The following is a 54,621-nucleotide window of genomic DNA, read 5'->3' as shown; positions in this document are numbered from 1 at the left end:
GCTGCCTGGCTTCATCGAGCAATGCCTGCAGCAGCGCCTGATGGTCCGGGCTGCCGGTGAGGTTCTCCCGCTCGTGCGGGTCGCGGCTCAGGTCATAGAGTAGACAGGGGTCGTCCTCGCTGTACACGAACTTGTAGGCGCCACGGCGGATCATCATCAGTGGGCCGACCGTGCCTTCGGCCATGTATTCGCCGATCACTTCGTCGTGGCCGCCCTGCCCCTGCAGGTGGCCAAGCAGCGAGCGGCCGTCCAGGTGCAGGCTGTTATCCACAGCGCCGCCGGCCAGCTCCACCAGGGTCGGCAGCAGGTCGCAGGTCGATACCGAGGCGCTGACCCGGCTTGCGGCGAAGCGTTTGGGGGCGTGGACCAGCAGCGGCACCCGCGCCGACATCTCGAACCAGTGCATCTTGTACCAGAGCCCGCGCTCGCCCAGCATGTCGCCGTGGTCGCCGGAAAACACGATCAGCGTGTCGTCGGCCAGGTTGCAGTCTTCCAGGGTTTGCAGCAACTGGCCGATGTTGTCGTCGATGTAGCTGCAGGCGCCGAAGTAGGCGCGCCGGGCGTCGCGGATCTTGTCCACAGGCAGGGGCTTGTTCCACAGGTCGTAGACTTTGAGCAGGCGTTGCGAATGCGGGTCCAGTTCATGCTGGCTGAATTCAGCGCGCGGCAGGGGGATATCCACACCCTCGTAACGATCCCAGTAGCGTTTGGGGATGGTGTACGGGTCGTGCGGGTGGGTCATCGAGATGGTGAGGCAGAATGGCCGCCCATCATTTTCGCGCACATGGTCATAGAGGTATTGGCGGGCCTTGAACACCACTTCCTCATCGAAATCCAGCTGATTGGTGCGCACGCAGGGGCCGGCCTGCAGCACGGACGCCATGTTGTGGTACCAGCTCGGGCGCTCATCGGGTGCATCCCAGTTCACCGCCCAACCATAGTCGGCGGGATAGATGTCGCTGGTCAGGCGTTCTTCATAGCCGTGCAACTGGTCCGGCCCGCAAAAGTGCATCTTGCCCGACAACGCCGTGCGGTAACCGAGGCGGCGCAGGTAATGGGCGTAGGTCGGCACATCGGCGGGGAAGTCGGCGGCGTTGTCATAGGCGCCGATGCGGCTGGGCAACTGGCCGCTGACCAGGGTGAAGCGCGACGGCGCGCACAGGGGGCTGTTGCAGTAGGCCGAGTCGAACACCACGGCTTGTTCAGCAAGCCGGCTCAGGTGCGGCATCTGAATGGGCGAAGGGCCGTAGATTGGCAGCAAGGGCGCGGCCATCTGGTCGGCCATGATGAACAGGATGTTGGGGCGCGTCATGGTTGGCTTCCATCGTTGAAGGTTATGCGAACCGCTTGCCTTTCAAGATGCGACTGTGACTAACATGGGTAAAGCCCATGGCGGGCAATGACTGGGATTAGTCAAGCTTATGTTTGATCACCTCGCCGAACTGTCGCTCGATGCCCTGCGCGTGTTCGAGGCCGCCGCTCGCCTGCGCGGCTTCACGGCGGCGGCGCTGGAGCTGGGCACCACCCAGCCAGCGGTGAGCCAGCAGGTCAAAAGGCTGGAGGCGCAACTGGGTACCCGGTTGTTCGACCGCATCTACCGTGGCATTGCGTTGACCGATGCGGGCCAGATGCTGTTCGAGCAGGTGCACCAAGGCCTGCAGGCCATGGACGACGGTATTGCCCAAGCGAGTGGTCGCGGCCAGCGCGAGGTGCTGCAGGTGGCCACCGACTTTGCCTTTGCGTCGTTCTGGCTGATGCCACGGCTGCAGCGCTTTCACGAGGCTTATCCACAAGTGGATGTAAGCCTGGTGACCGGTGAGCGCAGCCAGGGCATGCTGCGGCCGGATATCGATGTGGCGGTGCTGTTTGGTGATGGGCGGTTCCACCAAGGTGAAAGCCGCTGGCTGTTCGATGAAGAGGTGTTCCCGGTTTGCAGCCCACGGCTGATTCATGGCAAACCCTTGTCAGCCGTGGCTTTGCAACGATTACCGTTGCTCCATTTGCGCGGCGAGCAGGCCAGCGGATGGTTCGATTGGGCGGGCGTGTTTCGTGGGTTTGGCGTGGCCAGTGCACCGCCGCCTGGGCAGTTGCGCTTCGATAACTACACCTTGCTGATCCAGGCGGCGATTGCCGGGCAAGGGGTGGCGATCGGCTGGGGGCATCTGGTCGATGGTTTGGTCGAGCAAGGGTTGCTGTGCCGGCCGCTGGAGGGCAGCTTGCGTTCCAAGCGGGGATATTATGTGGTGCTGCCGCCGCGCAAGCGGCGTGGGGCGTTGATCGAGCGGTTTGTGGATTGGCTGGAAAATGAACGCAGTGTTTGAGGGCCCTTTCGCGGGGCAAGCCCGCTCCCACAGATACCCCGCTGAATTTAAGCTCTGCGGTGAAACCTGTGGGAGCGGGCTTGCCCCGCGAAAGGGCCCTAAGATACGAAGTTCAGATGCTCGCCGCGATGCAGATCCAGCGCCAGCATATCGGCCATCCCTGCTGCGACTCTCTCAAGATCTGCCAAGGCAGCTGGGGCATTGATCACCGTCCAGTGCAACGCACTGCGCTGCAGCACATCCACTACCCGGTCCACGCTCTCACGCTCCTCGTCGGTGTGCTTGCCCGGCGCATCAAGCACATCGAAATCGCCCACCAGCAACACGCGGCGTATAGTCGTGCGAGACAACCCAGCCACCAGCGCCTCGGCCATCCGCCCTTGTCCGGCCAGCTCACCTGACAACAGCGCAACCACCGCCGAGCCACCTGCCGCGCCCTGCTCCGCCTGGTCGGCATCGCCCAACCCGCCTATCTTGAAATGCAGGCCCGGGCGCGGGGCGTGACGGTTGAGGTCGTCAACCACGGCCGTGACTTCGTGCTGGCGCGACAACATTTCGGCAATCAGAGCACTGCCCAGGCTGCTTTCAGCCCCGAACAGCACCAGCTTGAACACTGGGGTTTCGGCATTTTTCACCGCATCGCTCCCTTTGCAGGTGGGTGATGGTTGGACCGCAATCAGGAGACATCGTGCAGAGGATCAAGGGTTACCACGCCCACATTTACTACGACGCATCGACCATGGAACAGGCGCGGGAATTGTGCGAGGAAGCGACGCGGCTGTTTCCCGTGACCATGGGACGCATGCACCAGAAACCGGTTGGGCCGCACCCGGACTGGAGCTGCCAGTTGGCGTTCGGGCCGGAGGTGGTAGGGGTGGTGTTGCCGTGGTTGGCGTTGTATCGCAAGGGGCTGGTGGTGTTTTTGCACCCGGAGACGGGGGATGAACTGGCGGATCACCGCGATCATGCGATCTGGATGGGGGCTATTAGGCCGTTGAAGCTGTCGATTTTCGGTGGCTGAACGGGCCCTTTCGCGGGGCAAGCCGGATCGCCGGACCGCCGCTCCCACAGGATGGCTGCACTGCTCAGGTGCAGCGGTGAACCTGTGGGAGCGGGCTTGCCCCGCGAAAAAGGCAACGCGGATCAGCGTCGTGCGCCGCGCACACCCTCAGCCAGCGCCGAGCACAAGCCCAATACATCGCTGACAGCCTGGTCGGCATCCTTGGCCTGAGCGATCTTGTCGACCAGTGCCGAACCCACCACTACGCCATCAGCCAAGCGCGCAATTGCCGCAGCCTGCTCCGGCGTACGAATGCCGAAACCAACGCTGATCGGCAGCTCGGTATGCCGTCGCAGACGGGCAATGGCCTCGGTCACGTGCTCAGTAGTCGCAGAACCCGCACCGGTCACACCGGCCACCGATACGTAGTAGACGAACCCGGAGCTGCGCTCCAGCACACGCGGCAGGCGCGCATCGTCGGTGGTCGGGGTGGTCAGGCGGATGAAGTCGATGCCTGCGGCCTGGGCTGGGGTGGCGAGCTCGGCGTCGTGCTCTGGCGGCAGGTCGACGATGATCAGGCCATCGACACCCGCTTCCTTGGCTTCGGCGACGAACTTTTCCACACCGAAGCGGTGGATCGGGTTGTAGTAGCCCATCAGCACGATCGGCGTGGTCTGGTTATCCACACGGAATTCGCGGACCATCTGCAGGGTCTTGGCCAGGGTCTGGCCGGCTTCCAGGGCACGCAGGGTAGCCAGCTGGATGGCCACGCCGTCGGCCATCGGGTCGGTGAACGGCATGCCCAGTTCGATCACATCGGCGCCAGCGGCCGGCAGGCCCTTGAGGATCTGCAGCGAAGCATCGTAGCCAGGGTCGCCAGCGGTGACGAAGGTGACCAGCGCGGCGCGGCCTTCGGCTTTGAGTTCGGCGAAGCGTTGTTCAAGACGGCTCATGCCTGTTTCTCCTGGGCGGCCATGTGGTTCATCACGGTTTGCATGTCTTTGTCGCCACGGCCGGACAGGCAGATGACCATCAGGTGGTCCTTGGGCAGGTTCGGCGCGCGCTTGATCGCCTCGGCGAGCGCGTGCGAGCTTTCCAGGGCCGGGATGATGCCTTCCAGGCGGCAGGTGGCGTGGAACGCGTCGAGGGCTTCGTCGTCGGTGATGCTGACGTATTCCACGCGCTTCACTTCATGCAGGTAAGCATGTTCCGGGCCGATGCCTGGGTAGTCGAGGCCGGCGGAAATCGAGTGGGCGTCGGTGATCTGGCCGTCGTCGTCCTGCAGCAGGTAGGTGCGGTTGCCGTGCAGCACGCCGGGTACGCCGCCATTGAGGCTGGCTGCGTGCTTGTCGGTGTGCACACCGTGGCCGCCGGCCTCTACGCCGATGATCTTGACGCTTTCGTCTTCGAGGAAGTCGTGGAACAGGCCCATGGCGTTGGAGCCGCCGCCGACGCAGGCGATCAGGCTGTCGGGCAGGCGCCCTTCCTTCTCGTGCAACTGGGCGCGGGTTTCCTTGCCGATGATCGACTGGAAGTCGCGGACCATCGCCGGGTACGGGTGCGGGCCGGCCACGGTGCCGATCAGGTAGAAGGTGTCGTCGACGTTGGTGACCCAGTCGCGCAGGGCCTCGTTCATGGCGTCCTTGAGCGTGCCGGTACCGGCGGTGACCGGAACGATCTCGGCGCCCAGCAACTTCATGCGGAACACGTTGGCCTGCTGGCGCTCGATGTCGGTGGCACCCATGTAGATCACGCAGGGCAGGCCGAAGCGCGCGGCGACGGTAGCGGTGGCCACGCCGTGCATGCCCGCGCCGGTTTCGGCGATCAGGCGCTTCTTGCCCATGCGCTTGGCCAGCAGCACCTGGCCGATGCAGTTGTTCACCTTGTGCGCGCCGGTGTGGTTCAGTTCTTCACGCTTGAAGAAGATCTTCGCGCCGCCGCAGTGCTCGGTCAGGCGCTCGGCGAAGTACAGCGGGTTGGGGCGGCCGATGTAGTCGCGCTGGAAGTAGGCCAGTTCTTCGAGGAACTTGGGGTCGGCCTTGGCCGCTTCGTATTCGCGGGCCAGGTCCAGCACCAGCGGCATCAGGGTTTCGGCCACGTAGCGGCCGCCGAACGAGCCGAACAGGCCGTTGGCATCGGGGCCGGCGCGGTATTGGGACTGGGTCATGGGTCGCTCCAGAGCGTGATGAATGAGTGATGGGCTTTACTCTAACCACGGCAAGCCCGGTTGAAAACCGATAAGATTGCGTCAACCTGTCAGGAAATCTCACACGTCAAATGGCCCACGACCTTCCTCCCCTGAATGCCCTGCGGGCCTTCGAGGCGACTGCCCGACTCAACAGCGTCAGCCAGGCGGCGGAGGCGCTGCACGTTACGCATGGGGCGGTCAGCCGGCAGCTCAAGGTGCTTGAAGAGCATCTGGGCGTGGCGCTGTTCGTCAAGGACGGGCGTGGCATCAAACTCACAGATGCCGGTGTCAGGCTGCGTGATGCCAGCAGCGAAGCGTTCGACCGGCTGCGGAGCGTGTGCGCCGAGCTGAGTCGGGATGTCAGCGAGGCGCCTTTCGTGCTGGGTTGCTCGGGGAGCCTGCTGGCGCGCTGGTTCATCCCCAGGCTTGGGCGTTTGAAGGCTGACCTGCCGGAACTGCGCCTGCACCTCTCGGCAGGTGAAGGCGACCTGGATCCGCGCCGGCCTGGCCTGGATGCGTTACTGGTGTATGCCGAACCGCCCTGGCCTGCGGATATGCAGGTCCATGTACTGGCCGAGGAGCGCATCGGGCCTGTGCTCAGCCCGCATTTCGCCGGCTTCGAAAGGTTGCGTGGGGCTCCCGCCACTGCCCTGCTGGATGAGGCGCTGCTGCATACCACATCGCGTCCCCAGGCATGGCCAACCTGGGCTGAGGACCAGGGGCTGACATCTTCCGCGTTGAAGTACGGCCGGGCTTTCGAGCATTTGTATTATCTGCTGGAGGCCGCAGTCGCGGGCCTTGGCGTCGCCATTGCGCCACAGCCGCTAGTAGCTGACGACTTGCGCGCCGGGCGCCTGAGCGCACCGTGGGGGTTCTCACCTACCCCGGCAGCGCTGGCTTTATGGGTGCCTCGGCGCGCCGCAGACGGGCGCGCCGAGCAGTTGGCGCAATGGCTGCGCCGCGAGCTGGAACGGCAGGCAGGTTAGTTACGGCGGTACAACAGGTAGGCGGCCAGCAGGCCGAGGGCGCCAATGGCTACACCTGCGGTGGTCACCGGGTGTTCCTGAGCGTAATCACGGGTGGCGATGCCGGTCTCGCGGGTGCGGGTCTTCACTTCCTCGTAGGCATCACTGATCAGGCTACGCGAGTGTTTCAGCGCACTTTCGGCGTTGCTGCGGATGGCCTTCACCGATTTCTGGGACTCCTCCGACGCGTCGTGCTTGAGGCTTTCCAAGGATTTCAGCAGGCTTTCGATCTCTGCTTCCATGCTTTCCAGGGACGTTTTACGCAGCGAGTTGCGGTGCATGTTGACTCTCCTTTGCAGTATGGGCTGTAAAGATTGCGACTGCGCCGTGTGGGGAAAGTGCGATCGAACTTTCCCGAAGGGTGATGGCTCGCAGGTAAATCAGGCCTGCGCTGCTAGGCTCAATTTCACTGTCATCCAAGGAGAGCGCTCATGACCGATCATCACACCTACAAGAAGATCGAGCTGGTAGGTTCCTCGCCCACCAGCATCGAAGAGGCGATCAACAATGCCTTGGCCGAAGCGGCCAAGAGCATCAAGCACCTGGAGTGGTTCGAGGTAGTCGATACCCGGGGCCATATCGAAGGTAACAAGGCGGCGCATTTCCAGGTGACGCTGAAAGTAGGATTCCGTATCGCCAACAGCTGAAGCATTTCCGGATGGTATCGCCGGGAATGATGGCGTTATACAGTCAAGGGGCGCCTTCGTTGGCGCCTTTTCAATGTTCGTCTGTTCAAGGAATGCGAGTGATGAAGAAATTGATTCTGGCGGTGGGTCTGATGACGCTGGCCGGCGGCGCGCTAGCGGCCGGCAAGCCTTGCGAGGAACTCAAGGCAGAAATTGCCGCCAAGCTGGATGCCAAAGGTGTGAAGGGGTACACCCTGGAAGTGGTCAAGAAAGGCGACCCGGCGGGCAAGGTGGTCGGTAGCTGTGAGGGCGGCAGCAAGGAAATCGTCTACCGCCGGGGGTAAGTGGTGGATTCTTCGCGGGGCAAGCCCGCTCCCACTGGGTCCGTGTGGGAGCGGGCTTGCCCCGCGAAGGGGATCACTCGGCATTCAAGGCCTGCGCCATCAACTCATACGACCTGACCCGGTCCGCATGCTCATACAGGTCGCAGGTAAAGATCAGTTCATCCGCCCCAGTCTGCTCGAGCAGCACCTCCACCTTGGCCTTTACCTTCTGCGGGCTGCCAATCATCGCCAGCCCCAGGAAGCTGGCCACCGTCTCCCGTTCATGCGGCAACCACAGCCCGTCCATGCTGGCCACGGGTGGGCGTTGCATCAGGCTCTGCCCGCGTATCAGGGCCAGAATACGCTGGTACACCGAGGTGGCCAGGTATTCGGCCTGCTCGTCGCTATCGGCCACGACCATGGGAATGCCCAGCATGACGTAAGGCTTGTCCAGCGTGGTGGACGGCTTGAAATGGTTGCGGTACACGCGGATCGCCTCATGCATGAAGCGCGGTGCGAAATGTGAGGCAAAGGCGTAGGGCATGCCGCGCATGCCGGCCAGTTGTGCGCTGAACAGGCTGGAGCCGAGCAGCCACATGGGCACCTCGGTGTCGTGGCCCGGGACGGCGATCACTTTTTGATCATCGGTGCGCGGGCCCAGGTAGCGCGACAATTCTTCGACATCGTCCGGGAAGTCGTCGGCGCTGCCCGAACGCTCGCGGCGCAGGGCGTGGGCGGTCATCTGGTCGGAGCCCGGCGCACGGCCCAGGCCCAGGTCGATGCGCCCCGGATACAGGCTGGCCAGAGTGCCGAACTGTTCAGCGATCACCAGTGGCGCATGGTTGGGCAACATGACACCACCGGAGCCGACTCGAATGGTCGAGGTGCCGCCGGCCAGGTAGCCGAGCAGTACCGAGGTCGCCGAGCTGGCGATGCCATCCATATTGTGGTGCTCGGCGACCCAGAAACGGTTGTAGCCAAAGCGCTCGACGTGTTGCGCCAGGTCCAGCGAATTGCGCAGCGCTTGCGCGGGGCCGCCGTCGGCGCGCACCGGCACCAGGTCGAGGGTAGAAATTTTCAGGTCACGCAGCTGCGTCATTGGAGCCTCCGCAAAAGTGATTGGCCGAAGGCCTTTTCATCTCTGTATGGGCACATTCGGCGGATTCAATGTTAGTTGTGCGATTGCGCTGAACTTGCCGTAGGCGGGTGGTCTCTGAACCCATAGGCAAAGTAACCGTGTGACCAGGAGGCAACATGAAAAAGACAGCATCGGCGATCTGGCAAGGTGGCTTGAAGGACGGCAAAGGCCTGCTTTCGACCGAAAGCGGCGCGCTCAAGCAGAACCCCTACGGTTTCAACACGCGTTTCGAGGGCTCGCCGGGAACCAACCCTGAAGAGCTGATCGGCGCCGCCCATGCCGGGTGTTTCTCGATGGCGCTATCGATGATGCTCGGTGAGGCCGGGTTGACAGCTGACCGAATCGACACCATCGCCGAAGTGACCCTGGACAAGCAATCGGACGGCTTCGCCATCACCGCTGTGCACCTGATTCTCAAGGCCAAGGTGCCGGGGGCGAGCGAGGCGCAATTCATCGAGATCGCCAACAAAGCCAAGGCAGGCTGCCCAGTGTCCAAGGTGCTGAACGCCACGATCAGCCTGGATGCAACGCTGGTGGGTTGAGCGGCGCAACAGGGGCGGTTTGCTGTAGTCTAAACAGCGTCGGCAGCGCTGCTGCCCTTCCAGGAGCCGTTCCATGATCCGCGTAGCAATCGCCGTGCTGGCGTCTCTGCTGGCCACTTCTGCACTGGCGGCGGTCAAACCGTGCGAGGAACTCAAAGCCGAGATCGAAGCCAAGATCCAGGCCCAGGGTGTTCAGTCGTACACCTTGGAGATCGTACCTAACAGCGAGGTCAAGGATCAGAACATGATCATCGGCAGCTGTGATGGCGGGACCAAGAAGATCATTTACCAGAAGAATGGTCGGTAGAAGAAGTTGAGGGCCGCGTTGCGGCCCTCAGGCATTCAGGGAATGCAGAAGACGTTGCTGGGTTCGTTGACCAGCACCTTGCGGCTGGCGTCGTACAGCAGAACCTGCGGCTGCATGGCGGGGGCACGCGCTTCCAGGCGATAGCGTTCGCCAGCTTTGAAGCTGTCATAGCGCACTGTCAGGTAGCAGGTGCGATCCCTGGGTTCGTTCATTATCCCGCCACCGTAGAATTCATAATCGAAACGCACCACCAACTCGTGCTTGCCAGGCGTCACCTGGAAATAGCGGCCGTCTTCAAGGCGCTGACCATCGAGCTTGTCGGCCATGATCACGCGGCCGGGGGTGATGGTGTAGAGGTCGATCCAGGCCTGTTTTGCGTCGACGGGGGGCAAGGGGCTGGCGCAACCCCCCAGTGCACTGAGGGCCATCAGCATCATGGGCTGGCGCATGGTGAAACTCCCACTTGCGAATTACATACCCAAGCATAGCGCCGTTTGCGCAGCTCAGGTGCGCTGACAACCTGCTGGCAACCCTTGGCCGACCAGTTTTTGCTGGTGATCGTAGAGTTTGATCCATGGGCGGAAGCCAATGCTGCCGGCCTGCAACTGGTAGCGCTGCCCGGCATTGAAGTCCTTGAAGGTCAGGTTCAGCTGGCAATCGCGCCACAACGGCTCATTGACCGGGCCGATATTGCTGGGTGTGACGGGAAACTGGTACCGCACGGTCAGCTCGTGGCTGCCGGGCTGGACTTCGAAATAACGGGTGTCGGCCCAGTCGCGTTCGTCCACCTGAACGGCGTGCAACGAGTTTTCATCCTGTGGGGCCAGATCTACCCAGGCCTGGTTCGGGTCGGGGTCTGGCAGGGTGGAACAGGCCGATACCAGTAACAACGAACCGGCGACGAACAGTGCACGCATGGCGTAACTCCCCCTTGGCGAGATAGTCTTGGAGCGTCGGCCGTGAGCGAGTTGGATTGCCCAAGATGGTGTGGTTTTTTCTTTTGAAGCGCTCAGGCCCTGGGCCACTCGACCGTGTTTTCAGGGGGTTGGTTCCCGTGCTGGGTGCCTTTCTGCTGAACGGTTGCAGCAGCCTTGGCTATTACGCCCAGTTGGGCGAAGGTCAGTGGCAGTTGCTGCGCGCGCGCCAACCTGTGGAAAAGGTGCTCGCCGACCCCGCCAGCAACGCGCAATTACGCGCCCGCTTGCAGCACGCGGAGCAGGCGCGGGTGTTCGCCAGCGAGCAGTTGAAGCTGCCGGATAACGATAGCTACCGGGTGTATGCCGACCTGGGGCGTCCCTATGTGGTGTGGAACGTGTTCGCCACGCCCGAGCTGTCGCTGCAGCCGGTGACGCATTGCTTCCCCATCGCTGGGTGCGTGGCCTACCGCGGTTACTACCGCCAGGGTGCCGCGCGCGGGGCCGCGGCGCTAATGCGTGAGCAAGGCATGGATGTTTATGTGGGCGGGGTCGAAGCCTACTCGACACTGGGCTGGTTCGATGACCCGATCCTCTCGTCGATGGTCGCCTGGGGGGACGAGCGCCTGGCCACGCTGATCTTTCATGAGCTGGCGCATCAGCGCGTCTATGTGCAGGACGATACCGAGTTCAACGAGTCCTTCGCTACCTTCGTCGAGCAGGAGGGGACGCGGCAATGGCGCGTGGCGCGCGGGCTTGCAGCGGATCAGGGGGATCAGGGCCAGCAGCGCGAGCAGTTCATCCGCTTGGTGCTGGCCAGTCGTGAGCGGCTGCAGGCGATCTATGTCGGGCCTCTGGATGATGCGCACAAACGGGTAGCCAAGCAGGCCGAGTTCGAGCGGTTGCGGCGCGAGTATCGGCAGGTGCGGGACAGCCAGTGGGCGGGAGACAAGCGCTATGACGCCTGGATGTACGGGCCGATGAGCAATGCCAAGCTGTTGCCGTTTGGGCTGTATGACCAGTGGGTGCCGGCGTTTGCGGCGGTGTTTCGCGAGGTTGGCGGGGATTGGGCGCGGTTTTATGAGCGGGTTGAGGTGTTGGGGCGGTTGCCGGCTGATGAGCGCAAGGCGGCGTTGATGTCCTGGGGCCGCTTCGCGCCCCATCGCGGATGAATCCTGTAGGAGCGGATTCATCCGCGATGGGCTGCAAAGCAGCCCCACTCTGCTTCAGGCCTTGATAAATGCCTGATGCATCTCGGCCAAGGTCGCGAAATGAAACTCCGGCGCATGCGCCGTCAATTCTTCCGCGCTCCCAAACCCATACCCCACCGCCACCGCCTGCAGCCCGTTGCTGCGCGCGCCGATCAGGTCGTGCTTGCGATCACCGATCATCAGCGTCTGCGCCGGATCCAGCCCCTCCTCGTCCAGCAGGTGACGAATCAGCTCGACCTTGTTGGTGCGAGTGCCATCCAGCTCGCTGCCGTAGATCACCTTGAAGTGATGATCAAAGGCGAAATGCCGGGCGATCTCGTGAGCGAATTCCCACGGCTTGGACGTCGCGATATACAAGGTACGGCCCTGGCCATTCAGGGCCTCGAGCAATTCCGGCACCCCTTCAAAGACCAGGTTTTCGTACAGCCCGGTAACGCGGAAACGCTCGCGGTAAAAATTCACCGCCTCCCACGCCTTGGCCTCATCGAAGCTGTAGTACTGCATGAAGGCCTGCAGCAGGGGTGGGCCAATGAAGTGTTCCAGGCGCGCCAAGTCCGGTTCGTCGATGCCCAGCTTGGCCAGGGCGTACTGGATCGAACGGGTGATGCCCAGGCGCGGGTCGGTCAGGGTGCCGTCGAGGTCGAAAAGGATGTTCTGCTGGTGCATGGAGGTCTCGGTAGTCAGGTTCATTCCGGGCGGTCGTAGCCTTCGGCCAGGTGCTGGTCCTTGAGCTTCACGTAGTTGCCGGCGCTGTAGGGGAAAAAGGCGCGCTCCTTGTCGGACAGTGGCCGGGCCTGTTTCACCGGGCTGCCGACGTACAGGTAGCCGCTCTCCAGGCGCTTGCCGGGCGGCACCAGGCTGCCGGCGCCAATGATCACCTCGTCTTCGACGATGGCGCCGTCCATGATCGTGCTGCCCATGCCGACCAGGATGCGGTTGCCCAGGGTACAGCCATGCAGCATGACTTTGTGACCAATGGTTACTTCGTCGCCGATGATCAGTGGAAAACCGTCGGGATTGAACGGGCCGGCGTGGGTGATGTGCAGCACGCTGGCATCCTGCACGCTGGTGCGCGCGCCGATGCGGATGCGGTGCATGTCGCCGCGGATCACCGTCAGCGGCCACACCGAGCTGTCTTCACCGATCTCCACGTCGCCCAGCACCACCGCCGAACGGTCGACGAAGGCCCGCAGTCCAACTTTCGGAGTGTGTTGCTGGAAGCTTCGGATGGCCATGATAGGGTCTCTCATCTGTGCCGATAGGCAGGCTGCCTGCTGCGGTCGGCGTCGATTGTAATTAAGATGGGTCAGTGTTTCTTCTGCCAAGGTAGCCAAACCGTGAGTGCGAACAACCCACTTCTGCAGTCCTATGATCTGCCACCCTTCTCGGCGATCCGTGCCGAACACGTGCTGCCGGCGATCGAAGCGATCCTGGCCGACAACCGCAAAGCCATTGCCGAGATCCTCGAAAAGCAAGGCAAGAACCCCACCTGGGCCGGCCTGGTGCTGGCCATGGACGAACTCAATGACCGCCTGGGCGCCGCCTGGAGCCCGGTCAGCCACCTCAATGCGGTGTGCAACAGCAAGGAGCTGCGCGAGGCTTACGAGTCCTGCCTGCCGGCCTTGAGTGCCTACTCTACCGAACTGGGCCAGAACCGTGCGCTGTTCGAAGCTTATGAAGCCTTGATCAGCAGCCCGGAAGCCGCAGGCTTCGACGTGGCCCAGAAAACCATCCTCGAGCACGCCCTGCGCGACTTCCGCCTGTCGGGTATCGACCTGCCGGCCGACCAGCAGCAGCGTTACGCTGAAGTGCAGAGCAAGCTCAGTGAGCTGGGCAGCCGCTTCTCCAACCAGCTGCTCGACGCCACTCAAGCCTGGACCAAGCACGTGACCGACGAGGCCGCGCTGGCTGGCCTGACCGATTCGGCCAAGGCGCAGATGGCCGCCGCCGCCCAGGCCAAGGGCCTCGACGGCTGGCTGATCACCCTGGAATTCCCCAGCTACTACGCGGTGATGACCTACGCCAGCGACCGCGCCTTGCGCGAAGAGCTGTACGCCGCGTACTGCACCCGAGCCTCGGACCAAGGCCCGAATGCCGGCCAGTTCGACAATGGCCCGGTGATGCGCGAGATCCTCGACCTGCGTCAGGAGTTGGCCGCCCTGCTGGGCTACAAGAACTACGCCGAACTGAGCCTGGCGACCAAGATGGCCGAGTCCAGCGATCAGGTGCTGAGCTTCCTGCGCGACCTGGCCAAGCGTTCCAAGCCGTTCGCTGCCCAGGACCTGGAGCAGCTCAAGGCCTACGCCGCCGAGCAAGGCTGCGCCGAGCTGGCCAGCTGGGACGCCGGCTACTTCGGCGAGAAGCTGCGCGAGCAACGCTACAGCGTGTCGCAGGAAACCCTGCGCGCCTACTTCCCGATCGACAAGGTATTGTCCGGCCTGTTCAGCATCGTCCAACGCCTGTACGGCATCGAAATCGCCGAACTCAAGGGCTTCGACAGCTGGCACCCGGATGTGCGCCTGTTCGAGATCAAGGAAAACGGCCAGCACGTCGGTCGCTTCTTCTTCGACCTCTATGCCCGCGCCAACAAGCGTGGCGGTGCCTGGATGGACGGCGCCCGCGACCGTCGCCGCACCGCCGTCGGCGAGCTGCAAAGCCCGGTGGCCAACCTGGTGTGCAACTTCACACCGGCCGCGCCCGGCAAGCCTGCGCTGCTGACCCACGATGAAGTCACCACCCTGTTCCACGAATTCGGCCACGGCCTGCACCACCTGCTGACCCGCATCGAGCATGCTGGCGTGTCCGGCATCAATGGCGTTGCCTGGGATGCGGTCGAGCTGCCGAGCCAGTTCATGGAAAACTGGTGCTGGGAGCCGGAAGGCCTGGCGCTGATTTCCGGCCACTACGAGACCGGAGCGGCCCTGCCCCAGGACCTGCTGGACAAGATGCTGGCAGCGAAGAACTTCCAGTCCGGCATGATGATGGTGCGCCAGCTGGAGTTCTCGCTGTTCGACTTCGAGCTGCACGCCAGCCATGGCGATGGCCGCAGCGTGCTGCAGGTGCTCGAAGGCGTGCGCGACGAGGTGTCGGTCATGCGCCCGCCGGCGTACAACCGTTTCCCCAACAGCTTTGCGCACATCTTCGCTGGCGGTTACGCGGCGGGGTACTACAGCTATAAGTGGGCCGAAGTGCTGTCGGCCGATGCCTTCTCGCGCTTTGAAGAAGAAGGCGTGCTCAACGCCGAAACCGGCCGCGCCTTCCGCGAGGCGATCCTGGCCCGGGGCGGTTCGCGTGAGCCGATGGTGCTGTTCGTCGACTTCCGTGGCCGTGAGCCTTCCATCGATGCATTGCTGCGCCACTGCGGGCTGAGCGAGGACGCGGCGGCATGAGCGAGGTAGCTGTGAACAAGACCAAGAAGCGCTTCATCGCCGGGGCGGTATGCCCGGCGTGCAGCGAGCCGGACAAGCTGATGATGTGGAACGAAGACGACGTGCCGCACCGCGAGTGCGTGGCCTGCGGCTTCACCGACACCCTGAATGAACAGGGCCTGTCGGTGCCCAAGGAGCTGGGTACCCGGGTCAATCACCTGGCTCCCAAGGCGGCGCCGGCCAAGGTTCAGACCGTGCAGTTCTTCCCCAATCCGAAGCTGAAGAAACCCTCCGAGTAAGGCTTGCCCTGACCGGAGGCGCTGGTAACGAACGGGCAATCCCGATACTGTATATGAATACAGTATCGGGGTGAGCCATGATTCCTCCAGCAGCGCAAAAAGGCCGTGGCACGGCGCACAACCCTCATAACCGCTTCGCACCGAGCCATTCGGTGGCCGAGGATGACGGTTGGTACCAGGAAGTGCCGCTGACTCAAGGCACTGAGGTACGGATCGAGACCGCCAAATCGGTCATCAGCCGCAATACCTCGCCCGACCTGCCGTTCGACCGTTCCATCAATCCTTACCGAGGCTGCGAGCATGGCTGCATCTACTGCTATGCGCGCCCGTCCCACGCCTACTGGGACTTGTCCCCAGGCCTGGATTTCGAAACCAAGCTGATCGCCAAGACCAATGCCGCCGAAGTGCTCGAACAGCAACTGAGCAAGCCAGGCTATGTCTGTGCGCCGATCAACCTTGGTTCCAACACCGACCCTTACCAGCCGATCGAGCGCGAGCACCAGTTGACCCGGCGGCTGCTGGAGGTGCTGCTGCGTTTTCGCCATCCGGTGACCATCGTCACCAAAGGCTCGCTGATACTGCGCGATCTCGACCTGCTGGCCGAGATGGCCCAGCAGCGGCTGGCGCGGGTGATGATCAGCCTGACCACCCTGGACGACGACCTCAAGCGCGTTCTGGAGCCCCGTGCGGCGTCCCCGAAGGCGCGGCTACGGGCGATCCGCGTGCTGCGCGAAGCGGGGGTGCCGGTGGGCGTGTTGTGTTCGCCGATGATCCCGATGATCAACGACAGCGAACTGGAGCGCCTGCTCGAAGCCGCCAAGGAGGCCGGCGCACAGAGTGCGGCCTACATGATGCTGCGCTTGCCGCTGGAAGTGGCGCCGCTGTTCGAGCAGTGGCTGCAGGACCATTACCCGCAGCGCGCCAGCCATGTGTTGAGCCTGATTCGCCAAAGCCGAGGTGGCGAGCTGTATGACAGCCGTTTCGGTAAGCGGATGCGTGGCGAGGGCATCTTTGCTGAATTGCTGGCGCAACGTTTCGCCATGACCATGCGCAAATTGGACTTCGAGGGAGCGCAAGCGCAGGCACTCGATTGCTCCCTTTTTTGCCCACCAGGCGGCCAAATGCCACTGCTCTGAACTTTTTTTAGTTGCAGGTGTCGCCACGGAAAGTGCAATTGATGTCTAATTGATATCACGTAGTGGCATATGGATGTCGCCGAAGGAAGTTGGGTCGTTAGTTGGTCTAGATGCCTTAGCTGCTAACCGAGCTAATGTCAGTTGATAGGTAAGAATACGTCGCGCGCAAATGTGAACTCCGTCAGGTTTTGGAGCCGATAGGTAATGGCAAAAATGATGGCCACTTCAGAATCCGTTGATCCTGGTCAACGATGAAGCCCAGTGTCTACGCGTGTTTCAGCTGATTCCAAGTGTATGTGGGGTGGAACGCTAGTTCCAAGCTTGTAGGATAATGCTTACACGCCTGTAAGAAATTTACTATTTCGTTAACATTTGTTGCTCGGGTAATCTGCGCGCCCTTGTGAATTGCCTCTCAGAATTCGAAGAAATTTCGCTAGCGATAGCAGATTACTTCGGGGCGAGAAGGTTTTCGATTCACCCATAGTTTGATGACCTGCCGAGCAGGGAGCTTGAATGACCTGCCCACGGACTGTGGGCGGCATTTAATTCATGGACGATTAGTGTGGACATTGCTGAAGCTGCCAGCCTGAAAGATCGCGCCAAGAAAAAACTGGAGCGCGATGCCGGCCCTCTCATCATCGATGCGCTCAACGATCCGCAGACCGTCGAGTTGATGTGCAATGGCGACGGTAAGTTATGGCTTGAAAAGCTCGGCCAGCCGATGAAGCACATCGGTGACCTGCGCCCGGCGCAGGCAGAATCCATCATCAAGACGGTGGCCGGCTTCCACGGCAAGGAAGTGACCCGCAGCAAACCGTTGCTCGAAGGCGAGTGGCCGCTCGATGGGTCGCGTTTCGCCGGCCAGTTGCCACCGGTGGTCCGTGCCGCCACCTTCGCCATTCGAAAAAAAGCGGTGGCCATCTACACCCTCGACCAGTATGTCGAGTCGGCGATCATGACGCCGATTCAGTGCGACGCCATCAAGCGCGCCATCCGCGATCACCGCAACATCCTGGTCATCGGCGGTACCGGTACCGGCAAGACAACCCTGGTCAACGCGGTCATCAACGAAATGGTCGTGGAATTCCCCAGCGAGCGCGTGTTCATCATCGAGGACACCGGCGAGATTCAGTGTGCGGCAAAGAACTTCGTGCAGTACCACACCACCGTCGACGTCAGCATGACCCACCTGCTCAAGACCTCGCTGCGCATGCGCCCGGACCGCATTCTGGTCGGCGAAGTGCGTGGCGAAGAGGCACTCGACCTGATCGATGCCTGGAACACCGGCCACCCTGGCGGCGCGGCAACCCTGCACGCCAACAGCGCCAGCGAAGGGCTGACCCGTTTGAAATCCCTGGTTTCCCGCAACAAGTCGGCGCCTGCCGAAATCGAGCCGCTGATTGGCGAAGCGGTTCACGTCGTCATTTCCATCGCCAGAACCCCAGAAGGCCGACGCATCCAGGAGATCCTCGAGGTTTCCGGGTATGAGAACGGCCGTTACATCATGCGCAACCTTTAAGGAAAACATCGCACATGCAAGCCTTCACCTCGCTGTTCCGTATGAATGCACAAACGTTTGGCTACCTGGCCTTCAGCTTCTTGGTACTAGCCGTGATGGTCGCTCCGGAGAACGCGTTCGCGGCCTCCAGCAGCGGCGGTTCGCTACCCTATGAAAGCTGGCTGACCTCGCTGCGTGAGTCGGTTACCGGCCCTGTCGCCTTCGCCTTGTCGATCATCGGCATTGTGGTTGCCGGTGGTGTACTTATCTTCGGCGGGGACCTCAATGGCTTCTTCCGTACCTTGATTTTCCTCGTGCTGGTAATGGCACTGATCGTTGGTGCGAACAACATCATGACCGGCTTCTTTGGCACCAGCGCCGAACTGGCTCAGTTGCTGCCTCAGAACAGCCTGGTACAGGGATTGGTCTGAACCATGGCCCTGCGCACGATTCCCATCCGACGGGCCGGCAACCGCGACAACCTGTTCATGGGCGGGGATCGCGAGCTGGTGATGTTCTCCGGATTGCTCGCTTTCGCGCTGATCTTCAGTGCCCAAGAAATGCGGGCAACCGTAGTCGGCCTGGTGCTGTGGTTTGGCGCGCTGTTCATGCTCCGCGTGATGGCCAAGTCCGACCCGAAGATGCGCCTCGTCTACCTGCGCCACCGGCGCTACAAGTCCTACTACGCGGCACGTAGCACGCCGTTCAGGGACAATCCTCCAAGTCAGGGAAGTCAATACAAATGATCGAAGGTATTGCGTATGCCATCGCAGCCCTCGGTGCCTTGCTGGTCCTGCTGCTGATCCAGCGTCTGTTGCAGGTGGATGCCGAGCTCAAGCTGAAAAAGCATCGCTCCAAGGATGCTGGTCTGGCAGACCTGCTCAACCATGCAGCAATGGTTGATGACGGTGTGATCGTAGGCAAGAACGGTGCCTTCATGGCGGCCTGGCTGTACCGGGGTGATGACAATGCCAGCAGCACCGAGGCCCAGCGGGAGCTGGTTTCGCTGCGCATCAACCAGGCGCTGGCCGGCCTGGGCAATGGCTGGATGATTCACGTCGATGCAGTGCGCCGCCCGGCCTCGAACTACTCCGCCAAAGGCGTGTCGCATTTCGCCGACAGCCTGACCGGAGCAATGGACGAAGAGCGTCGGACGTACTTCGAATCGCTGGGGACCATGTACGAGGGCTACTTCGTGCTGACCCTCACATTCTTCCCGCCTATGCTGGCCCAGCAGAAGTTCGTCGAATTGATGTTCGACGACGACACGCCACCACCGGACCACAAGTCGCGCACCCGCAACCTCATCGAGCAGTTCAAGCGCGATTGCCTCAGTGTCGAGGGCAGCCTGTCTTCGGTGCTGAAACTGACGCGCCTGAAGGGCAACCGCATGGTCACCGAAGAAGGTGCCGAAATCACCCATGACGACCTGCTCAGTTGGGTGCAGTTCTGTGTGACCGGTGTAAGCCAGCCGGTGCTGCTGCCAAGCAACCCGATGTACCTCGACGCTGTGATCGGCGGCAAGGAGCTCTGGGGCGGCGTGGTGCCGAAGATCGGGCGCAACTTCGTCCAAGTGGTGGCCATCGAAGGCTTCCCGCTGGAGTCGGCTCCGGGCATCCTTTCGGCGTTGGCCGAACTGCCTTGCGAATACCGTTGGTCCAGCCGTTTCATCTTCATGGACACGCACGAAGCGGTGCAGCACCTGGAGAAGTACCGCAAGAAGTGGAAGCAGAAAGTCCGCGGTTTCTTCGATCAGGTGTTCAATACCAATAACGGCAATATCGACCAGGACGCCCTGGCGATGGTGCAGGACGCTGCCGATGCAATTGCCGAGGTCAACTCCGGTTTGGTCGCGCAGGGTTACTACACCAGCGTCGTGGTGCTCATGAACGAGGACCGCGCGCAGTTGGAAGAGGCTGCACGCAGCGTCGAGAAGGCCATCGAGCGCCTGGGCTTCGCTGCCCGTATCGAAACCATCAACACCCTCGACGCCTACCTGGGCAGCCTGCCGGGCCATGGCGTGGAGAACGTGCGCCGGCCTTTGATCAACACCCTCAATCTGGCCGACCTGCTGCCTACCAGCAGTATCTGGACCGGTAGCGCGGATGCGCCCTGCCCGCTCTATCCGCCGCTGTCGCCGGCGCTGATGCACTGCGTGACCAGTGGCGCCACACCGTTCCGCCTCAACCTGCATGTGCGAGACCTGGGCCACACCTTCATGTTCGGCCCGACCGGTGCAGGTAAATCCACGCATCTGGCATTAATCGCCGCCCAGCTGCGCCGCTACAAGGGCATGTCGATCTTCGCCTTCGACAAGGGCATGTCCATGTATCCGCTGGCGGCCGGTATCCGCGCCGAAAGCGGTGGTCAGTCAGGGCGCCACTTCACTGTTGCAGCGGATGACGAACGCTTGGCCTTCTGCCCGTTGCAGTTCCTTGAAACCAAAGGCGACCGTGCCTGGGCGATGGAGTGGCTGGACACCATTCTGGCACTCAATGGCCTCGACACCACTGCCGCCCAGCGCAACGAGATCGGCCACGCGGTGATGACCATGTACCGCGACGGTTCGCGCACCTTGTCCGAGTTCTGCATCATCGTGCAGGACGAGGCGGTACGCGAGACCCTTCGCCAATACACCGTGGACGGCACCATGGGCCACCTGCTCGACGCTGAAGAGGACGGCCTGGCGCTGTCCGACTTCACCGTGTTCGAGATCGAGGAACTGATGAACCTGGGCGACAAGTACGCCCTGCCCGTGCTGCTGTACCTGTTCCGCCGCATCGAGTGCGCGCTGAAGGGCCAGCCGGCGGTGATCATCCTCGATGAAGCCTGGCTGATGCTTGGCCACCCGGCCTTCCGCGAGAAGATCCGCGAATGGTTGAAGGTACTGCGTAAAGCCAACTGCCTGGTGCTGATGGCCACCCAGAGCCTCTCGGATGCGGCCAACTCGGGGATTCTCGACGTCATCGTCGAATCGACCGCGACCAAGATCTTCCTACCCAACGTGTATGCCCGCGACGAGGACACCGCAGCCCTCTACCGGCGCATGGGCCTGAACGCCCGGCAGATCGAAATCCTCGCCACCGCGATCCCCAAGCGCCAGTACTACTACGTGTCGGAGAACGGCCGACGCCTCTACGACCTGGCCCTGGGCCCGTTGGCCTTGGCCTTCGTCGGCTCGTCCGACAAAGAGTCGGTGGCTGCCATCAAGCGCCTGGAAGCCAAGTATGGTGACGCCTGGGTGGCGGAGTGGCTGGCGGCCAGGGGCCTCAGATTGAATGACTATGGAGTGGCCGCATGAGCCTCGCTGAAAGCATCAAGGGAATGGTCATGAAACGCCCAGCCAAGACGGGTGAAGCCAAGACCGATGGACCCAAGGGCGCCTTGCTCGACAACCCGTACCTGACCGCCCGCCGCACCTGGAACGACCATGTCGGCAGCGTGATCACCTCGCGCCAGTCCTGGCAGGTGGTAGGCATCCTGTCGATGATGGTCGCCCTGGCCGGAGTCGGCGGCATCATCCACATTGGCAGCCAGTCGAAGTTTGTGCCCTACGTGGTGGAAGTCGACAAGCTCGGTCAGCCGATGGCCGTCGCGCCTGCCCAGGTGGCCAGGCCGGTCGACCTGCGCGTGGTCAAGTCGCAAGTGGCCTCGTTTATCGCCGATGCACGCACCGTTACCCCCGACGTTGCGTTGCTGCGCAAATCGATTTTCCGCCTGTATGCACTGCTGGGGCCGAATGACGCGGCAACGCAGAAGATGAACGAATGGCTCAACGGTACCAAGGAGTCGAGCCCGTTCCTTCGTGCTGCCGAGGAAACTGTCAGCGTCGATATCCGTTCGGTGATGCAGCAGACCCCGGAAACCTGGCAGGTGGATTGGGAGGAAGTCACCCGCGACCGTCAGGGCCTGATCAAGAGTAAGGCCAACTGGCGCGCTCTGGTGACCACCTACACCGCCGAACCCACTACCCAGACCAGCGAAGAGCAAGTACGGATGAACCCGATCGGGACCTACGTGCGCGACTTCTCTTGGTCCAAGCAACTCTGAGAGACCGACCATGAACCGTTACCTTTGTGCGATGCTCGCGGCACTTCTGCCTGCGTTCGCGCAGGCCGCGCCAGGAACCAGCCAGGCCGATCTGTACTTCTCCGACAGCAACCCGACCCTGACCCCGCAGGAGAAGGCCGCGCTGGCCATCTCCCAGCGCTGGCAGCAGGCCAGCGCCACCGGTATCAAGCCGGTGGACGGCGGCGATGGCACTGCGCGCTTCATCTTTGGCGCTCAGCAGCCAAGCATCGTATGCGCAGTGCTGCAGGTATGCGACATCGCCCTGCAGGCCGGTGAGCAGGTGAACTCGATCAACCTCGGCGACACCGCGCGCTGGACGGTCGAACCGGCCATCACCGGCGTCGGCGAAAGTGAAGTGCAGCACCTGATCATCAAGCCGATGGACGTTGGCCTGGAGACCTCCCTGGTAGTCACTACCAACCGCCGCACTTACCACTTCAAGCTGCGCTCGCACCGTACCCAGTACATGCCGCAGGTCGCCTTCACCTACCCGGAAGAGGCGCTGGCGAAATGGAACCTGATAAAGAACCGCGAAGCGACCGAGCGCAAGAAAGCGACCATCCCGGAAACTGGTGAGTACCTGGGCAACCTGAGCTTCGACTACAAGGTCGATGGCGACACCTCGTGGAAGCCGGTACGGGTTTACAACGACGGTACCAAGACCATCATCCAGATGCCGCGCAGCATGGCCCAGACCGAAGCGCCGTCGCTTCTGGTAGTGCGCAAGGATGGCGGCTGGTTCAGCGATGACGAGACCGTGATGGTCAACTACCGCGTCCAGGGTGACCGCTACATCGTCGACACGGTGTTCGACAAGGCGATCCTGATTGCCGGCGTCGGCAAGTCGCAGGACCGTGTCACCATTCAGCGGGGTAAATGATGATGCGAGCATGGATTGCCCTGTTTGCCAGCCTCGCCCTCAGCGCCTGTGCCAGCGGCCCATACGGCAACTTCGCCGAGCGCAGCTCGCCGGCGATCAACCAGCAACTGGCTGCCGCCAGCGTGCGCCAGTTGGCCGTGGTGCATCCGCCAGCCAGCACCCACTTGCGGATCAACCAGGAAGCGTCCGACGGTTACGGCCTGTCGCTGGTCAAAACGCTGCGCGCCTCGGGCTTCTCGGTGCAGGAATTCGACCCGAAGGCGCAGCCCGCTCCGGCCCCCGCCGGCAAGGTAGCCCCGCTGGCGGTCAACTACATCGTCGACGCGCCCAAGGACAGCGAGCTGTTCCGCGTCACCCTGCTGGTCGGGCGTGAGTCGCTGAGCCGCGTCTACGCGGTGCAGAACGGCCGCCTGCTGGCCGCTGGAGCCTGGGTGCGCAAGGAGTGACGAGCAATGAGTAACATGAACGATGCCATGTCCCCGGACGCTTCGCCCGGCAAGTTGAACCGCAAAAGCGGTGTGCGCCGGGTCAACAACTGGCCGATGTACATCATCGGCGGTGCCGCCATGATCTTTTTGCTGATCATGCTGATGGTCGCCGCTGATCGTGCCGAAAATCAGAACAAGCCGGTGGAAAAGGAAGCCGAGAAGGCAGGCAACAGCAGCCTGTTCGCCCAGCAGATCAGGGGCATCGATTCGGACGGAATTATCCCGAGCAAGGCCGAACCACCGACATTGCCAGCGCTGGACAACGTGCAAGCACAGCCCGCCGGTTTGCAGGTGGTGCGCCCGACCAATCTCGACGCGCCGCCAATGCCACCGCGCGAGTTGCCGCCGGATGTCAACGCCGACGAACTCGAGCGCATTCGCCGCATGAAGATGCAACAGTTCCAGGACGCGGTGAAAGCGCGCAGCACGGTACGTGTGGAGGCGCCGCGCAGTATTGGCTCAAGCGCGGTTGCCGGTGGCGCGGTCAGCCAGCAGGAGGCGCTAGCGCGAATTGCCGCCGCTCGTCAGCGTTTGCAGGAACAGTCGCACAGCGATCCCACTGCTGCTTACAAAGCCCGACTGGCAGAGATGCGTGCAGCGGGCATCGGCGGTGGTGGCGCGGGCGGTGCAGCCCAGGGCGAATCGCCGTTCTTGCTGCAGGCCGTGGCAGGCAACGGTAAGAACTACAACCAGTTTGGGGCATCAGGTGAAAGCGACCGCTGGCGGCTCGACACTGCCATCGAGGCGCCGCGCAGCCCCTATGAGCTTCGTGCGGGCTTCGTGATACCGGCCCTGCTGGTATCCGGGATCAACTCTGACCTGCCTGGGCAGATCATGGCTCAGGTTACCCAGAGTGTGTACGACACACCTACCGGCAAGCACTTGCTGGTCCCGCAAGGTTCGCGCTTGGTCGGTTCCTATTCGAGCGACGTAGCCTACGGGCAGTCACGGGTGCTGGTGGCCTGGCAGCGGATCATCTTCCCTGACGGCAAGGCAATGGATATTGGTTCGATGCCTGGGGCGGACAGCGCGGGTTACTCCGGAATGAACGATCAGACGAACAACCACTACGTGCGGATCTTCGGCTCGGCCCTGTTGATGTCCGGTATCGTGGCGGGTATCAGCCTCAGCCAGGATCGTGCCAGTGGCAACGGCGACGACCGCGAAACTGCCAGCAGCGCCATGAGCGAAGCCCTCGGCCAGCAGCTGGGCCAGGTTACCGCTCAGATGATTGCGAAGAACCTCAACATCGCCCCTACCCTTGAGATTCGCCCGGGCTATCGCTTCAATGTGATGGTGACCAAGGACATGACGTTCTCGAAGCCCTATAAGTCTTTCGATTACTGACCCATTGCCAAGGAGAGAAGCATGAAGGCTACGCATCTGTTCAAACCTGCCATTACCTTTTTCGTCAGCCTCGGATTTGCCCTGCAGGCCAATGCCGGTATTCCGGTCATCGACGGGGCCAGCCTCTCACAGGGCACTATCTCCGCCGTCGAGAATGTCGCCCAGACGCTCAAGCAAGTCGAGGAATATGCGACGCAGATCAACCAGTACAAGACGCAGCTTGATCAGTACGAGAACATGATCAAGAACACGGTCGCGCCAGCCGCCTATATCTGGGATGAAGCTAATTCGACTATCAACAAGTTGATGAATGCGCAGGACATGCTCAACTATTACACCACCCAAGCTGGAAGCATGGACTCCTATTTGTCGAAATTTCAGGATGTCAATTACTACAAGGGGTCGTCTTGCTTCCAATTGAGCGGTTGCTCCAGCGACGACAAGGCGACCATCGAGGCCCAGGAAGATCAATATTCGGCGGCGCAAAAGGAAGCTAACATTGCGATGTACAAAGGTATTGAGCAGCAACAGCAAAACCTAAAGTCTGACGCCCGACGTCTTGAGCAACTACAGTCCGCTGCCGCCTCTGCGGATGGCCAAGTAAAGGCAATACAATATGCCAGCCAGATCGCGAGCCAGCAAGCTAACCAATTGCTGCAAATCCGTGGCCTGATGCTGGCGCAGCAGAATGCACTGGCCGCGAAATCAGCGGCAGATCAAGATGCTCAGGCACGAGAAACTGCTGCAGAAAGAAACATGACCAGTGGCAGCTACAAAAAAGTCCCCGCAGAAACCTGGTAAGGATCCAGCCCATGAAAAAAGTAATTAAATCATTCATATTCGTGATGGCCATCGTCGCGCTCGGCGCCTGCAATAAAGGCAATGCTGACTATGAAATAAACGATAAAAACTGCGCGACCGAACATCTCAAGACGCTTCCAGAAGACGCTAAGCGAGACACCTTGGTCGAAGGGTGCATGACCCGGTGAGTCCTGGACGCTCGATGAACCGGCTCCGCTGGGCAATGCTGCTTCTGGCAGCATTGTTGGCGGGTTGCCTGGAGAAGGAAGAACTTAGGATCGAAGCCACCTCGGAAACCTGCACGCCTCGATTCTGGAAGACACTCCCGGAAAGTAAAAGCCGGGATTCTCTTGTAGAACGTTGCATGACACGTGGTGGTTATAAACACCGAGTGCCCGAGACCTTTTGAGCGGATTGACCGGACGATATGAAACTCAAGAATGGACCCTTGTCTGTAGCCCCCGTCGTACTGGGGGTTGTAATACTGTTGCTCGCAGTACACGCCAACGCAGCAGATTCAGCGCCTGACATTGGCTTTTTCGATACCATTCTTCAACGGTTCAGTCAGGCCGCCAAAGGGTGGCGGACGCTCATCATGGCGGCCGCCACGCGATTGTTTTGGACGCTCGCGGTCATCAGCATGGTCTGGACCTTTGGGTTGATGGCATTACGCAAAGCTGACATCGGCGAGTTCTTTGCCGAGATGTTGCGCTTCATCATGTTTGTCGGTTTTTATTGGTGGCTGCTTCAAAATGGCCCCAATTTCGCAGACACCTTGGTCAAGTCGTTATCCAAGCTGGGCTCACAAGCGGGAGGGTTGCCGGTTTATAACGATAAATTCGGTCTTAGCCCTTCGGACATCGTTCAGCTCGGTTTCGATATATTTGCCAAGATCGTCGATAACATGTCGATGTGGCCTAGCAAGATCGCGATTAGCTTCGCGGGTGTGCTCATGGGGTTAGGGATACTGATGGTCTTGGTGGTCATCGCCATCAACATGCTTTTACTGACAGTGTCCGCCTGGTTCCTCGCTTACGCCGGTATCTTTTTCTTGGGGTTTGGCGGTGCTCGCTGGACTTCGGATATGGCCATCAACTATTTCAAGACTGTGCTGGGCATGGCCGTGCAGATCCTAGCGATGTTGCTGCTGCTGTCGGTGGGAAAGACATTTCTGGATCAGTATTACGCCGCAATGTCAGCGAGCATCAACGGCGCCAATCTCAAAGCCATGGCGGCTCTGCTCGTATGTTGCGTGGTGCTGATGGCGCTGATTGCCAAGATACCGCCATTGCTGGCAGGCGTTATCAGTGGCTCCAGCATTGGCGGCGGTGGCATAGGCAACACCATGGGGCTGGCAACTCTCGCAAGCGCAGCGACCATGGCAGCGTCGGCTGGAGCATCGGTATTCAGTGGCGGTGCCTCTGCCGCCGGCTCCACCTTGGCTAATGCAGCAGGCACTGGGCAATCAATGTATGCAGCCTTTAAAAGCTCGCAGGCCAGTGTTGCAGCGGGTAACGACATTTCGTCCCGCATTGCCGGTATGTTCGGTAGTAATTCAAGCAATTCAGGCAATTCAAGCGCCAGCGCCAGTCCTTTGAATTCTGCCATGGGTCTTGCCAGCGCTGCGTCCGCTGGAGTGGACGGCGGCGCTGCCAGTGCGGCGATGTCTGCAACATCGACTGGCGACGGAATGTCCGAGGCTGGCACACAGGGTTCGGCGGGCTCGGAAGGCGGTGGCACCGAGGCCGGGGATGGCAACAGTTCGGGCTCGAATGCAGAGGCGGGCGGTGCAAATGGCGCAGGAGAATCTGGGTCCCCCTCTAGCGCCAGCAGCAATGGCGAGAGTGGCGCAAGTGGCACTCCTGGCGCAGGTTCTAAGCCTTCAAGTGGAGCTGGCAAAGCCGGGCGCATCGCACTGGACATGGGAGCGCAGCTGGTTTCAGGTGTGGGGCGCATGGCACAAGCACGTATTGATAAAACCATGGGTGGGAAGCTGGCGGCTGAAATATCCAAACCAGGCTCCAGCAAGAGTTCCAGTCTGGACACCGCTTCTTCTAGTCGCAGTTTCGATCCGGCAGACGAGGTGGCGGCCTACCGCGACAGCAAACAGGAAAAAGCCTGAACAAAGGAATGCTCATGAAAATTGTAAAGATGATTCCCACGGTATTGATGGCTGCCACCTTCGCCGTCGCCCTCCCCGCCGAGGCCCGCGACCCTTGCGCCACCGTGCTGTGCATGTGGGGCAAGCTCAAGGGCGCCGGTGTGGTGGAAAACTGCGACGGCCCGGTGGCCGACTACTTCGACATCGTCAAGAAGAAGAAGGGCAAGATCAAGCTGAGCCAGACCGCCAACGCCCGCCAGTCCTTCCTCGACAGCTGTCCGAAGGCCGATCCGGACGCGACCAAGTCGATCAACGACAAGTTCGGCAGGGTCATCTGAGGCGCGCCGCCATGCCATTCGTTGCCGATGTCCCGCCACCCGCCCTGACCGAACCCGTCGTGTGTTCGATCATGGCCGCGGTCAAATACGAGTTGCCGGTGAACATCGTCCTCGCCGTGGCCGGCCAGGAAGGCGGCAAGCCCGGCCAATGGGTGCGCAACAGCAACGGCACCTACGACGTCGGGCCGATGCAGTTCAACACCAGTTACCTGCGCGAGTTGTCGCGCTACGGCATCACCCCGGAGGATGTCGAGCAGGGCGGTTGCTACTCCTACGAGCTGGCCGCCTGGCGCATCCGCGGCCATGTGCGCAACGACCGTGGCGACCTGTGGACGCGGGTCGCCAACTACCACTCGCGCACTCCGGCGATCAACGCCCGCTACCGCCAGCAGGTGATGCGCCGCGCCGCCTACTGGGCCGACTGGCTGGACGCACGCTTCGCCACCCAGCAGGTGGCGCAGGGCACGGTGGTGAGCGGTGCGCCTGCCGAGGTGGTTGAGGTGAAGGCCGTGGTCAAGGCCGTTGCGGTCGAGCCAGTCGTAACGCCGGCGCCGGCCGCGACGTCTTCCTATGTGCCGCGAGGCCTGGTTGTGGGAAGCAAGTGATGAAAAACGTTGTCTCAGGCCTGGCGGTATGCTTTCCCCCTCCGCCGGGCTGTCCGTGCGGAACATTGAAACAGGGACCCGCCGCTTGGTGGTTGCAAGGAGAGACGGTTTGAACCGCCCATTATTCGGTGCCTGTGCACCTGCGGCCGATGGTAAATCGGCCCGAAAGAGCATCAGCGCACGACTGCGACTGAGCTCGGTGATCCCCCTCGTGCTGGGAGCCTGTGTACTGCTTCCGGCGACATTCTCTTCCGCTTATGCCAAGGAGTTCTTCATGCACGATAAAAATGGCCAATACCAGCCCTACACCCCTGGCATGAAACTTCCCGATGGTATGTTCCCGCCGATGGAGGGCTATACCCATGCTGACTTGATCGCCGCTGCACAGGTACGAGTGGAGGCTTTCATGAAGGCACAGGATGTAGACCCGACACTGATGCGCGAGTCGCTCATCGCCCTGGCGACTCACCTGAACACTCAGTTCGAAAAAGAAGGTATCGAATACCAGATATCCAGCTGGTATCAGAAGCCCTATGACGATCCCGCTGCCCGGACCCGCAGTGTTGCTGCGATGGGCGAGGACTTCGGCGGTGCTGCCGTTGATGCCGCTGCCGACTCACTGAGTGGTTCGCCGCTGCTACTCAAAGGCAAGGAGTTCTACGGAGAGTTCATCCGTGCGGCGGGTGACGGCGTGCATGACCTGATCGTGACCCTCAACCAGAAAAAATCCTGATGTAGGCACGGCGTCAGCGCGCCGGGAGATGAACACTTACGCCCTGCCCGAACGATCATTCAAAGGGAAATGGCATGAACGATGCCTTGCGCTTCCGGTGTTATTCGCTCGATTCAACGTGGTTCAAGTCACACAATGGATTCAACACGGGCCCGCCGCGTGGCGGATGCAGGGAGACAGAGATTGAACGGTAACACCACTGTTGCAAGCGCACCTACCGTCGGCCACGACGTTAGCCGCGCCAAGGGCATCTGGTCGCGGTTGGGCCTGGGCTTACTCATGCCCTTCGTGCTGGGAGCCTGTGTGCTTCTGCCTGCCACTTCATCCACGCTTCAAGCCAAGGAGATTTCCATGCAAGACAAACACGGCCAATACCAACCTTATATCCCTGGCATGAAGCTGCCAGATGGTGTTTTCCCACCGATGCCGGGGTATACCCACAAGGACTTGATTGCCGCTGCCCACGCGCGTACCGAGGAATTCCTCACAGCCAAGAGTATCAACCCTGGTCTTATCCGCGAAACGTTGATTGCACTGGATACCCATCTCGTTGCCGCGTTCGAGAAAGAGGGCGTCGAGTACCAGATCGCTACCTGGTATCAGAAGCCATACGACAGCCCCGACCTGCGCAAGCGCAGTGTCGATGGCATGGCCGAGCAATTTGGTGCCCTCGCTGTGGAGGCCGCCGCCGACTCCCTGGATGGCTCGCAGCTGCTGCGCCAGGGGAAAGAATTCTACCGCCAGTTCATGATTGAGTCCGGCGATGCAGTAGGCGACCTGATTCGTTCGTTGAACAAGAACTGATCACTTCGGTTGTTCATAAGGACATGAGATGACTGAATCCAAACGATTCACGGTGTACTTCGACGGCACCGGGAACAACAAGGATCACGCCACCCCCGAGGGGACGCAGACCAACGTTGCGCGGCTGTATGATCTCGACACCGCTCAAGGCACTAACCTGGCCCGTAATTCGGGCCATCAGCCGTTGCAGTACGATGCTGCTCAGCGCTCGGGGCAGTCCGAGAAGATCTATTTTGACGGCGTCGGTAGCCAGAAAGGCAGCGCGCTGGCTGCTAATTGGCAGGGCGCTACCGGAGCCGGTGGGCAGGAGCGTATCGAGCAGGCTTACGATGCCATCGTGGCGTTCCATAACAAGTACCCGGACGAAAAAGTCGACGTCAATATCGTTGGCTTCAGTCGTGGCGCGGCGCAGTCACGTGCCCTGGCGAACGAGTTCATCGAACGTGGAGTGCCCAAGCTTGACGAGCAGGGTAAAGCGACAAGCGAATTTCTGATTCCGCCGGGCCAGGCCCATGTCAATAAGCTGGGAATATTCGACACCGTCGCCTCCTACGGCAATGCGATGTCCGATACCCACCTTGGCAAGAATCTGGAGGTCGGCAAGCACGTCGATTCGACCACCCACCTGGTGGCGATGAACGAATATCGCGATACCTTTCGATTGACCAGCGCCCTGCGAAACGATGATAACTCCCGGATCGAGGAACAGAAGTTCCCGGGCGCGCATTCGCAAGTGGGAGGCGGATACAAAGACGACGTTCTGGCGGCCGGACCGCTGGCGGTGATGTACGACCGCTTGCAGGCTGCCGGTATCGAGATGGAGCCGATGCAGCAGGAGGACGTGCTGCGCGTCGAGCAGTACAACGCAATCATCAAGGACCCAGAGAAACTTCAAGCGGCACTGATCGATTCGCGGCTGGCGGAAGGCAAGGATGCCTTCAAGCTAGCTGCCGACGGTGCTTACCAGGTAGTGAACAACAAGCCATTCACGATGGAGCGCGGCACATTCAACAGCGATGACCGGCAAACCCGTCCGTTCGATCATGAGGTCAGTGGCCGCAAGGTCCTCTTCGAAAATGACGATTCACTCAGCAAATTGGGTGTCCAGCGAGTGGGTGAGAAAGTGGGAGCCTGGTTCTTGGCGGTTGGACAGAAGACCAAGGATCCATCGACTTGGTTTGCCACCACCAAGACTCAGAATGAATCCGTAGAGCGCAAGGTAGATGGTTTTGAAGCCAAACTTGAAGAACTCGAGCGTACGTCCCAGGCGCAGGTGACAGAGATGACCACGTCTCTTTCCAAATCGAGGCCGAGCCAGGATTACCTGCAGACCCTGAAGCTTCAGGAAGTTCCGCTGCCCGGGGGGGCATCTGGAGTGCCTCAAGACCCGCAGGCCCAACAACGCAGCGACTCATTCAAAGCCATGGAAGAAAAGGCCCGCGAACTGAGTCCATCGGCCAGCATCGGCGAAGCCTCGCAAACCGGCCGCAAGGCCACCAGCGGCCTGGTCATGGGCATGGACGAGCATCACATCTTGCAGAAGGTCGGCCAGACAGATCAGTTCGTCATCCATGACCGCCGCGACGTCGACCCGAGCCGCAACTTCCAGGTGGGCAAGAGCACCGCGATCGTCAATGAGAAAGGCATTGGCGAAGTGGCCCGCGACCTGGCGCCGAAATTAGAATTGGACATGGGCTTGGCCCAGGCGATGCGTCGATGAAAGCGAGGCTGCGCCGATGGAGCTCTGCTTTGCGACAGGCTAGCGGCCCCTGGCCACAGGTTTCTCGGTATTCTGCGGGCCACGTCAGGCGGCCCAGTCCGCATCACGATCTGAAACAGGGACCCGCCGCGAGACGGATGCAAGGAGAGAAAGATTGAACGGAACAAACTCTGGTGCGAGCGCACCCCTGCTCGGCAACACCTCTCGCTGCGCCAAGCGCTTATGGTCGCGGTTGCGCCTGACCTCGCTCGTACCCCTCGTGCTGGGAGCCTGTGTGCTCCTGCCAGCCACTTCATCTGCGCTTCAAGCCAAGGAGATTTCCATGCAAGACAATCAAGGCCAGAACACCTCCCACGCGGCCGGCAGCCAGTTGCCAGAAGGCGTTTTCCCTCCCATGAAGGGTTATACCAATGCGGAGTTGGCCACGGCCGCATGCCAGAGCGTCGACAAGTTCTTCAAGGAAAGCAAGATTGATCCGACGCTTGCCAAAGAGTCGCTCTTCGAACTGTTCAACTACTTGACCGCTGCCTACGAGGACGCAAACGTGGATTACCAGATTTCCACCTGGTACCAGAAGCCCTACAACGACCCTGCGGTTCGTGCAGAGAGCGTGAAGGCAATGGCGAAGGAGTTCAACGCCCTTACCATTCGGACTGCTGGCAAGGCGCTGGTCAAGTCGCCACTGGGCGGCATGAGCCGAGACTTCCAGGGTCGTTTTCTGGACAGCGCAGGCATGGGTGTCCAGAACCTGATTGAAACCCTGAACAAACCCGGCGCCTGAGGTCATTTGCCGAAAGGGCGAAAGATCGCAACGCCCTGGTCAGTGGAATATTCATAAGGACATGACATGAGCGATGCATTGCGTTTCACGGTCTACTTCGACGGTACGGGTAACAACAAGGATCTGGACACGCCCAAAGGGGCCCACACCAATGTTGCGCGACTTTATGAAGCGGACCAGGCCAAGGGCACCAATCTTGCCCGTAACTCGGGGCACGAGCCGCTGCAATACCACGCACATGACCGGTCGGGCCAGTCCGAAAAGGTGTATTTCGATGGGGTGGGCAGCCAAGCCGATGTCAGCCTGCGCTCGTTGGCCGAAGGGGTAGTGGCCTGGGTGGCCAGGAGCGTATCGACCAAGCGTATGACGCCATTGTGGCATTCCACAATAAGTACCCAGACCAGAAAGTCGATGTGAACATCGTTGGTTTCAGCCGTGGCGCCGCACAATCCCGCGCACTGGCCAATGAATTCATCGACAAGGGTGTGCCGAAACTGGACGCACAGGGCAAATCTACCGGCGAGTTCCTCATTCCGCCTGGCGAAGCGCATGTCCACAAGCTGGGTATCTTCGACACCGTTGCTTCGTATGGCAACGCGATGTCAGATACGCACTTGGGCAAAAATCTGGAAATCGGCAAGAACGTCGATTCCACCACTCACCTGGTGGCGATGAATGAATACCGCGACACCTTCCCCCTGACCAGCGCCTTGCGCAACGATGACAACTCACGCATTGAAGAGGTCAAGTTCGCCGGTGCTCACTCGCAAGTCGGCGGCGGCTACCGTAATGACATTCCGGCCGTAGGGCCACCAGCGGCGTGGTCAGGGACATGGACGAGCATCACATCCTGCAGAAGGTCGGCCAGACAGACCCGTTCGTCATCCATGACCGCCGCGACGTCGACCCGAGCCGCAACTTCCAGGTGGGCAAGAGCACCGCGATCGTGAATGAAAAAGGTATCGGTGAAGTAGCCAGCGACCTGGCGCCGAAATTGGATTTGGACGTGGGGCTGGCCCAGGCGATGCGTCGATGAAAGCAAGGTTGCACTAATGAAGCTTTGCTTCGCGACAGGCTAATGGCCCCTGGCCACAGGTTTCTCGGTATTGTGCGAGCCATCTGGCGGCCCAGTCCGTATCACGAATGAAACAGGAACCCGCCGCGAGGCGGATGCAGGGAGAGACAATATGAACCGTTCACCTTCTGCAGCAAGTGCACCCTTTGCCGGGAACGCTTTGCGCTGCACCAAGGGCTTCTGGTCACGGCTGCGTCTGGGCTCGATGCTGCCCTTCGTGCTGGGAGCCTGTGTACTACTGCCAGCCACTTCATCTGCGCTTCAAGCCAAGGAGATTTCCATGCAAGACAATCAAGGCCAGTACCAACCCTACAAGCCCGGCATGAAACTGCCTGACGGTGTGTACCCACCGGTGCAGGGATACACCCACGCTGATCTGCTCGAGGCTGCAGCCAAACCTGTCGAAGCCATTCTGAAGGCTGACGGTGTGGACCCGACGCTGACCAAGGAAACACTGTTTGCGCTTGCCGCGAAGTTCAATGAGCAACTGGAAGAAAAGCTGGTCGAGTATCGGCTTGCCAAGCTTGATCAGGAAACCAAGGATGATGCCACCGAACGCACCAAGCTCTTTGACCAGGTCGCAGAAAGTCTGGGAGCCATGGCGATGCAGGCAACCACGCAGTCGTTCCGCGGTTCGCCACTCTTGAACAAGAGCAATGATTATCTCGCCCGTCTCAGCAGAAGCGCCGGGGATGGTGTGTACGAACTGGTCGTCACCTTGGGCAAAGCGAAATCCTGAGCGCAGTTCGATATTGTCTTGGCGAGCCCATTCCGGATTGTTGGAGGACATGGGCCATAGGGATATGACATGAGTGATGCAATGCGCTTCACGGTGTACTTCGATGGCACCGGTAACAACAAAGACCTGAATACCCCCGAAGGCACCCAGACCAACGTGGCTCGCCTGTTCGACCTGGACACGGCTAAAGGCACCAACCTGGCGCGCAATTCGGGGCATGCCCCGCAGCAGTACGATGGCCAGGACCGTTCTGGGCAGTCGGAGAAGATCTACTTCGATGGCGTGGGCAGCCAAGGCGAGACCTCGGGTAAATCCTTGCTGGAGGGCGCCACGGGCCGGGGTGCGCAGGAGCGCATTGACCAGGCCTATGACGCCATCGTGTCCTTCCACAACAAATACCCGGACCAGAAAGTCGATGTGAATATCGTTGGCTTCAGCCGCGGAGCGTCACAATCCCGGGCGCTGGCCAACGAACTGATCGAGCGCGGCGTGCCGAAACTCGATGGCCAGGGTCAACCCACCGGCGACTTCCTGATTCCGCCAGGCCAGGCCCATGTGAACAAGCTGGGTATCTTCGACACCGTGGCCACCGATGGCCTGTCGAACACCGATACGCATCTGGGCAAGAACCTGGAGATCGGCAAGAACGTCGACTCGACCACCCACCTGGTGGCGATGAACGAATACCGCGACACTTTCCGCCTGACCAGTGCCCTGCGTAACGACGACAACTCGCGTATCGAGGAAATCAAGTTCGCCGGCGCCCATTCGCAAGTCGGTGGCGGCTACAAGGACGACACGCTGGCGGCTGGCCCTTTGGCGGTGATGTACCAGAGCCTGCAGTCTGCCGGTATCGAAATGAAGCCGATGCAGCAGGAGGATGTACAACGCATCGAGAAGTACAACGAGTTGATCAAGGACCCGGAAAAGGTTCAGCAGGCGCTGATCGATTCCCGGTTGTTGAAAGGTGAGAATGCCTTCAGCCAGGGTGCGGACGGCGCCTACCAAAAGGTCGACAACACGCCTTTCCCTCTGGAAAGGGGCACGATCAATCTCTTTGACCGCCAGAGTCGGCCCTTCGATCATGAGACCAATGGTCGGGGCGTGATCTTCGAGAACGATGACCGACTCAGCCGCAACGCGGTATCCAGAGGGCTCGAGAGTTTCGGCGAACGTTTGCAGGCGCTGGGGCAGGAGACCAAGAGCGGTATCTTGCAGGCCCTGGGTATGGGCACCCGCGATCAGCAGGAACAGATCACCCGCAACGAGCTTGACGAGATGCGTGCGCAGCTCAGCGCCAATGCGCAGGCACAGGTCACCGAGCTGTCCAATGAGGTCAAGGCCTCGCGCCCGAACGCCGCCTACATCGAAGGGCTCAAACTGCAGCCGGTGCCTGTGCCTCAAGGCAACAAGCAAGGTCAGCACCAAGACCCGCAGGCCCAGCAGCGCAGCGACTCGTTCAAGGCCATGGAAGAAAAAGCTCGCGACCTGAATCCTTCGGCCAGCGTCGGCGAGGCCTCGCAAACCGGCCGTAAGGCCACCAGCGGGATGGTTGTCGGCATGGACGAGCATCACATCCTGCAGAAGGTCGGCCAGACTGACCAATTCGTCATCCATGACCGTCGTGATGTCGACCCGAGCCGCAACTTCCAGGTAGGCAAGAGCACCGCGATCGTCAATGAAAAAGGCATCGGTGAAGTGGCCCGCGACCTGGCGCCGAAATTGGATTTGGACATGGGGCTGGCCCAGGCGATGCGTCGATGAAAGCAAGGTTGCACTAATGAAGCTTTGCTTCGCGACAGGCTAATGGCCCCTGGCCACAGGTTTCTCGGTATTCTGCGATTCACGTTAGGCGTTCCAGGCCGTATCACTACATTGGACAGGGACCCGCCGCGAGGCGGATGCAGGGAGGGAAGTTTGAACGGAACAATATCCGGTGGGAGCGCATTCGCGTTCGGCAATGTCATTTTTTGCACCAAGCGTCACTTAATGCGGTTGCGTCTGGCCTCGTTCGTGCCTCTCGTGCTGGGAGCCTGTGTACTACTGCCGGCCACTTCATCTTCACTTCAAGCCCAGGAGATTTCCATGCAAGACAATCAAGGTCAGTATCAACCTTATACCCCTGGCATGAAACTGCCCGATGGGGTCTTTCCCCCGATGCAAGGTTACACCCACGAGGATCTGATCGAGGCGGCCGGCAAGCGGGTCGAGGCCGTGCTGAAGGCCAATGACGTCGATCCGACGCTGGCCAAAGAAACGCTTTTCGCCTTGGCCGATCATCTGAATCGAGCCTTCCAGTCGCAAAACGTCGAATATCAGATTGCAACCTGGTTCAAGAAACCGTACGACGACCCTGCTGCACGCGCACAAAGCGTTTCTGCCATGGGTGAAAGCTTTGGTGCGCTCGCCATCCGTGCAGCGGGCGACTCGTTGAAGGGCTCCCCTTTGCTGCATAAGAGCGACGCTTTCCTGAGCGCCTTCATCAATGCTGCCGGTGATGGGGTCAATGACAGGATCGTAACCCTCAACCAAAAGAATTCCTGACACGTTACGCGAAATACCACAGGTCGATCCCTGCTAGAAGGCGGCACTGGCTTGGGCGGCCAGGAGCGTAGGAATCAGGAAGTCGCCTGTCGGTTGCCCAAGGCCGTCCAGTTTCGGCACGCCGCGCTCGACAAACTCGTTGGCCAGCGCGCGAGACTGCGCTGCGCCGCGGCTGAAGCCGACGATGTTCACGTCAACCTTCTGGTCCGGGTGCTTGTTATGGAAGGCCACAATGGCATCGTAAGCCTGTTCAATTCGTCATCCATGACCGCCGCGACGTCGACCCGAGCCGCAACTTCCAGGTGGGCAAGAGCACCGCGATCGTGAATGAACAAGGTATCGGTGAAGTAGCCCGCGACCTGGCGCCGAAATTGGAACTGGACATGGGCTTGGCCCAGGCGATGCGTCGATGAAGGCAAGATTGTTGGAGCTCTGCTTTGCGACAGACTAACGGCCCCTGGCCACAGGTTTCTCGGTATTCTGCGAGCCATCTGGCGGCCCAGTCCGTATCACGAATGAAACAGGAACCCGCCGCGAGGGGGATGCAGGGAGAGACAGTATGAACCGTTCAACGTCTGCAGCGAGTGCACCCTTTGCCGGGAACGCCTCGCGCTGCACCAAGGGCTTCTGGGCACGGCTGCGTCTGGTCTCGATGTTGCCCCTCCTGCTGGGGGCCTGCGTGCTCCTGCCTGCCACTATTTCTCCCGTTCACGCCAAGGAGTTTTCCATGCAAGACAATCAAGGCCAGTACCAACGTTACACCCCCGGCATGAAGCTGCCTGATGGCGTGTTTCCGCCGATGCAGGGTTATACCCATGAAGACTTGATTGGCGCTGCTGCCAAACGTGCGGAAGCTGTAATGAAGGCTGATGGCATCGATCCTACTCTGGCGCGCGAGTCCCTTTTCGCATTGGCCAAATATCTCAATGAGGCCTTTGAGGACAAGTTGGTCGAGTATCGGATCTCGAAGGTGTACCAAGAGTCCGCCAACGATCCAGCCGAGCGCAGCAAGCTTGTTGCGCAGATGGCCGAAAGCTGTGGGGCCATGGCAATTCGTGCGGCTACCCAATCGCTGAGAGGATCTCCCCTGCTGAATAAAGACGATGCGTTTTTGGACCGCTATACCGCAAGTGCGGGTGATGGTGTCCACGATTTGATCGTGGGCCTGAACAAGCCAGGTGCTTGAGAGCAGTTCGAGAATGTCTTGGAGAGATCATCCTGTCCAAGCGGCGGGATGATCCATAGGGATATGAGATGAGCGACGCAATGCGGTTTACGGTGTATTTCGATGGCACCGGGAACAACAAAGATCTGAATACCCCCGAAGGCACGCAGACCAACGTGGCGCGCCTGTTCGACCTGGATACCGCTAAAGGCACCAACCTGGCACGTAACTCTGGGCATCCCCCAGAGCAATACAATGCTCAAGACCGGACGGGCCAGTCAGAGAAGATTTACTTCGATGGCGTCGGCAGCCAAGCCGAAACCTCGGGCCGGTCCCTGATCGAGGGTGCCACCGGGCGGGGCGCGCAGGAGCGTATCGACCAGGCCTATGACGCCATCGTTGCCTTCCACAACAAGTACCCGGACCAGAAGATAGATGTGAACATCGTCGGCTTCAGCCGAGGTGCGTCGCAGTCTCGGGCCCTGGCCAACGAGTTCATCGAGCGCGGCGTACCGCAACTGGATGGGCAGGGGCAACCTACCGGTGACTTCCTGATTCCGCCGGGTCAGGCCCATGTAAATAAGCTCGGCATCTTCGACACCGTGGCCACCGACGGCTTGTCCAATACCGATACTCATCTGGGCAAGAACCTGGAAATCGGCAAAAACGTGGACTCGACCACGCACCTGGTGGCGATGAACGAGTACCGCGATACATTCCGCCTTACCAGTGCACTGCGTAACGACGACAATTCCCGTATCGAGGAGCTGAAGTTCGCCGGCGCGCATTCGCAGGTAGGAGGTGGCTACCAGAATGATGTCTTGGCAGCCGGCCCCCTGGCCGTAATGCATGACCGCCTGCAATTGGCTGGCATCGAGATGAGGCCGATGCAGCAAGACGATGTAAAGCGCATCGAACAGTACAACGAGTTGATCAAGAGCCCGGAGAAAGTCCAGGAAGCGCTGATCGATTCTCGCTTGTTGAAGGGAGAAAAAGCGTTCAGCCAAGGCGCCGATGGTGCTTATCAGAAAGTGGACAACATGCCCTTCCCGATGGAAAGGGGCATGATTAATGTGTTCGACCGTCAAACCAAGCCCTTCGACCATGAGACCAATGGTCGGGGCGTAATCTTCGAAAATGATGATCGGCTCAGCCGCAACGGTATCTCCAGGGCACTGGAAAGCTTCGGTGATCGTCTGAAGTCGATGGGGCAGGATACGGTGTCGGCTTCCATGCGGGCACTGGGTCTGGAGACCCGAGAACAAGCACGCCAGGAAAGCAAGGGTGCTTATGCAGAGCTCCGGGCGGAAAAAGAGGCGCACTCCCGCGAGCAAGTGGCCACGTTGTCCGGGGAGCTCAAGACGTCGCGCCCCAATGCCGCCTATATCGAGAGCCTGAACCTGCAACCTGTGCCGGTCCCCAGGGACCTCGGGCCGGAGCAACAGCAAGACCCCCAGGCTCAACAGCGCAACGACTCGTTCAAAGCCATGGAAGAGAAGGCCCGCGCCTTGAACCCCTCGGCCAGCATCGGCGAAGCCTCGCAAACCGGGCGCAAGGCCACCAGCGGCATGGTCATGGGCATGGACGAGCATCACATCCTGCAGAAGGTCGGCCAGACTGACCAGTTCGTCATCCATGACCGCCGCGACGTCGACCCGAGCCGCAACTTCCAGGTGGGCAAGAGCACGGCCATCGTGAACGAGAAGGGCATCGGTGAAGTGGCCCGCGATGTGGCGCCCAAACTGGAACTGGACCTGGGCCTGTCCCAGGCGATGCGCCGATGAGTGAAGCCAGGCCGCTCGCAATGCAGAAAGCCCTTGGTTTTCTGCCGCGCCTTCAATTCGCCGACGGTACTCTGGATACGCTGAAGTGGCTGGCCCTGCTGTTGATGACCGGCGACCACGTGAACAAGTACCTGTTCAACGAGACCTTGCCCTACTTGTTCGAGGCCGGGCGGCTGGCGATGCCGCTGTTCGTGGTGGTACTGGCCTATAACCTGGCGCGCCCGGGTGCGGGGGCAAACGGCGCCTACCGCCGCACCGCGCTGCGCCTTTGCCTGTTCGGCGTGCTGGCGACGCCGCCCTTCATCGCCCTGGGCGGGCTGTTGTATGGGGTTTACCCGCTGAACATTCTCTTCACCCTGCTGGTGATCACCTTGACGACTGCAGCCTGTGAACGCGCGGCTTCGGGACGGCCGTTGTATTGGGCGGTTGCGCTGCTGGTGTTCGTGGTGGGCGGGGCGCTGGTCGAATTCTGGTGGCCGGCGGTGCTGTTGGGACTTTGTACAGGCTGGTACGTTCGGCGCCCGAATGGCCTGGCTGGCGTGGGCGCTGTGCTTTCACTTGCGGCGCTGACGCTGATCAACGGCAACGCCTGGGCCCTGGCCGCCCTGCCATTGCTGGCGATCGCCAGCTGGGTGCGGTTGCCTCTGCCACGCTGGCGCTGGTTGTTCTACGCCTATTACCCCCTTCACCTGCTGGCGCTGTGGCTGATCCGCATTCCAATGGCCAAGGCCGGTTACCTTTTCCTGATATGAAGCAGGTGCCCATGGATCCACTCAACAAGACCAAGCCGCCGCTCGATGACGCTGGACAAGGTCTGGAAGCTCAGGCCCAGGCGCTGGCTGCCGAGCAGGCCGCCCTGCTCGAAGGCGGCTCGGTACAGGCGCGCTACAACCAGGCGCTGGGTGAGTACGTCGAGCAGAAGGCTGACCAGTGTGCAGCACTGGAACAGCGCCTGGAGGGCATGGTGGAGCGCCAGCAGGCGCAGTTGCAACAAAGCCTGGCCCAGCGCCCAGGGTTCATCGCCTTGCCCTCGACGCGAGCGGCGTGGGAACAGGCTAGCCAGCGCTGCCAGGCGCGATTGCAGCAGCTGCAATTGCGCCTGGAACGGGTACAGGACCTGCACCATGGCATGGGCTTGTACACGCCGCTGATCGAAGAGCTGGCGGTGCGCAAGCTGCGCGCCGAACAGCCCGAACTGGCCGAGCAGTGGAGCCTGCAGCGCCAGGCCGAACGGGTCCTGAGCGAAGCGCAGCGGCGCAGCCAGGCCCAGGAACTCGGGCGCTCGCGCACCTCATCGCCCTGAACCGGCACTCACTTTCCACTTCTTCGTTCACGGAGCGAACCCATGAAACACAACAACGCCGTCGGCCCGCAGATCCGCGGTGGCCAACGCAGCAGCGGCAGTACCTGGCAGGCCTTGCTGGCGATCTTCTTTCTGCTGGCTGGCCTCGCAACCGCCACCCAGTACTTTGCCTACCTGTTCCAGTACCACGCGGCGCTGGGCGCCAACCTCAATGGCGTCTACGCGCCATGGATGATCCTGGTGTGGGCGGCCAACTGGTCGGGCCAGTATGAGGACTCGCTGATGCGTGCCGGCTCACTGGGCATGCTGGTCAGTGGCGTGGGCATGATGGCGCTGATGGTCATCCGCCTGATCAGCAGCAACAGTGCCAAGGCCAACGCGTTCCTGCACGGCTCGGCGCGCTGGGGCGAACGCAAGGACATCGAGAGCGCCGGCCTGCTGGCCGACGAAGGCGTGTATGTGGGGGCCTGGCTGGACAAGCGCAACAAGCTGCATTACCTGCGCCACAACGGCCCGGAGCATATCCTTACCTTCGCCCCGACGCGCAGCGGTAAAGGTGTCGGCCTGGTGATCCCGACCTTGTTGTCGTGGAAGCACAGCGCGGTGATCACCGACCTCAAGGGCGAGTTGTGGGCGCTGACCGCCGGCTGGCGCCAGCAGCATGCCGGCAACCGGGTGCTGCGCTTCGAACCGGCCACCGCCAATGGCTGCGTGGGCTGGAACCCGCTGGAAGAAATTCGCCTGGGCACCGAGTTCGAGGTGGGTGACGTGCAGAACCTGGCGACACTGATCGTCGACCCGGACGGCAAGGGCCTCAATGACCACTGGCAGAAGACTTCGCAGGCCATGCTGGTCGGCTGCATCCTGCACCTGTGCTATCGCTCGCTGGACGAAGGCGGGGTCGCCAGCCTGCCGGCATTGGACGCCCTGCTCGCCGACCCGTCGCGGCCGATCAACGAGCTGTGGGAAGAGATGACCCACTACGGCCACCTGGACGGCGAAAACCACCCGCTGGTAGGTTCCGCCGCCCGCGACATGCTCGACCGACCGGCCGAAGAGGCAGGGTCCGTGCTGTCCACCGCCAAGTCCTACCTGTCGCTGTTCCGCGACCCGATCGTGGCGCGCAACGTCGCCCGCTCGGAGTTCAAGATCCGCGACCTGATGAACCACGACGACCCGGTCAGCCTGTTCATCATTACCCAACCGAACGACAAGGCGCGTCTGCGCCCGCTGGTGCGGATCCTGGTGAACATGATCGTGCGCCTGCTGGCAGACAAGATGGACTTCGAGGACGGCCGGCCCAAGGCGCACTACAAGCACCGCCTGCTGATGATGCTCGACGAGTTCCCGAGCCTGGGCAAGCTCGACATCATGCAGGAATCGCTGGCCTTCGTAGCCGGCTACGGCATCAAGTGCTACCTGATCATCCAGGACTTGTCGCAGCTGCAGGAGTTCTACGGGCAGAACGAGAGCATCACCTCCAACTGCCATATCCAGAATGCCTACCCGCCGAACCGTGTGGAGACGGCGGAGCACCTGTCCAAACTCACCGGGCAGACCACCATCGTCAAGGAGCAGATCACTACCAGCGGGCGACGCTCCAGTGCGTTGCTGGGCCAGGTGTCGCGCACCATCCAGGAAGTGCAGCGGCCGTTGCTGACCACCGACGAGGCCCTGCGCATGCCAGGCCCGCGCAAGGACAGCCAGGGCAACATCGAGGAAGCCGGCGACATGGTGGTGTACTGCGCCGGCTACCCGGCGTTCTACGGAAAGCAGCCGCTGTACTTCCAGGACCCGATCTTCCTTGCTCGCGCCAAGGTACCGGCGCCGCGTGAAAGCGATCGGACCATCGACCTCCAAGGCGCGGCGACCCCGGCATGAGGCGGCCGCTGAGCGTGGCTGCGGTGCTGGCCATTCTGCTGTTGCTGGTGTTGCCGCTGGTGCTGCGCAGCGGCGCCCGAATCAATGTCACCAGTAGTTTCCCGCCGGGCATCTACTGGGTCGTCGACAAGGCGCCGGAAAAAGGCGACCTGGTCATGTTCTGCCCTCCTCAGCAGCCGGTGTTCGACCTGGCGCACACCCGCGGCTACCTCAGCAGTGGGCCTTGCCCGGGGGGGTATATGCGCATGATCAAGCGCCTGGTCGGTGTACCGGGTGACGATGTACTGATCGTACCCGAGGGGGTCAGCGTCAACGGTCGGTTGCAGGTACGCAGCCAACCGCTGTTGCAGGACCCCAGCGGCCGCCGCATGCCGTTGCCGTCTTCGACGCATTTCCGGCTGGGTAATGGTGAGGTGCTGATGCTCTCCGATTACAGCCGATTGTCGTTCGATGGCCGCTATTTCGGCGCCGTGCCACAAGCGCAGCTCGATGAGGTGGTCAGGCCTTGGCTGGTGTGGAACCGCACGCCCCGGTGAGGCCGGGGCAATTGCAACCTCAGTGTCATTCATCCCAATGAATAATTAGAGTAATAGTACTTGGCAGTTGATGGTTTTTTGCTATTATTCAGATCCCGCCTTTAAGGTCTGGAACGCCCGTTCTAGAGCCTCCGAATTAAGCTTCAGTTAAGTTTTCCTCGCTAGCGTAAGAATCCAGTCAGCGAAGACTGTGATTAATTACCCGTGTACGTCATCTAAATCTGCGCATAGCCAGAATCTTTCACCGGTAAAATGGATTTACCTACACACCGTCAAGAGGATGAATCATGCCCGTCAAGGACCCATCCAAGGTCGTTCCGCAGGTCCCCGCAGAGAGCGCCGATGCCGCCCTCAAGCACATCGTCGACGGCTTCCTGCGTTTTCACCATGACGTATTCCCCGAGCAGCAAGAGCTGTTCAAGAAGCTCGCCACCGCGCAAACGCCGCGCGCCATGTTCATCACCTGTGCCGACTCGCGGATCGTCCCCGAGCTGATCACCCAGAGCTCGCCAGGCGACCTGTTCGTGACCCGTAACGTCGGTAACGTGGTCCCGCCCTACGGCCAGATGAACGGCGGCGTTTCCAGCGCCATCGAGTACGCTGTTTCCGCGCTGGGCGTGCACCACATCATCATCTGCGGCCACTCCGACTGTGGCGCCATGCGTGCGGTGCTCAACCCGCAGTCGCTGACCAAGATGCCGACCGTTTCCGCCTGGTTGCGTCACGCCGAAGTGGCTCGCACCGTGGTCGAGAACAACTGCAACTGTGGCAGCGAGCATGAAACCATGCAGGTGCTGACCCGCGAGAACGTCATCGCCCAGCTGCACCACCTGCGCACCCACCCGTCCGTGGCATCGCGCCTGGCGGCTGGCGAGCTGTACATCCATGGTTGGGTCTACGACATCGAGACCAGCAAGATCGAAGCCTACGACGCCGCCAGCGACAGCTTCATGCCTTTGGCCGCAGGTGAGCCGATCCCCTGCGCCACCCCGAGAGGCCGCTACTAAGCGACCCGTCCAACGCTAGAACCTTGATAGCCGGCTGCACCCGTCAGGGTGTGGCGCGGCCTTCTGCTGCCTTGAATTCCCTGACTGCCCTGCCGGCGTGCGCGCTGGCGGCCCGCGCCTGCGCGTTCGTCAGGGGCCACGTGCCCACGGCCAGAGGAATGGCCGTGTGACTTTTGAAAGGAGAAACACGGTGAACATGACACAGTTGAAAGCGGCCCTGCCGCGTGAGTTGTTGGCGTCAGTGGTGGTATTCCTGGTGGCCCTGCCCTTGTGCATGGGCATCGCGATCGCTTCGGGCATGCCGCCGGCCAAGGGGCTGATCACCGGCATCATTGGCGGCGTCGTGGTGGGCTTTCTGGCGGGCTCGCCCCTGCAGGTCAGCGGCCCGGCCGCCGGCTTGGCGGTGCTGGTGTTCGAACTGGTGCGCCAGCATGGCGTGGCCATGCTCGGGCCGATCCTGCTGCTGGCGGGGCTGCTGCAATTACTGGCCGGGCGCCTGCGCCTGGGCTGCTGGTTCCGGGTGACGGCGCCGGCCGTGGTGTACGGCATGTTGGCCGGCATTGGCGTGCTGATCGTGCTGTCACAGGTGCACGTGATGTTCGACAGCGCACCGCAACCGTCCGGCCTGCAGAACCTGCTGGAGTTCCCCACGACCGTTGCCGGTGCCTTGCCGCTGGAAAGCGCAGGCTCGGGCTGGCAAGCCGGTGCGCTCGGCTTGGGTACCATTTTCATCATGTGGGCCTGGGAGCGCCTGAAACCCCAAAAGCTGCGCTTCGTGCCGGGTGCTTTGCTGGGTGTGGGGGCGATGACGCTCATCAGCATGTGGTTGGCACTGCCGGTGAATCGCGTGCAAGTACCGGCAGACCTGTCCCAGGCGATCGACTGGATCCGCCCGGACGACCTGCTGAAACTGGCCGACCCTACCCTGCTGGTGGCCGCCTTCGCCCTGGCCTTCATCGCCAGCGCCGAAACCTTGCTGTCAGCCGCTGCCGTCGACCGCATGCACAGCGGCCAGCGCTCGGACTTCGATCGCGAGCTGTCGGCCCAAGGCATCGGCAACATGCTGTGCGGTGTGCTGGGCGCCCTGCCGATGACCGGCGTCATCGTGCGCAGCTCGGCCAACGTGCAGGCCGGTGCGCAGACTCGCGCTTCGGCCATCCTGCATGGCCTGTGGCTGTTGGCGTTCGTCGTGGTGTTGAGCAGCGTGCTGCAGCAGATCCCGGTGGCGAGCCTGGCGGGTGTGCTGGTGTACACCGGTATCAAGCTGGTGGACTTCAAGGCGTTTCGTGGGCTGGGTCGCTATGGCCGCATGCCGATGTTCACCTATGCGGCGACTGCCCTGGCGATCATCTTCACCGATCTTTTGACCGGTGTGCTGCTGGGCTTCGCCCTGACCTTGCTGAAGCTGGCGTTCAAGGCGGCGCGGCTGAAAATCAACCTGGTGGATCTGGAGAAAAAGGGGCACATGGAACTGCGCCTGAGCGGCGCGGCGACCTTCCTCAAGGTGCCGGCGCTGACCCAGGTGCTTGAGACTGTGCCGGCGGGGACCAAGCTGCATGTGCCGTTGGGCAACCTGAGTTACATCGACCATTCATGCCTGGAGCTGCTCGAGGACTGGGGGCGGAGCAATGCGGCGCATGGCTCGCGGTTGCTGATCGAGCAGCGCCGGTTGAAGCGGCGGATCGAGGGGCGGATGCGGACTACAGCGGGTGTGGGTGCCTGAGCTGGCCTCTTCGCGGGGCAGGTAACATCAGGCCGGCTGACCCAACTCCACACCCAGTTGACGCGACAGGCACGGCCAGCGTTTCCACGCCGCACCCGTTTCAGGGCTGCTCAACTTGTCGCGGTACGCCTCAACCGATTCCGCAGCAAAGCTCGCGTCATCGAGCATCTCATCCACCGAATGGTGCACCACCTCATCCAGCTGATTGGCGAACTCCTCGCCAATCAGCTGATGGGCAATCAAGTTCGCCATCGTGGTATCGAACGGTATCAGCGGCTGTTGGAAATGCCGGATATACAGATCGTTCACCTCCTCCACCAGCCGATGCGCCAGGTAGGCCTCATCCAGCAGGCAATCCACGCCCACATGCCCAGCCATGACCTCGGGCGGCTGCAGGAAGTAGGCTTCGGCAATCTTCAACACCGGTTTGATCTGCGACTCGATCCCGGCTTCGACCGCCACGTCATGGGCAGCCTCCAGCAACTCCGGAACCTGTTCGATGTAAGCGCTGACGAAGCGCGCCAAAGTACCCTGGGCGTCCTGCTCAGGCAGTTGGATCGAGGGGTGAAGGTGTGGCAGTTGGGCCTCGAGACGCGCTTTCAGTTGGCCAGTACGGCTCTCGTGAACGTGGGCTTGGCTAATTTGCTCGCGTACAGCTGCGATGTTCATGACAACTCCAGGGACAATACGTTTCAAACGGAAGACACTAAATTAGCTCGGTATACAGAATACCTAAGACGCATTTGTTATAAGCCCCGCAAACGTGTGCGCTCTTGGCTATATATTGGCGCCATTATTGTGCCACACCCTCTCTAGACTGGGCGTTTCGCGGCATTGGATGAATTCGTGAAGTTCATTTCACCCGCGCCGTTGCGTGCCATTGGTCGCTGTCTATACTCCGCTTGAACGTGATTCGTTGATGAGGCCCGACTGCTTTCGCAGGGGCTCGGTCGTCGAAGCCAGGCAGTCTTGACCGCCGTTCCCTCTTGCCGCAGGCCACGCCTCCGGGACTACAAGAATTAGAAGGGGAACCCGCAATGATGCGACATCCACATGTCTGGATGGGCCTCCTGTTGTGGACGGTTTTCGGTCAGGCCAACGCCGCCTGGACCGTGAACATGGCGCCGGGGGCGACGGAAGTCTCCAACGCCGTGTTCGACCTGCACATGACCATCTTCTGGATCTGCGTGATCATCGGCATCGTCGTGTTCGGCGCGATGTTCTGGTCCATGGTCATCCACCGCCGCTCCACCGGCCAGCAGGCCGCGCATTTCCACGAGCACACCTGGGTGGAAATCATGTGGACCGTGGTTCCCTTCCTGATCCTGGTGGCCATGGCCATCCCGGCCACCAAGACCCTGATCGACATCTACGACGCCAGCGAATCGGACATCGACATCCAGGTCACCGGCTACCAGTGGAAGTGGCACTACAAATACCTGGGCCAGGACGTGGAGTTCTTCAGCAACCTGGCCACCCCCGCCGACCAGATCCACAACAAGGCGCCCAAGGACGAGCACTACTTGCTCGAAGTCGACCAGCCGCTGGTGCTGCCGGTGGGCGCGAAAGTGCGCTTTCTGGTCACCGCCGCCGACGTCATCCATTCCTGGTGGGTACCGGCTTTTGCAGTCAAGCGCGATGCCATCCCAGGCTTCGTCAACGAAGCTTGGACGCGCATCGAGAAGCCCGGCATCTATCGCGGCCAGTGCACCGAGCTGTGCGGCAAGGACCACGGATTCATGCCGGTGGTGGTCGAGGTCAAATCCAAGGCCGACTATGACACCTGGCTCGGCGAGCGCAAGGCCGAGGCAGCCAAGCTCAAGGAGCTGACCAGCAAGGAATGGACCCTCGAAGAGCTGGTCGAGCGTGGCGACAAGGTCTACCACACCACCTGCGTTGCCTGTCACCAGGCCGAAGGCCAAGGGCTGCCGCCGATGTTCCCGGCACTCAAGGGTTCGAAGATCGCCACCGGGCCGAAGGAAGCCCACCTGGGCATCGTCTTCCACGGCAAGCCCGGCACCGCCATGGCCGCGTTCGGCAAGCAGCTCTCGGAAGTCGATATCGCCGCCGTGGTGACCTACGAGCGCAACGCCTGGGGCAACAACAAGGGCGACATGGTCACACCGAAGGACGTGCTGGCGCTCAAACAGGCCGAAGCGCAATGAACCTCGCAGGAGACAGGACATGAGTGCAGTCATCGACGACCACGCCCACGGCCATGACCACGCGCACGGCCCCGCCAAGGGCCTGATGCGCTGGGTGCTGACCACCAACCACAAGGACATCGGCACGATGTACCTGTGGTTCAGCTTCATCATGTTCCTGCTCGGCGGCTCGTTCGCCATGGTGATCCGCGCCGAGCTGTTCCAGCCGGGCCTGCAGATCGTCGAGCCGGCGTTCTTCAACCAGATGACCACCATGCACGGCCTGATCATGGTGTTCGGCGCGGTGATGCCGGCCTTCGTCGGCCTGGCCAACTGGATGATCCCGCTGATGATCGGCGCGCCCGACATGGCCCTGCCGCGGATGAACAACTTCAGCTTCTGGCTGCTGCCGGCGGCGTTCCTGCTGCTGGTCTCGACCCTGTTCAGCCCAGGCGGCGGGCCGAACTTCGGCTGGACCTTCTACGCGCCGCTGTCGACCACCTACGCGCCGGCCAGCGTGACCTTCTTCATCTTCGCCATTCACCTGATGGGCGTCAGCTCGATCATGGGCGCGATCAACGTGATCGCCACCATCCTCAACCTGCGCGCGCCCGGCATGACCCTGATGAAAATGCCGCTGTTCGTCTGGACCTGGCTGATCACTGCATTCCTGCTGATCGCGGTGATGCCGGTGCTGGCCGGGGTGGTGACCATGATGCTGATGGACATCCACTTCGGCACCAGCTTCTTCAGCGCCGCCGGTGGCGGTGACCCGGTGCTGTTCCAGCACGTGTTCTGGTTCTTCGGCCACCCCGAGGTGTACATCATGATCCTGCCGGCCTTCGGCGCGGTCAGCTCGATCATCCCGGCGTTCTCGCGCAAGCCGCTGTTCGGCTACACCTCGATGGTCTACGCCACCGGGGCGATCGCCTTCCTGTCGTTCATCGTCTGGGCCCACCACATGTTCGTGGTCGGCATCCCGGTGGTGGGCGAGCTGTTCTTCATGTACGCGACCATGCTGATCGCCGTGCCCACTGGGGTGAAGGTGTTCAACTGGGTCAGCACCATGTGGGAAGGCTCGCTGACCTTCGAGACGCCGATGCTGTTCGCCATCGCCTTCGTCATCCTGTTCACCATCGGCGGCTTCTCCGGCCTGATGCTGGCCATCGCCCCGGCCGACTTCCAGTACCACGACACCTACTTCGTGGTGGCGCACTTCCACTACGTGCTGGTGCCGGGGGCGATCTTCGGCATCTTCGCCTCGGCCTATTACTGGCTGCCGAAATGGACCGGCCACATGTACGACGAAACCCTCGGCAAGCTGCACTTCTGGCTGTCGTTCATCGGCATGAACATGGCCTTTTTCCCCATGCACTTCGTCGGCCTGGCCGGCATGCCGCGGCGGATCCCCGACTACAACCTGCAGTTCGCCGACTTCAACATGGTCTCGTCGATCGGCGCCTTCATGTTCGGCGCCACGCAGATCTTCTTCCTGTTCATCGTCATCAAGTGCATCCGTGGCGGCGCGCCGGCCCCGGCCAAACCTTGGGATGGCGCCGAAGGGCTGGAGTGGTCGATCCCGTCACCGGCGCCCTACCACACCTTCCAGACCCCACCGGAAGTGAAATAGGACACCGACCATGACCGGCCAACCGCTCAAACGCCTGGTACTGCGCCTGCTGATGCTGACGGTGGTGATGTTCGCCTTCGGCTTCGCCCTGGTGCCGATCTACGACGTGATGTGCAGGGCCTTCGGCATCAACGGCAAGACCGGCGGGCAGTACGAGGGCAGCCAGGTCAGCGACCCGACGCGTTCGGTGCGGGTGCAGTTCATGTCGACCAATGCCAGCGACATGGTCTGGGACTTCTACTCCACCGCCGACCAGCTTGAAGTCAACCCGGGCGCGGTCAATCAGATGATCTTCATCGCCCACAACCCGACCGACCGGCCGATGAGCGCCCAGGCCATACCGAGCATCACGCCGGCGGAAGCGGCGGCGTATTTCCACAAGACCGAGTGCTTCTGCTTTACCCAGCAGGTGCTGCAGCCCGGCGAACGCATCGAGATGCCGGTGCGCTTCATCGTCGACCGCGACCTGCCGGCCGGCGTGAAGCACCTGACACTGGCCTACACCTTGTTCGACATCACCGCTCGCCACCCGCCGGTCGCGCATGTCGCGGCCCAGGGCGTTCAAGGCGCCCGTTAAGGGAAGGAGAACAGCAATGGCAAGTCATGAGCACTACTACGTACCGGCGCAGAGCAAGTGGCCGATCATCGCCACCATCGGCATGTTCATCACCGTGTACGGCCTGGGCACCTGGTTCAACGACATGAAGGCCGGCCATCCCGATTCCCACGGGCCACTGATCTTCTTCGTCGGGGCGTTGTTCCTGGCCTACATGCTGTTCGGCTGGTTCGGCGCGGTGGTGAAGGAAAGTCGCGCCGGGCTGTACAGCCCGCAGCTGGACCGCTCGTTCCGCTGGGGCATGAGCTGGTTCATCTTTTCCGAAGTGATGTTCTTCATGGCCTTCTTTGGCGCGCTGTTCTACGTGCGAGTGCTGGCCGGGCCGTGGCTCGGGGGCGAAGGCGCCAAAGGCGTAGCGCATATGCTCTGGCCCAGTTTCGAGTTCACCTGGCCGTTGCTGCACACGCCCGATCCCAAGCTGTTCCCGCCGCCCAAGGAAGTCATCGACCCGTGGCACCTGCCGCTGATCAACACCATCCTGCTGGTCAGCTCCAGCGTGACCATCACCATCGCTCACCATGCGTTGCGCCGTGACCATCGCGGCCCGCTGAAACTGTGGATGGCGCTGACCATCGTGCTGGGCCTGAGCTTCATCGCGCTGCAGGCCTACGAGTATCACGAGGCCTACAACAAGCTGGGGCTGACGCTGGGATCGGGGATCTACGGCGCGACCTTCTTCATGCTCACGGGCTTTCACGGCGCCCACGTGACGTTGGGCACGATCATCCTCATCGTCATGTTCGTGCGCATCCTGCGTGGGCACTTCAACCCCGACAAACACTTCGGTTTCGAGGCGGCCAGCTGGTACTGGCACTTCGTCGATGTGGTGTGGGTGGGGCTGTTCATCTTTGTGTACGTGCTTTGAGAAGCAATGCAGAAACCCTGTGGGAGCGGGCTTGCCCCGCGAACACCGGCGAAGCCGGTGCCAGGCACCGCGCCGCTTCTTCGCGGGGCAAGCCCGCTCCCACAGGGTTTAGGTGGAACTTTCAGAAGGGTGCGTGGGAAACCAGCTGGCCGCTGATCAAGCCGTAAGCCACCAAGGCGATGGTCAGGCTGGCGAGGGTCACGCGCACGGTCAGCGCCTTGAGTAGGCGGGTCGAGTTTTCATCGTCCTTGACCAGAAACACCAGGCCACTGAACAGGCTGGCAACCGTGGCCAACAGCATCAGGACAATCGCGGCCTTGAGCATGGCGGTAACTCCGGGGGGATGCGGTGATGTGGATAAGTATAGCGAGGCGCCCGTGAGGCCGTTTCGCCCAGGCTGGATACCGACCCTGGTGGTGCTTGCGCTGCTGCCGGGGTTGATCGCGCTCGGCTGCTGGCAGCTGGGCCGCGCCGATGAAAAGCGTGCGCTGCTGGCGACCTATGCCGAGCGCAGCGTTGACGCGCCGCTGACCACCACCCAGCTGCAGCAAAACGACGACAGCGCCTTCCGCCGTGTGCACCTCTATGGCCGTTTCGATGCCGAGCACAGCCTGCTGCTGGACAACCGCATGCGCGACGGCCAGGCCGGCGTCGAGCTGCTGCAGCCCTTCCATGACCAGCCCAGCGGCCTGTGGCTGCTGGTCAACCGCGGTTGGTTGCCCTGGCCGGATCGCAGGGTGCCGGTAACGTTCGACACCCCGGTGCAGGCGTTGGCTCTGGATGCTTCGGTCTACGTGGCCCCGGGCAGCACCTTCCAGCTGCACCCCGACCCGGTCGGCGGCCAGTGGCCGCATCTGCTCACGGCCGTGAACCCGGTGCAGCTCTGGCAACAGCTCGGGCGAGAAGGATTTGCCCATGAGCTTCGCCTGCAGCCTGGCCCTGCGACCTACCGCCTGGACTGGCCGGTAGTCGCCATGGGCCCGGAAAAGCACTTGGGCTACGCGGTGCAGTGGTTCGCCCTGGCCACCGCGCTGGTGCTGCTCTACCTCTATTTCGGTTGGCACAACAAGAAGGAGAACCACCATGGCCGCCGCCACCACTCCACTGAACGTGCCTGAACGTCGCAAACCCAGAGCCCGCGGGCGTTTGCAGCTGATTTTGATTCTGCTGGTGGTGCTCGGCCCGATGATCCTGGCCACCAGCATGTACAAGCTCAAGTTCTGGGTGCCGGAAGGCCGCAGCTACCACGGCACGATGATCGGCAACGGCGAAAGCCGCAGCGATATCGGCATCACCGGCGAGGATGCGCGCTGGCAGTTGCTGGTCAGCGCGCCTGAAGCGTGCGCCGAGGACTGCCAGCGCCTGGTGTACCTGGCGCGGCAGATTCAGGTCGGCCTGGGCCGCGACGCCAGCCGCGCCAGCCATGCCCTGGCCGCTGCGCAGCCTTTGAGCGCGGACTATCAAACCCTGCTGGGGCGTGAATACCCGCAGTTGCAACGCTACCCGCTGGATGCCCAGCGTTACATCCAGAAGGTCGGGGAGCTCGCCCCGCACCTGTGGATCGTCGACCCGCACGGCAATCTGGTGCTCCGCTACGACGGCAAGGTCAACGGCAAGCAGGTGCTCGACGACCTGCGCCACCTGCTCAAGCTGTCCAACATCGGCTAGGAGCCTGCCATGGCCAGACCCGGATTTCGCCTCGCTGTGTTCGCCACCTTGCTGGCGCTGGTGGTCGTCCTGCTCGGTGCCTACACCCGCCTGACCCACGCTGGCTTGGGCTGCCCCGACTGGCCAGGCTGCTATGGCTTTATCAGCGTGCCGAAGACCGACGCGCAACTGGCACATGCCGAGCTGCACTTCCCCGAGCATCCGGTGGAAGAAGCCAAGGGCTGGGCCGAGATGGTCCACCGCTACTTTGCCGGGACGCTGGCCCTGGTGATTGCCTTGCTCGCGTTCCAGGCCGTGAAGCGCCATGCCCGCGACGGCCAGCCGTACCGCTTGCCGGTATTGCTGCTGGGCGTGGTGCTGGCGCAGGCGGCGTTCGGCATGTGGACGGTGACGCTCAAGCTGTGGCCACAGGTAGTCACCGCACACCTGCTCGGGGGCTTCACCACCTTGAGCTTGCTGCTCCTGCTATCCCTGCGTCTATCCCGGGCCTTTGCGCCATTGCCGAAGTTACCGCTGAGCCTGCGCCGGATCGCTGCGCTGGCGCTGTTGGTGGTAGTCGGCCAGATCGCCTTGGGCGGCTGGGTCAGCGCCAACTATGCGGCGGTTGCCTGTATCGACTTGCCTACCTGCCATGGCCAGTGGTGGCCGGCAGCGGATTTCAGCAACGGCTTCCACCTCACCCAACACGTCGGCCCCAACTACCTCGGCGGGCAGCTGGACAGCGATGCCCGCACCGCCATCCATATCAGCCACCGGTTGGGCGCACTGCTGGTTACCTGCGTGCTGCTGATGCTCAGCTGGAAGCTGCACCGTTGTGGCCTGCCGGGGCTTGGAAAGTTGGTGCTGCTGGCCCTGGCGCTGCAGGTTGGCCTGGGCATCAGCAACGTGCTGTTCCACCTGCCGCTGGCCGTGGCCGTGGCGCATAACGCCGGCGGCGCGCTGTTGCTGCTGAGCATGGTGCTGGTGAACTACCGCATCCGCGTGGTCGACAAGGTACGCGTCGGCCATGGCTGGCGCCTGACTCCGGTCACCGGCGTCGGCGTATCCCATCACATGAGGAACGATTCGTGGCGACGGTTCTGACTGCCCAGCGTGCCGGCTGGCGCGATTACCTGGAGCTGACCAAGCCCAAGGTCGTGGTGCTGATGTTGATCACCTCGCTGGTGGGCATGTTCCTGGCGACCCGTGCCGGTGTGCCCTGGAGCGTGCTGCTGTTCGGCAACCTGGGCATCGCCCTGTGCGCGGGCGGCGCGGCGGTGGTCAACCATGTCGTGGATCGGCGTATCGATGCATTGATGGCGCGCACCCACAAGCGGCCGATTGCCGAGGGGCGGGTCGAGCCGCTGCCGGCCCTGTTGTTTGCCTTCGCGCTGGCA

The 54,621-nt window shown here is 61.6% G+C and carries 63 protein-coding genes and 1 pseudogene (2 of these 64 running past the window's edge); 51 read left to right on the top strand and 13 right to left on the bottom strand.

All coding sequences use genetic code 11. The features are described 5' to 3' along the window. Positions 1-1,312: the 5' portion of a choline-sulfatase gene (betC, locus tag ACIPZF_RS20960; RefSeq protein ID WP_400802709.1), read on the bottom strand. It extends 206 nt beyond the left edge of the window; the window shows 1,312 of its 1,518 coding nt (coding positions 1-1,312); it begins with the start codon at positions 1,310-1,312; its stop codon lies beyond the left edge, outside the window. Positions 1,313-1,421: 109 nt separating this feature from the next. Between betC and ACIPZF_RS20955 the strand changes: the two genes are divergently transcribed. After that, the gene (locus ACIPZF_RS20955) at positions 1,422-2,321 is read left to right on the top strand and encodes a choline sulfate utilization transcriptional regulator (protein WP_400802707.1); all 900 of its coding nucleotides are present in this window, start codon (positions 1,422-1,424) and stop codon (positions 2,319-2,321) included. A 98-nt stretch (positions 2,322-2,419) separates the two neighbouring features. Here the strand turns inward: ACIPZF_RS20955 and ACIPZF_RS20950 are convergent, their stop codons facing one another. After that, positions 2,420-2,956: an NAD(P)-dependent oxidoreductase gene (locus ACIPZF_RS20950; protein ID WP_400802705.1), complete on the bottom strand. Its 537-nt coding sequence runs from the start codon at positions 2,954-2,956 to the stop codon at positions 2,420-2,422. Between the two features lie 53 nt (positions 2,957-3,009). Between ACIPZF_RS20950 and ACIPZF_RS20945 the strand changes: the two genes are divergently transcribed. Next, the gene (locus ACIPZF_RS20945; protein WP_400802703.1) at positions 3,010-3,342 is read left to right on the top strand and encodes a DOPA 4,5-dioxygenase family protein; all 333 of its coding nucleotides are present in this window, start codon (positions 3,010-3,012) and stop codon (positions 3,340-3,342) included. A gap of 122 nt (positions 3,343-3,464) precedes the next feature. Here ACIPZF_RS20945 and trpA read toward each other — a convergent pair whose 3' ends face one another. Further along, a complete protein-coding gene (trpA, locus tag ACIPZF_RS20940; RefSeq protein WP_400802700.1) occupies positions 3,465-4,274 on the bottom strand; it encodes a tryptophan synthase subunit alpha in 810 nt (269 codons plus the stop codon). Beyond that, complete coding sequence (trpB, locus tag ACIPZF_RS20935) at positions 4,271-5,488, bottom strand: tryptophan synthase subunit beta (RefSeq protein ID WP_400802699.1); 1,218 nt, start codon at positions 5,486-5,488, stop codon at positions 4,271-4,273. The genes trpA and trpB overlap by 4 nt, the downstream gene beginning before the upstream one ends. Before the next feature lie 110 nt (positions 5,489-5,598). On the opposite strand from trpB, the gene ACIPZF_RS20930 reads away from it, so the two are divergent. Then, entirely contained in the window at positions 5,599-6,495 is an 897-nt protein-coding gene (locus ACIPZF_RS20930; protein WP_400802696.1) for a LysR family transcriptional regulator, read from the top strand. Here the strand turns inward: ACIPZF_RS20930 and ACIPZF_RS20925 are convergent. Further along, the gene (locus ACIPZF_RS20925; RefSeq protein WP_400802693.1) at positions 6,492-6,815 is read right to left on the bottom strand and encodes a YqjD family protein; all 324 of its coding nucleotides are present in this window, start codon (positions 6,813-6,815) and stop codon (positions 6,492-6,494) included. The two genes, ACIPZF_RS20930 and ACIPZF_RS20925, sit on opposite strands and share 4 nt — an antisense overlap. A gap of 150 nt (positions 6,816-6,965) precedes the next feature. Between ACIPZF_RS20925 and ACIPZF_RS20920 the strand changes: the two genes are divergently transcribed. Together ACIPZF_RS20920 and ACIPZF_RS20915 are read left to right on the top strand one after the other, a co-directional pair. Further along, positions 6,966-7,181 carry a dodecin gene (locus ACIPZF_RS20920; RefSeq protein ID WP_400802690.1) on the top strand — a complete coding sequence of 72 codons (216 nt, stop codon included), beginning with the start codon at positions 6,966-6,968 and terminating at the stop codon, positions 7,179-7,181. 101 nt (positions 7,182-7,282) lie between these two features. Continuing rightward, the gene (locus tag ACIPZF_RS20915; protein WP_400802688.1) at positions 7,283-7,504 is read left to right on the top strand and encodes a DUF1161 domain-containing protein; all 222 of its coding nucleotides are present in this window, start codon (positions 7,283-7,285) and stop codon (positions 7,502-7,504) included. A gap of 73 nt (positions 7,505-7,577) precedes the next feature. On the opposite strand, the gene ACIPZF_RS20910 is transcribed toward ACIPZF_RS20915, so the two are convergent. Further along, complete coding sequence (locus ACIPZF_RS20910; protein WP_400802685.1) at positions 7,578-8,582, bottom strand: LLM class flavin-dependent oxidoreductase; 1,005 nt, start codon at positions 8,580-8,582, stop codon at positions 7,578-7,580. Between the two features lie 155 nt (positions 8,583-8,737). Between ACIPZF_RS20910 and ACIPZF_RS20905 the strand changes: the two genes are divergently transcribed. Continuing rightward, positions 8,738-9,163, top strand: coding sequence for an OsmC family protein (locus tag ACIPZF_RS20905; protein ID WP_400802682.1), 426 nt, complete (start codon positions 8,738-8,740; stop codon positions 9,161-9,163). Between the two features lie 73 nt (positions 9,164-9,236). Beyond that, positions 9,237-9,470 carry a DUF1161 domain-containing protein gene (locus tag ACIPZF_RS20900; protein WP_400802680.1) on the top strand — a complete coding sequence of 78 codons (234 nt, stop codon included), beginning with the start codon at positions 9,237-9,239 and terminating at the stop codon, positions 9,468-9,470. Positions 9,471-9,505: 35 nt separating this feature from the next. Here the strand turns inward: ACIPZF_RS20900 and ACIPZF_RS20895 are convergent, their stop codons facing one another. Together ACIPZF_RS20895 and ACIPZF_RS20890 are read right to left on the bottom strand one after the other, a co-directional pair. After that, positions 9,506-9,919 carry a hypothetical protein gene (locus ACIPZF_RS20895; RefSeq protein ID WP_400802678.1) on the bottom strand — a complete coding sequence of 138 codons (414 nt, stop codon included), beginning with the start codon at positions 9,917-9,919 and terminating at the stop codon, positions 9,506-9,508. Positions 9,920-9,973: 54 nt separating this feature from the next. Further along, on the bottom strand, positions 9,974-10,387 hold the full coding sequence (locus ACIPZF_RS20890) for a hypothetical protein (protein ID WP_400802675.1): 414 nt from the start codon (positions 10,385-10,387) through the stop codon (positions 9,974-9,976). 83 nt (positions 10,388-10,470) lie between these two features. Between ACIPZF_RS20890 and ACIPZF_RS20885 the strand changes: the two genes are divergently transcribed. Continuing rightward, a complete protein-coding gene (locus ACIPZF_RS20885) occupies positions 10,471-11,556 on the top strand; it encodes an aminopeptidase (protein WP_400802672.1) in 1,086 nt (361 codons plus the stop codon). 54 nt (positions 11,557-11,610) lie between these two features. On the opposite strand, the gene ACIPZF_RS20880 is transcribed toward ACIPZF_RS20885, so the two are convergent. Beyond that, the gene (locus tag ACIPZF_RS20880; protein WP_400802795.1) at positions 11,611-12,261 is read right to left on the bottom strand and encodes an HAD family hydrolase; all 651 of its coding nucleotides are present in this window, start codon (positions 12,259-12,261) and stop codon (positions 11,611-11,613) included. A gap of 20 nt (positions 12,262-12,281) precedes the next feature. Then, the gene (locus tag ACIPZF_RS20875) at positions 12,282-12,830 is read right to left on the bottom strand and encodes a gamma carbonic anhydrase family protein (protein ID WP_400802669.1); all 549 of its coding nucleotides are present in this window, start codon (positions 12,828-12,830) and stop codon (positions 12,282-12,284) included. A gap of 102 nt (positions 12,831-12,932) precedes the next feature. On the opposite strand from ACIPZF_RS20875, the gene prlC reads away from it, so the two are divergent. The 27 genes and pseudogenes from prlC (at position 12,933) to ACIPZF_RS20740 (ending at position 36,923) form a co-directional block, all read left to right on the top strand. After that, positions 12,933-14,984 carry an oligopeptidase A gene (gene prlC, locus ACIPZF_RS20870; RefSeq protein ID WP_400802666.1) on the top strand — a complete coding sequence of 684 codons (2,052 nt, stop codon included), beginning with the start codon at positions 12,933-12,935 and terminating at the stop codon, positions 14,982-14,984. Beyond that, positions 14,981-15,262 (top strand): YheV family putative zinc ribbon protein, encoded by a 282-nt coding sequence (locus ACIPZF_RS20865; protein ID WP_400802664.1) that lies wholly within the window; start codon positions 14,981-14,983, stop codon positions 15,260-15,262. The genes prlC and ACIPZF_RS20865 overlap by 4 nt, the downstream gene beginning before the upstream one ends. A 77-nt stretch (positions 15,263-15,339) precedes the next feature. Beyond that, complete coding sequence (locus tag ACIPZF_RS20860) at positions 15,340-16,398, top strand: PA0069 family radical SAM protein (RefSeq protein WP_400802661.1); 1,059 nt, start codon at positions 15,340-15,342, stop codon at positions 16,396-16,398. Positions 16,399-16,966: 568 nt separating this feature from the next. Beyond that, positions 16,967-17,917: a P-type conjugative transfer ATPase TrbB gene (trbB, locus tag ACIPZF_RS20855; RefSeq protein WP_400802792.1), complete on the top strand. Its 951-nt coding sequence runs from the start codon at positions 16,967-16,969 to the stop codon at positions 17,915-17,917. Positions 17,918-17,931: 14 nt separating this feature from the next. Further along, positions 17,932-18,327 carry a conjugal transfer system pilin TrbC gene (gene trbC, locus ACIPZF_RS20850; RefSeq protein ID WP_400802658.1) on the top strand — a complete coding sequence of 132 codons (396 nt, stop codon included), beginning with the start codon at positions 17,932-17,934 and terminating at the stop codon, positions 18,325-18,327. A 3-nt stretch (positions 18,328-18,330) separates the two neighbouring features. After that, on the top strand, positions 18,331-18,642 hold the full coding sequence (locus ACIPZF_RS20845; protein WP_400802655.1) for a conjugal transfer protein TrbD: 312 nt from the start codon (positions 18,331-18,333) through the stop codon (positions 18,640-18,642). Continuing rightward, entirely contained in the window at positions 18,639-21,197 is a 2,559-nt protein-coding gene (locus ACIPZF_RS20840) for a VirB4 family type IV secretion/conjugal transfer ATPase (RefSeq protein WP_400802653.1), read from the top strand. Before ACIPZF_RS20845 ends, ACIPZF_RS20840 begins: the two co-directional genes overlap by 4 nt. Next, entirely contained in the window at positions 21,194-21,946 is a 753-nt protein-coding gene (locus ACIPZF_RS20835) for a conjugal transfer protein TrbF (RefSeq protein ID WP_400802650.1), read from the top strand. Before ACIPZF_RS20840 ends, ACIPZF_RS20835 begins: the two co-directional genes overlap by 4 nt. Before the next feature lie 10 nt (positions 21,947-21,956). After that, positions 21,957-22,847, top strand: coding sequence for a P-type conjugative transfer protein TrbG (gene trbG, locus ACIPZF_RS20830; protein WP_400802647.1), 891 nt, complete (start codon positions 21,957-21,959; stop codon positions 22,845-22,847). 2 nt (positions 22,848-22,849) lie between these two features. Further along, positions 22,850-23,293, top strand: coding sequence for a conjugal transfer protein TrbH (locus ACIPZF_RS20825; RefSeq protein WP_400802644.1), 444 nt, complete (start codon positions 22,850-22,852; stop codon positions 23,291-23,293). Between the two features lie 6 nt (positions 23,294-23,299). Beyond that, positions 23,300-24,682 carry a TrbI/VirB10 family protein gene (locus ACIPZF_RS20820; protein WP_400802643.1) on the top strand — a complete coding sequence of 461 codons (1,383 nt, stop codon included), beginning with the start codon at positions 23,300-23,302 and terminating at the stop codon, positions 24,680-24,682. Positions 24,683-24,703: 21 nt separating this feature from the next. Beyond that, positions 24,704-25,483 (top strand): P-type conjugative transfer protein TrbJ, encoded by a 780-nt coding sequence (gene trbJ, locus ACIPZF_RS20815; RefSeq protein WP_400802641.1) that lies wholly within the window; start codon positions 24,704-24,706, stop codon positions 25,481-25,483. Positions 25,484-25,494: 11 nt separating this feature from the next. Then, the gene (gene trbK, locus ACIPZF_RS20810) at positions 25,495-25,671 is read left to right on the top strand and encodes an entry exclusion lipoprotein TrbK (RefSeq protein ID WP_400802638.1); all 177 of its coding nucleotides are present in this window, start codon (positions 25,495-25,497) and stop codon (positions 25,669-25,671) included. 14 nt (positions 25,672-25,685) lie between these two features. Then, on the top strand, positions 25,686-25,892 hold the full coding sequence (trbK, locus tag ACIPZF_RS20805) for an entry exclusion lipoprotein TrbK (protein WP_400802636.1): 207 nt from the start codon (positions 25,686-25,688) through the stop codon (positions 25,890-25,892). 18 nt (positions 25,893-25,910) lie between these two features. After that, positions 25,911-27,605, top strand: coding sequence for a P-type conjugative transfer protein TrbL (gene trbL, locus ACIPZF_RS20800; RefSeq protein ID WP_400802634.1), 1,695 nt, complete (start codon positions 25,911-25,913; stop codon positions 27,603-27,605). 14 nt (positions 27,606-27,619) lie between these two features. After that, the gene (locus tag ACIPZF_RS20795) at positions 27,620-27,922 is read left to right on the top strand and encodes a TrbM/KikA/MpfK family conjugal transfer protein (protein ID WP_400802632.1); all 303 of its coding nucleotides are present in this window, start codon (positions 27,620-27,622) and stop codon (positions 27,920-27,922) included. Between the two features lie 11 nt (positions 27,923-27,933). Then, complete coding sequence (locus tag ACIPZF_RS20790) at positions 27,934-28,527, top strand: muramidase (RefSeq protein ID WP_400802630.1); 594 nt, start codon at positions 27,934-27,936, stop codon at positions 28,525-28,527. A gap of 109 nt (positions 28,528-28,636) precedes the next feature. Then, positions 28,637-29,260, top strand: coding sequence for a hypothetical protein (locus ACIPZF_RS20785; protein ID WP_400802628.1), 624 nt, complete (start codon positions 28,637-28,639; stop codon positions 29,258-29,260). Between the two features lie 351 nt (positions 29,261-29,611). Beyond that, complete coding sequence (locus ACIPZF_RS20780; RefSeq protein WP_400802626.1) at positions 29,612-30,064, top strand: hypothetical protein; 453 nt, start codon at positions 29,612-29,614, stop codon at positions 30,062-30,064. Positions 30,065-30,092: 28 nt separating this feature from the next. Next, positions 30,093-31,784: a phospholipase effector Tle1 domain-containing protein gene (locus ACIPZF_RS20775; protein ID WP_400802624.1), complete on the top strand. Its 1,692-nt coding sequence runs from the start codon at positions 30,093-30,095 to the stop codon at positions 31,782-31,784. A gap of 322 nt (positions 31,785-32,106) precedes the next feature. Then, the gene (locus ACIPZF_RS20770; protein WP_400802622.1) at positions 32,107-32,565 is read left to right on the top strand and encodes a hypothetical protein; all 459 of its coding nucleotides are present in this window, start codon (positions 32,107-32,109) and stop codon (positions 32,563-32,565) included. Positions 32,566-32,631: 66 nt separating this feature from the next. Further along, positions 32,632-32,982, top strand: a complete 351-nt coding sequence (locus ACIPZF_RS20765) for a hypothetical protein (RefSeq protein WP_400802620.1) — start codon at positions 32,632-32,634, stop codon at positions 32,980-32,982. A gap of 182 nt (positions 32,983-33,164) precedes the next feature. Further along, a pseudogene (locus ACIPZF_RS20760) lies at positions 33,165-33,299 on the top strand (hypothetical protein); the annotation flags it as partial. A 98-nt stretch (positions 33,300-33,397) separates the two neighbouring features. Beyond that, on the top strand, positions 33,398-33,601 hold the full coding sequence (locus ACIPZF_RS20755; protein WP_400802799.1) for a hypothetical protein: 204 nt from the start codon (positions 33,398-33,400) through the stop codon (positions 33,599-33,601). Between the two features lie 151 nt (positions 33,602-33,752). Beyond that, positions 33,753-34,379, top strand: coding sequence for a hypothetical protein (locus ACIPZF_RS20750; protein ID WP_400802619.1), 627 nt, complete (start codon positions 33,753-33,755; stop codon positions 34,377-34,379). A 69-nt stretch (positions 34,380-34,448) separates the two neighbouring features. Beyond that, positions 34,449-36,143: a phospholipase effector Tle1 domain-containing protein gene (locus ACIPZF_RS20745; RefSeq protein ID WP_400802617.1), complete on the top strand. Its 1,695-nt coding sequence runs from the start codon at positions 34,449-34,451 to the stop codon at positions 36,141-36,143. A gap of 321 nt (positions 36,144-36,464) precedes the next feature. Further along, complete coding sequence (locus tag ACIPZF_RS20740) at positions 36,465-36,923, top strand: hypothetical protein (RefSeq protein ID WP_400802616.1); 459 nt, start codon at positions 36,465-36,467, stop codon at positions 36,921-36,923. A gap of 33 nt (positions 36,924-36,956) precedes the next feature. Here ACIPZF_RS20740 and ACIPZF_RS20735 read toward each other — a convergent pair whose 3' ends face one another. After that, on the bottom strand, positions 36,957-37,154 hold the full coding sequence (locus ACIPZF_RS20735) for a hypothetical protein (RefSeq protein WP_400802614.1): 198 nt from the start codon (positions 37,152-37,154) through the stop codon (positions 36,957-36,959). 328 nt (positions 37,155-37,482) lie between these two features. On the opposite strand from ACIPZF_RS20735, the gene ACIPZF_RS20730 reads away from it, so the two are divergent. From ACIPZF_RS20730 to ACIPZF_RS20695, 8 genes are all read left to right on the top strand, one after another. After that, entirely contained in the window at positions 37,483-38,109 is a 627-nt protein-coding gene (locus tag ACIPZF_RS20730) for a hypothetical protein (RefSeq protein ID WP_400802612.1), read from the top strand. Positions 38,110-38,177: 68 nt separating this feature from the next. Continuing rightward, on the top strand, positions 38,178-39,872 hold the full coding sequence (locus ACIPZF_RS20725) for a phospholipase effector Tle1 domain-containing protein (RefSeq protein ID WP_400802611.1): 1,695 nt from the start codon (positions 38,178-38,180) through the stop codon (positions 39,870-39,872). 20 nt (positions 39,873-39,892) lie between these two features. Further along, the gene (locus ACIPZF_RS20720; protein ID WP_400802609.1) at positions 39,893-40,624 is read left to right on the top strand and encodes a TraX family protein; all 732 of its coding nucleotides are present in this window, start codon (positions 39,893-39,895) and stop codon (positions 40,622-40,624) included. Between the two features lie 11 nt (positions 40,625-40,635). Then, positions 40,636-41,175 carry an IncP plasmid survival protein KfrC family protein gene (locus ACIPZF_RS20715; RefSeq protein WP_400802607.1) on the top strand — a complete coding sequence of 180 codons (540 nt, stop codon included), beginning with the start codon at positions 40,636-40,638 and terminating at the stop codon, positions 41,173-41,175. 42 nt (positions 41,176-41,217) lie between these two features. Then, entirely contained in the window at positions 41,218-43,056 is a 1,839-nt protein-coding gene (locus ACIPZF_RS20710; RefSeq protein WP_400802605.1) for a type IV secretory system conjugative DNA transfer family protein, read from the top strand. Then, complete coding sequence (traF, locus tag ACIPZF_RS20705) at positions 43,053-43,592, top strand: conjugative transfer signal peptidase TraF (RefSeq protein WP_400802603.1); 540 nt, start codon at positions 43,053-43,055, stop codon at positions 43,590-43,592. The genes ACIPZF_RS20710 and traF overlap by 4 nt, the downstream gene beginning before the upstream one ends. A gap of 287 nt (positions 43,593-43,879) precedes the next feature. Further along, positions 43,880-44,599: a carbonic anhydrase gene (locus tag ACIPZF_RS20700; protein WP_400802602.1), complete on the top strand. Its 720-nt coding sequence runs from the start codon at positions 43,880-43,882 to the stop codon at positions 44,597-44,599. 196 nt (positions 44,600-44,795) lie between these two features. Then, positions 44,796-46,322, top strand: coding sequence for a SulP family inorganic anion transporter (locus ACIPZF_RS20695; protein WP_400802600.1), 1,527 nt, complete (start codon positions 44,796-44,798; stop codon positions 46,320-46,322). Between the two features lie 27 nt (positions 46,323-46,349). On the opposite strand, the gene ACIPZF_RS20690 is transcribed toward ACIPZF_RS20695, so the two are convergent. Beyond that, a complete protein-coding gene (locus ACIPZF_RS20690) occupies positions 46,350-46,991 on the bottom strand; it encodes a hypothetical protein (RefSeq protein ID WP_400802599.1) in 642 nt (213 codons plus the stop codon). Positions 46,992-47,359: 368 nt separating this feature from the next. Between ACIPZF_RS20690 and coxB the strand changes: the two genes are divergently transcribed. The 4 genes from coxB to ACIPZF_RS20670 are packed head-to-tail and all read left to right on the top strand — an operon-like array spanning position 47,360 to position 51,577. Continuing rightward, the gene (gene coxB / locus ACIPZF_RS20685; protein ID WP_400802597.1) at positions 47,360-48,487 is read left to right on the top strand and encodes a cytochrome c oxidase subunit II; all 1,128 of its coding nucleotides are present in this window, start codon (positions 47,360-47,362) and stop codon (positions 48,485-48,487) included. A gap of 19 nt (positions 48,488-48,506) precedes the next feature. Beyond that, a complete protein-coding gene (gene ctaD, locus ACIPZF_RS20680; protein ID WP_400802595.1) occupies positions 48,507-50,096 on the top strand; it encodes a cytochrome c oxidase subunit I in 1,590 nt (529 codons plus the stop codon). Positions 50,097-50,106: 10 nt separating this feature from the next. Continuing rightward, complete coding sequence (locus ACIPZF_RS20675; RefSeq protein WP_400802593.1) at positions 50,107-50,673, top strand: cytochrome c oxidase assembly protein; 567 nt, start codon at positions 50,107-50,109, stop codon at positions 50,671-50,673. A gap of 16 nt (positions 50,674-50,689) precedes the next feature. Continuing rightward, a complete protein-coding gene (locus tag ACIPZF_RS20670) occupies positions 50,690-51,577 on the top strand; it encodes a cytochrome c oxidase subunit 3 (protein WP_400802592.1) in 888 nt (295 codons plus the stop codon). A gap of 121 nt (positions 51,578-51,698) precedes the next feature. On the opposite strand, the gene ACIPZF_RS20665 is transcribed toward ACIPZF_RS20670, so the two are convergent. Then, positions 51,699-51,902 carry a twin transmembrane helix small protein gene (locus ACIPZF_RS20665; protein WP_400802590.1) on the bottom strand — a complete coding sequence of 68 codons (204 nt, stop codon included), beginning with the start codon at positions 51,900-51,902 and terminating at the stop codon, positions 51,699-51,701. 52 nt (positions 51,903-51,954) lie between these two features. On the opposite strand from ACIPZF_RS20665, the gene ACIPZF_RS20660 reads away from it, so the two are divergent. The 4 genes in view from ACIPZF_RS20660 to cyoE are tightly spaced (at most 9 nt apart) and all read left to right on the top strand, a layout consistent with a single transcriptional unit that may run on beyond the window. After that, positions 51,955-52,695: an SURF1 family protein gene (locus ACIPZF_RS20660; protein ID WP_400802588.1), complete on the top strand. Its 741-nt coding sequence runs from the start codon at positions 51,955-51,957 to the stop codon at positions 52,693-52,695. Beyond that, positions 52,661-53,245 carry a hypothetical protein gene (locus tag ACIPZF_RS20655; protein ID WP_400802587.1) on the top strand — a complete coding sequence of 195 codons (585 nt, stop codon included), beginning with the start codon at positions 52,661-52,663 and terminating at the stop codon, positions 53,243-53,245. Before ACIPZF_RS20660 ends, ACIPZF_RS20655 begins: the two co-directional genes overlap by 35 nt. Before the next feature lie 9 nt (positions 53,246-53,254). Continuing rightward, the gene (locus tag ACIPZF_RS20650; protein WP_400802585.1) at positions 53,255-54,328 is read left to right on the top strand and encodes a heme A synthase; all 1,074 of its coding nucleotides are present in this window, start codon (positions 53,255-53,257) and stop codon (positions 54,326-54,328) included. Next, on the top strand, positions 54,313-54,621 hold the 5' end (the start) of the coding sequence (gene cyoE / locus ACIPZF_RS20645; protein ID WP_400802583.1) for a heme o synthase. The gene runs 585 nt beyond the window's last position; only the first 309 of its 894 coding nucleotides appear in the window; its start codon is at positions 54,313-54,315; its stop codon lies off the right edge, out of view. Before ACIPZF_RS20650 ends, cyoE begins: the two co-directional genes overlap by 16 nt.

Origin of the sequence: Pseudomonas sp. NPDC089752, from assembly GCF_044748725.1 — a bacterium.
Taxonomy (GTDB): domain Bacteria; phylum Pseudomonadota; class Gammaproteobacteria; order Pseudomonadales; family Pseudomonadaceae; genus Aquipseudomonas.
Note: the sequence above shows the minus strand (reverse complement) of the source record. Positions and strands in the feature narration are given on the sequence as shown.

Coding starts and splice junctions, on each gene's coding strand:
- ACIPZF_RS20860 (WP_400802661.1), top strand. CDS start 15,340: ATGATTCCTCCAGCAGCGCAAAAAGGCCGTGGCACGGCGCACAACCCT.
- traF (WP_400802603.1), top strand. CDS start 43,053: ATGAGGCGGCCGCTGAGCGTGGCTGCGGTGCTGGCCATTCTGCTGTTG.
- ACIPZF_RS20820 (WP_400802643.1), top strand. CDS start 23,300: ATGAGTAACATGAACGATGCCATGTCCCCGGACGCTTCGCCCGGCAAG.
- coxB (WP_400802597.1), top strand. CDS start 47,360: ATGATGCGACATCCACATGTCTGGATGGGCCTCCTGTTGTGGACGGTT.
- ACIPZF_RS20790 (WP_400802630.1), top strand. CDS start 27,934: ATGCCATTCGTTGCCGATGTCCCGCCACCCGCCCTGACCGAACCCGTC.
- ACIPZF_RS20955 (WP_400802707.1), top strand. CDS start 1,422: ATGTTTGATCACCTCGCCGAACTGTCGCTCGATGCCCTGCGCGTGTTC.
- ACIPZF_RS20825 (WP_400802644.1), top strand. CDS start 22,850: ATGCGAGCATGGATTGCCCTGTTTGCCAGCCTCGCCCTCAGCGCCTGT.
- ACIPZF_RS20845 (WP_400802655.1), top strand. CDS start 18,331: ATGGCCCTGCGCACGATTCCCATCCGACGGGCCGGCAACCGCGACAAC.
- ACIPZF_RS20710 (WP_400802605.1), top strand. CDS start 41,218: ATGAAACACAACAACGCCGTCGGCCCGCAGATCCGCGGTGGCCAACGC.
- ACIPZF_RS20775 (WP_400802624.1), top strand. CDS start 30,093: ATGACTGAATCCAAACGATTCACGGTGTACTTCGACGGCACCGGGAAC.
- ACIPZF_RS20875 (WP_400802669.1), bottom strand. CDS start 12,830: ATGGCCATCCGAAGCTTCCAGCAACACACTCCGAAAGTTGGACTGCGG.
- ACIPZF_RS20665 (WP_400802590.1), bottom strand. CDS start 51,902: ATGCTCAAGGCCGCGATTGTCCTGATGCTGTTGGCCACGGTTGCCAGC.
- ACIPZF_RS20835 (WP_400802650.1), top strand. CDS start 21,194: ATGAGCCTCGCTGAAAGCATCAAGGGAATGGTCATGAAACGCCCAGCC.
- ACIPZF_RS20910 (WP_400802685.1), bottom strand. CDS start 8,582: ATGACGCAGCTGCGTGACCTGAAAATTTCTACCCTCGACCTGGTGCCG.
- ACIPZF_RS20695 (WP_400802600.1), top strand. CDS start 44,796: ATGACACAGTTGAAAGCGGCCCTGCCGCGTGAGTTGTTGGCGTCAGTG.
- ACIPZF_RS20690 (WP_400802599.1), bottom strand. CDS start 46,991: ATGAACATCGCAGCTGTACGCGAGCAAATTAGCCAAGCCCACGTTCAC.
- ACIPZF_RS20795 (WP_400802632.1), top strand. CDS start 27,620: ATGAAAATTGTAAAGATGATTCCCACGGTATTGATGGCTGCCACCTTC.
- ACIPZF_RS20930 (WP_400802696.1), top strand. CDS start 5,599: ATGGCCCACGACCTTCCTCCCCTGAATGCCCTGCGGGCCTTCGAGGCG.
- trbL (WP_400802634.1), top strand. CDS start 25,911: ATGAAACTCAAGAATGGACCCTTGTCTGTAGCCCCCGTCGTACTGGGG.
- ACIPZF_RS20700 (WP_400802602.1), top strand. CDS start 43,880: ATGCCCGTCAAGGACCCATCCAAGGTCGTTCCGCAGGTCCCCGCAGAG.
- ctaD (WP_400802595.1), top strand. CDS start 48,507: ATGAGTGCAGTCATCGACGACCACGCCCACGGCCATGACCACGCGCAC.
- ACIPZF_RS20655 (WP_400802587.1), top strand. CDS start 52,661: ATGGCCGCCGCCACCACTCCACTGAACGTGCCTGAACGTCGCAAACCC.
- ACIPZF_RS20865 (WP_400802664.1), top strand. CDS start 14,981: ATGAGCGAGGTAGCTGTGAACAAGACCAAGAAGCGCTTCATCGCCGGG.
- ACIPZF_RS20915 (WP_400802688.1), top strand. CDS start 7,283: ATGAAGAAATTGATTCTGGCGGTGGGTCTGATGACGCTGGCCGGCGGC.
- ACIPZF_RS20905 (WP_400802682.1), top strand. CDS start 8,738: ATGAAAAAGACAGCATCGGCGATCTGGCAAGGTGGCTTGAAGGACGGC.
- trpA (WP_400802700.1), bottom strand. CDS start 4,274: ATGAGCCGTCTTGAACAACGCTTCGCCGAACTCAAAGCCGAAGGCCGC.
- ACIPZF_RS20890 (WP_400802675.1), bottom strand. CDS start 10,387: ATGCGTGCACTGTTCGTCGCCGGTTCGTTGTTACTGGTATCGGCCTGT.
- ACIPZF_RS20725 (WP_400802611.1), top strand. CDS start 38,178: ATGAGCGACGCAATGCGGTTTACGGTGTATTTCGATGGCACCGGGAAC.
- ACIPZF_RS20730 (WP_400802612.1), top strand. CDS start 37,483: ATGAACCGTTCAACGTCTGCAGCGAGTGCACCCTTTGCCGGGAACGCC.
- ACIPZF_RS20670 (WP_400802592.1), top strand. CDS start 50,690: ATGGCAAGTCATGAGCACTACTACGTACCGGCGCAGAGCAAGTGGCCG.
- ACIPZF_RS20770 (WP_400802622.1), top strand. CDS start 32,107: ATGCAAGACAATCAAGGCCAGAACACCTCCCACGCGGCCGGCAGCCAG.
- ACIPZF_RS20880 (WP_400802795.1), bottom strand. CDS start 12,261: ATGCACCAGCAGAACATCCTTTTCGACCTCGACGGCACCCTGACCGAC.
- ACIPZF_RS20895 (WP_400802678.1), bottom strand. CDS start 9,919: ATGCGCCAGCCCATGATGCTGATGGCCCTCAGTGCACTGGGGGGTTGC.
- ACIPZF_RS20740 (WP_400802616.1), top strand. CDS start 36,465: ATGCAAGACAATCAAGGTCAGTATCAACCTTATACCCCTGGCATGAAA.
- ACIPZF_RS20840 (WP_400802653.1), top strand. CDS start 18,639: ATGATCGAAGGTATTGCGTATGCCATCGCAGCCCTCGGTGCCTTGCTG.
- ACIPZF_RS20755 (WP_400802799.1), top strand. CDS start 33,398: ATGGACGAGCATCACATCCTGCAGAAGGTCGGCCAGACAGACCCGTTC.
- trbJ (WP_400802641.1), top strand. CDS start 24,704: ATGAAGGCTACGCATCTGTTCAAACCTGCCATTACCTTTTTCGTCAGC.
- trbG (WP_400802647.1), top strand. CDS start 21,957: ATGAACCGTTACCTTTGTGCGATGCTCGCGGCACTTCTGCCTGCGTTC.
- ACIPZF_RS20750 (WP_400802619.1), top strand. CDS start 33,753: ATGAACCGTTCACCTTCTGCAGCAAGTGCACCCTTTGCCGGGAACGCT.
- ACIPZF_RS20745 (WP_400802617.1), top strand. CDS start 34,449: ATGAGTGATGCAATGCGCTTCACGGTGTACTTCGATGGCACCGGTAAC.
- ACIPZF_RS20720 (WP_400802609.1), top strand. CDS start 39,893: ATGCAGAAAGCCCTTGGTTTTCTGCCGCGCCTTCAATTCGCCGACGGT.
- ACIPZF_RS20765 (WP_400802620.1), top strand. CDS start 32,632: ATGAGCGATGCATTGCGTTTCACGGTCTACTTCGACGGTACGGGTAAC.
- ACIPZF_RS20920 (WP_400802690.1), top strand. CDS start 6,966: ATGACCGATCATCACACCTACAAGAAGATCGAGCTGGTAGGTTCCTCG.
- ACIPZF_RS20675 (WP_400802593.1), top strand. CDS start 50,107: ATGACCGGCCAACCGCTCAAACGCCTGGTACTGCGCCTGCTGATGCTG.
- trbK (WP_400802638.1), top strand. CDS start 25,495: ATGAAAAAAGTAATTAAATCATTCATATTCGTGATGGCCATCGTCGCG.
- trbK (WP_400802636.1), top strand. CDS start 25,686: ATGAACCGGCTCCGCTGGGCAATGCTGCTTCTGGCAGCATTGTTGGCG.
- trbC (WP_400802658.1), top strand. CDS start 17,932: ATGCAAGCCTTCACCTCGCTGTTCCGTATGAATGCACAAACGTTTGGC.
- ACIPZF_RS20925 (WP_400802693.1), bottom strand. CDS start 6,815: ATGCACCGCAACTCGCTGCGTAAAACGTCCCTGGAAAGCATGGAAGCA.
- ACIPZF_RS20715 (WP_400802607.1), top strand. CDS start 40,636: ATGGATCCACTCAACAAGACCAAGCCGCCGCTCGATGACGCTGGACAA.
- trpB (WP_400802699.1), bottom strand. CDS start 5,488: ATGACCCAGTCCCAATACCGCGCCGGCCCCGATGCCAACGGCCTGTTC.
- ACIPZF_RS20650 (WP_400802585.1), top strand. CDS start 53,255: ATGGCCAGACCCGGATTTCGCCTCGCTGTGTTCGCCACCTTGCTGGCG.
- ACIPZF_RS20900 (WP_400802680.1), top strand. CDS start 9,237: ATGATCCGCGTAGCAATCGCCGTGCTGGCGTCTCTGCTGGCCACTTCT.
- ACIPZF_RS20780 (WP_400802626.1), top strand. CDS start 29,612: ATGCAAGACAAACACGGCCAATACCAACCTTATATCCCTGGCATGAAG.